This window comes from Mycobacterium sp. Marseille-P9652 (genome assembly GCF_902652685.1).
In the GTDB taxonomy this organism is placed as follows: Bacteria; Actinomycetota; Actinomycetes; order Mycobacteriales; family Mycobacteriaceae; genus Mycobacterium.
Genome location: NZ_CACRUY010000013.1, coordinates 1 through 56,805, shown reverse-complemented (window position 1 = coordinate 56,805; position 56,805 = coordinate 1). Strand labels below are relative to the sequence as shown.

Genomic DNA, 56,805 nt, shown 5'->3' with positions numbered 1-56,805 from the left:
TGCTTCCTTGTGAGTTGACTGTGACCGGCGCCTTACCGGTCGGCTATCTCTACAAACCTGAGTCGACCACGCTAAAGTTCCACCCGGGCGTTCGCCGTCGGCGAACAACTTCACAGGCGCCCGTGTGAGGTGTGAGCCGGCCGTCATGCGAGCGTCACATTGCGCGAGTCGCCGGTAATTTCCGGCACCTACCCTCAATTGCATGGCTACAGACGGGATTTCGCGCTCCGACTGTGTGGGCCGTCACATCGTCGTGGTCGGCCATGGCATGGTCGGCCACCGGTTCGTCGAGGCGCTGCGCGCCCGCGACGCCGAGGGATCATGGCGCGTCACGGTTTTCGCCGAGGAGGCGGACGCGGCCTACGACCGCGTCGGCCTGACCTCCTACACCGAGAGCTGGGACCGCGCCCTGCTGGCGCTGCCCGGCAACGACTACGACGGCGACGAACGCGTCAGGCTGGTTCTCAACACGCGGGTCGTGGACATCGACCGGCAAGCGAAGTCGGTGGTGACCGCCGACGGCGAGCGGCACGGCTACGACACCGTGGTCCTGGCCACCGGGTCCTACGCCTTCGTCCCGCCCGTGCCCGGGCACGACCTGCCGGCGTGCCACGTCTACCGCACGCTCGACGACCTCGACGCCATCCGCGCCGACGCCCGGCGGGCGCTCGAGGCGGGCCGCGCCCCGGCCGGGGTGGTCATCGGCGGCGGGCTGCTGGGGCTGGAGGCGGCAAACGCGCTGCGGCAGTTCGGCTTGCGGACGCACGTGGTCGAGATGATGCCGCGGCTCATGGCCCAGCAGATCGACGAGGGCGGCGGCGCGCTGTTGGCCAGGATGGTCGGCGACCTCGGCATCTCGGTGCACGTCGGCACTGGAACCGAGTCGATCGAACCGGCCGGCGACGGGTCGGCATCGGTGCGCGTGCGCCTCACCGACGGCGAGGTGGTCGACGCCGGCGTCGTGATCTTCGCCGCGGGCATCCGGCCGCGCGACGAGCTGGCGCGGTCCGCGGGGCTCGAGCTCGCCGAGAGGGGTGGCGTGCTCACCGACTTGTCCTGTCGCACCAGCGATCCCGATGTGTACGCGGTGGGCGAGGTGGCCGCGATCGCGGGGCGGTGCTACGGCCTGGTCGGACCGGGCTACACGTCGGCCGAGGTGGTGGCCGACCGACTGCTGGGCGGCGCAGCGGAATTCGGCGAGGCCGACCTGTCGACGAAGCTCAAGCTGCTGGGCGTCGACGTGGCCAGCTTCGGCGACGCGATGGGGGCGACGGAGAACTGCCTCGAGGTCGCGATCAACGACGCGGTCAAGCGGACCTACGCCAAGCTGGTGCTCTCCGACGACGCCAAGACCCTGCTGGGCGGCGTGCTCGTCGGCGACGCGTCGTCGTACGGGGTGCTGCGCCCAATGGTGGGCAGCCAGCTTCCCGGCGATCCCCTCACGCTGATCGCGCCGGCGCAGTCGGGTGGCGCCGCGGCGCTGGGCGTTGGGGCACTGCCGGATTCAGCGCAGATCTGCTCCTGCAACAACGTCACCAAGGGCGACCTGAAGGGGGCGATCGAGGGCGGGTGCGCCGACGTGCCCGCGCTGAAGTCGTGCACGGCGGCCGGCACCTCCTGCGGGTCGTGCGTGCCGTTGCTCAAGCAGCTGCTGGAGGCCGAGGGCGTCGAGCAGTCGAAGGCGTTGTGCGAGCACTTCAGCCAGTCGCGGGCGGAGCTCTTCGAGATCATCTCCGCCACCGAGATCCGCACCTTCTCCGGGCTGCTGGAGCGCTACGGCCGCGGAAGGGGTTGCGACATCTGCAAACCCGTCGTCGCGTCGATTCTCGCCTCCACCGGCTCCGACCACATTCTCGACGGCGAGCAGGCCTCGCTGCAGGACTCCAACGACCACTTCCTGGCCAACATCCAGCGCAACGGCAGCTACTCGGTGGTGCCGCGGGTCCCGGGCGGCGACATCAAGCCCGAGCACCTGATCCTCATCGGCCAGATCGCGCAGGACTTCGGGCTCTACACCAAGATCACCGGCGGTCAGCGGATCGACCTGTTCGGCGCCCGCGTCGACCAGTTGCCGCAGATCTGGAAGCGCCTCGTCGACGGCGGCATGGAGTCCGGGCATGCCTACGGCAAGGCGCTGCGCACCGTGAAGAGCTGCGTGGGCAGCGACTGGTGCCGCTACGGACAGCAGGACTCGGTGCAGCTGGCCGTCGACCTGGAGCTGCGCTACCGCGGGCTGCGGGCGCCGCACAAGATCAAGCTCGGAGTGTCGGGCTGCGCGCGCGAATGCGCCGAGGCCCGCAGCAAGGACGTCGGCGTCATCGCCACCGAAAAGGGTTGGAACCTCTACGTCGGCGGCAACGGCGGCATGACGCCCAAGCACGCCCAGCTACTGGCCAGCGACCTGGACACCGAGACGCTGGTCCGCTACGTCGACCGGTTCCTGATGTATTACATCCGCACGGCCGACCGGTTGCAGCGCACCGCGCCGTGGGTCGACTCGCTGGAGGGCGGCCTGGACCACGTGCGCGAGGTCGTGTGCGACGACTCGCTCGGGCTGGCCGCGGAATTCGAGGCCGCGATCCAGCGGCACGTGCAGAACTACAAGTGCGAATGGAAGGGCGTGCTGGAGGACCCGGACAAGCTGTCGCGGTTCGTCTCCTTCGTCAACGCCCCCGACGCCGTCGACGAGACGGTCACGTTCACCGAACGCGCGGGACGCAAAGTGCCTGTGCCCATTGGCATGCCGAGCATCCGCTCATGACCGGGAGGGAATCATGACACTTCTGAACGACATTCGGGTGTGGACCACCGCGTGCTCCTACGACCGCCTCATCCCCGGCCGCGGGGTGGGCGTCCTGCTCGACGACGGCACGCAGGCCGCGCTGTTCCCGCTGGACGACGGGTCGGTGCACGCGATCGGCAACATCGACCCGTTCTCCGGGGCGGCGGTGCTGTCGCGGGGAATCGTCGGCGACCGCGGGGGCCGGGTCACCGTGCAGTCGCCGCTGCTGAAGCAGGCGTTCTCGCTCGAAGACGGCTCCTGCCTGGACGATCCGCGCGTCAGCGTGCCGGTGTACCAGGTCCGCGTGACGGGCGACCGCACGGTCGAGGTAGCGCGGGTCGCCGCGTAGCAGGCGTCAGCCGATGTCACCGACGAGGTAGCGCTGCATCGTCGGACCGATCGCGTCGACCAGCGCGTCCACCGACATCGAGTGCAGCGGCTCCGAGCGCACGCCGTAGCGCATGATGCCCAGGCCCACCAGTTGGGAGGCGCACAGCGACGCCCGCACGGCGACCTTGTCGGCCCCCAGCACCTTGAGCAGCGGGCCGAACACCGGCCCCACCAGCATGCTCTGCACCACCTCCGCGGTTTTGGCCATGCCGGTGGACGCGACGGCGCTGGCCGCGAAGGGGCCGCCGCCCGCGGCGTCCCACGTGGTGATCAGCATGCGCAACGTCTGGCGGCCGGCCTGGTTGACCCCTCCGGTGACGATCCGGTCGATGAACTCCGGTGTGCCGAAGGGTAATCGGAGCATTTTCGCGACCGAGTCGAGCAGGCCGGGCGGTGGCTCTTCGCGACGCGGCATAGTGCCAGGATCGTCCGGACGGGAGCAAAGATCAAGTGCCGCGGGTATCGGCGCGGCGCCCTGGTCTCAGGCCGCGCGGGGCCGGCGTTGCGCGGCGGGCGCGAGTCCACGCCCGGCCCTGCGGAATCGGTTGGCGATCAACCGCGGCACGCCAGGATGCGTGCTCAGCGGTCCGCTGACCAGGTCGGCACCGCTGCTGCGCAACCGTTCCTGGAACAGGCCGTCGGCCAGCAGGTAGGACGCGACGACGACCCGGCGCGCGCCGTCGCCGCCGTCGCCGCCGACCGCCTCGTCGATGTGCGGCTCGCCGGTGGCCGCGAATCCCAGCCGCACCCGCGACCCCAGGAGCGCCGACAGCGTCGTCGCGGTCACGTGCAGATCGGCGCGGGCGCGGGCGTCCGAGGTGCCCGCGGCTCCGAGTATCACGGAATCGCCCGGACGCCAGCCGCTTTGCACCAGCTGGTCGCCGACGATCCGAGCGATGTCGCCGCCGGGCCCCAGCGCGGGGGTCACGGCGACATCCGGGTGCCGGCTGGCCGCGACGTGGGCGGGCAGGTCGGTCCGCACGTGGTACCCGCGGGAGAGGAAGGCCGGCACCACGACGGCGGGCCTGCGGGTGTCGCAGGCGGCCAGCACCTCGGCGGGTGTGGGGCCGACGACGTCGACGAAGGCCACGTGCACCGTGCGGTCGAGCAGTTCGCCGACGCGCGCGGCGAGGTCTTCGACCATCGCGACGCCCCCCGGTCTCCGGGTGCCGTGTGCGGCCAGGATCAGTGCCACGGGGAACCGTCCGCGTCGTCGATCGCGAGGCGGTATCCACGCTTGACCACCGTCGCGATGATGTTCTTGTCTCCCAACGCCGTTCGTAGCCTGAGCACTGCGGTGTCGACGGCGTGGGGATCGTTGCTGCTGCCGGGCAGCGCCTGCAGCAGGTCGTCGCGGGCGACGACGGCGCCGGGCCGCTGAGCCAGCGACCGCAGGATCGACATCCCGGACGGCGACAGCGACTTGATCGCGCCGTCGACCAGGACGCAGGTGCCGCGCACGTCGACCGTGTGGCCGGCCGCCCGCACCGTGCACGACCCCAGCAGGGGCAGCTCCTCGGCGATGTGCCGGGCCAGCGCCCCGAGGCGCATCCGTTCGGGCGCCGACGTCGGGATGCCCTTGCGGATCAGCGGTTTCGAGGTCACCGGGCCGACGCACATCGCGTGCACATCGGTGCGCAGCGCCTCGAGCACCTGGTCCTCGATGTCCAGCTGGCGGCTGCGCTCGAGCACCGCGGCCGCCGCCGGCGCCGACGTGAACGTGACGGCGTCGAACTGGCGCCGCGCGACGCCGGTGACCAGCTGGTCGAAGTCACCGCCCAAAGCCGTTGGCTTCCAACGGTAGACACGAATCGGCACGACGCGGGCCCCGGCGGCGCGCAGGCCGCCGAGGAATTCCGGGAACGGGTCCCACGCGTCGGCGGCGCCGTGCAACTGAATGGCGATCCGCAGCCCCGCCACGCCCGAGTCGAGCAGGTACTCGAGCACCTCGTGCGAGGATTCGGAATCCGGTGACCACTCCTCGTGCAAACCGGCGGCCCGCAGCGCGCCGGTGGCCTTCGGCCCGCGCGACACGATCCGGGCCGAGGACAGCGCGGCGATGAGCCGGGTGGCCAGGCCCCACCCTTCCGCGGCGGCCAGCCAGCCGCGAAACCCGATGCCGGTGTGGGCTACCAGGATGTCGGGTGGCTCCGCGATCAACGCCTCGGTGTTGCTGTGCAATTCGTCGTCGTCGGGCAGCGCGATCATGGTGATCGCGGGGGCGCTGCAGACCTCCGCGCCGTGGCGGCTCAGCAGGGCGCACAGCTCCTCGGCGCGCCGGGCCGACGTCACCGCGATGCGGTAGCCCGCCAGTGGCGCGGGTTTCGGCTGTGCCCCCATATGACCTGTGTATGCCTGGCACGTTTCGCCGGCGTTACCCGGCAATTGCCTCCGCATTGCCCCTGTTTCGGACAAGCTCACACGCGTGCCGGTTCGATGTTGAGCGCCGACGCCGGCAGTTCCACCGCGCTGGGCCGGCGCACGTAGCGCAACCACGTGACGGCGGCGGCGACGACGTAGGTGGCCAGGAACGTCCAGTAGGCCGTCGTCTCCGTGCCGGTGCGCAGGTACGACTGGCGCAGCGCCAGGTTGATTCCCACGCCGCCGAACGCGCCGACCGCGGAGCAGATCCCGATCAGCGACCCCGACCTCGCGCGCGCCCACCGGCGGCGTTCGTCGTCACCGGCGTCCAGCGCGCGGCTGCGCGCCTCGTAGACCGACGGAATCAGCTTGAACACCGAGCCGTTCCCCATCCCGGACAGGACGAACAGCACCATGAATCCCACGACATAGCCGCACAGGGTGACCGCGCCGGCACCGACGTGGTGATCGTCGAGGAAGCCGATGGCGACGAGCAGCGCCGCGCCCAGGGTCATCCCGGCCAGGACGCCCAGGGTCACGCGGCCCCCGCCCCTGCGGTCGGCCAGCCGGCCGCCGTAGATGCGGGCCAGCGAGCCCAGCAGAGGCCCGACGAAGGCGACCTGAGCGGCGTGCAGCGCCGCGTGGCGGGCGCTTTCGCCGTTGGCCAGGAAGTTGACCTGCATCACCTGGCCGAAGGCGAACGAGAACCCGATCCACGAGCCGAAGGTGCAGACGTAGAGCAGCGAGACGACCCAGGTGTCGCGCTCGAACAGGATCGAGCGCATGGTCGCCAGCTCGGTGCCATGCGGCAGGTTGTCCATGAACAGCGCCGCCGCCACTCCGACGATCGCCAGCAGCACGAGGTACACCGCGCACACCCAGTAGGGAGCCTCGTGGCCTGCGGTCGCGAGCACCAGCAGGCCGACGAGCTGGATGACGGCGACGCCGATGTTGCCGACGCCGGCGTTGATCGCCAGCGCCGAGCCCTTGAGCCGCTGGGGGTAGAACGCGTTGACGTTGGCCAGCGAGGCGGCATAGTTGCCGCCGCCCAGCCCGGTCAGCGCCGCGCAGGCGACGTAAAGCCCGAGCGGGAGGCCGGGATTCGCCAGCAGGAGCACCGTGCCCACGGTCGGGACCAGGAGGACGAACGCCGAGAACGTGGTCCAGTTCCGGCCGCCGAAGGCGGCGATGCCCAGTGTGTAGGGGATGCGGGCGCAGCCACCGACCAGGGTGGCGACGGCACCGAGAAGCAGCTTGTCGCTCGCCGAGAAGCCGTAGACGGACGCGGGCATGAACAGGGCCATGACCGGCCACAGCGTCCAGATCGAGAAGGCGACGTGGTCGGCCGCCACCGTGCACAGCACGTTGCGACGGGCCACCCGGTTGCCGCCCGCTTCCCAGGCCACCGCGTCGTCCGGATTCCAATCGGTGATGCGATGGTTGCGCCGCATGCAATCCCACCTTTCACGATCGTCCCGGGAGGCGGGAGGGGCGCTCATCACACTCGCCCGGCGGCGAAAGCCGTTGAGAGCGGCAAGTTCAGGTGCTGCGCCGCAGTGCGCCACCGAAGCACTTGCCCCACCGCGCATTTCGATGGTCACATCGAGAAGGGAGCTCGGTCAACTCAATTCGGCCGATATGGGCTGTCAGTTGAATCGGAGTTCTCTGGCAGAACGCTGGAGAAGTGGCATGGGTCGCGATGCGCGATCGGTGTGACCTGGAATACATTGCCGGGCAGACGTTTCCATTCTGCTACCACACGTCACCGGCGCGCCAGTCGCACATCAGCCCGGCGGAGGCGTCCAGGCTGACGCCGACCGGCAGGACGAAGACCGAGCCGTCGTCCTCGGGTGTGCGAACGGGGCCGGTGGGCGCCAGCACCGACGTCGGGCCCGTCCAGGTCACCCAGCCCCGCGCGGTGTACACGCGGCGGGCGGGCGCCGACGAGCTGGCGGCCCCGAGTTCGTACGCGCCGCGGATGATCTGCTCGATGCCGTCCATCAGCGCATGGACCAGCCCGCGGCCGCGCCAGTCCTCGCGCACCGCGACCGCTTCCACGTAACCGCAGCGCAGGGCCCGCGTGTCGTCGTAGATCAACCGTCGCTGCACCACCGCGGCATGGGCGATGATCGCGCCGTGCTGCCAGATCAGGGCGTGCATGCCGCCGAGCGCGTGCTCCCAGTCCTCGGCGGTGAAGTCACCGGCGAAGGCCCCGGCCACCATGTGACGGACGCGCTGCCGCGTCTCGGCGTCGAGATCGGCGGTGTGGACCAGGCGGGCGGTGTGCACCTGCACGATTCTCGCGTCCCGACCCGGGTCGGCGCGTCAGGACGACGGCCAGCCCGCCGGATCCCGGACGGCGCCCGAACTCGAACCGGCGGCCGCCGGGTGCCGGGGCCGCGCCCAGTGCAGGCGCACGTACTGGCCGGGCCGCACCTGGGCGATCTTGTCGACGTCCTCGTCGACCAGCACGCCGACCACCGGGTAGCCGCCGGTGACCGGGTGATCGGGTCCCAGGATCACCGGTAAACCGTTGGGCGGCACCTGGATTGCGCCGCGGGCGGTGCCCTCGCTGGGCAGCTGCCGGTCCGGGTAGCGGAGCTGCAGCGGGCGGCCCTCCAGCCGCATCCCCACGCGGTCGCTGCGGTCGGAGGCCATCCAGATGGTGTGCACCAGAGCGTCCGGATTGACCAGCCAGTCGTCGCGCGGGCCGGGCACGACGAACAGCTCCACCAGATGCTCGGGGATGGCGGCCACCGGGGCCTGGTCGAGTTCCGGGTACGCGTCGGTGTGCTCGCCCACCGGGAGCCGGTCCCCGGGTGACAGCGGCGCCGGGCCGATTGCGGACATCACGTCGTAGCTGCGCGAGCCGAGCACCGGCCCCACGCACACGCCGCCGCGCACGGCGAGGTAGGTGCGCAGCCCCGCGCGCGGGGTGCCCAGTGAGATCACCTGACCATCGCGCACATGGTGAATGCTGTTGGTGCCGAACTTGATTCCGTTGACGCTCGGGTCGGTGTCGGCGCCGGTGACGGCGATGTCGACGTCGCCGCCACGCACCCGCGCCGCGAAACCCCCGAACGTCACCTCGATGGTGGCGCGGTCGTCGGGGTTGGCGACGAGCCGGTTGGCCAGCGTGTGGGCGCGGCGGTCGGCGGCCCCGGACCGGCTCACGCCGAGGTGGGCGAGGCCGGGTCGGCCGAGGTCCTGGACCACCGCCAGCGGTCCGGTCCGCAGGATCTCCAGGCTGATTTCGGAAGCTGCCATGGCGGTCTCCTCGCTCAGACGGCCCGGAACCGAACCCACATGCCCTGCGTCAGCAGGGCCGGGTCGGGGCGTTCGGTGTCCCACAGCACCGCGTCGGTGCGGCCGATCAGTTGCCAGCCACCGGGCGACCGGCGGGGGTACACCGCGCTGAATTCGCCTGCGAGGCCGACGGATCCGGCCGGCACCGCGGTCCGCGGCTCGGCCCGGCGCGGCACGCGCAGTCGCGGGTCGCCGTCGACCAGGTAGGCGAAGCCCGGCGCGAAGCCGCTGAATCCGACCCGCCAGAGGGTGGCGGTGTGGGCGTCGACCACCTGCTCGGGGGTGAGCCCCGTGTGGCCGGCCACCTCGTCGAGGTCCGGACCGTCGTAGACGACGTCGATCACCACGTCGGCGCTGCGGTCCGCGGGCGGGGTGTCGTCGGGGCTGACCCGCATCTTCCGCAGGCGCTGGCGGATGACTCCCTGATAGCGGGGGCCGTCGAGCTTGACCAGCACGGTGCGCGCGGCGGGGACGATGTCGAGCACCCCGGGCAGAGCGGCGGCGCGCAGTGCGGCCGCCCACCCGAGGACCTCGGCGGTGCTCCCGCACTGCACCATCAGCGCGCGGTCGCCGTAGTCCAGGACAGTGTTGCCGACCAAGCCGGTCGGCAGGTCGACGGGAAGGTCAGTCACGCTCATTACCCGACGGTAACCTCGGCATCGTGGCAGGCGGGAGGTTTTTCCGGAGATTTTCGACCTCTGCCAGAGGCGTCTTAACGAACGCTCAAACAGGTGGCGGCTAGCCCAGGATTTTGGCGATGAGCGGCGGCAGTTGGTCGGCGACCACGGGGTAGCTCAGCGGTGACGCGAAGGCGATCGCGCCGGCCTGGTCCTTGGTGGTGAAGATGTGGCGGTTCTGGGCGGTGGCCAGCGTCCCGGCCACCTCCGGATCGGCCAGGATCGCCTTCTGGTCGTCCGGGCTCTCGGTCGTCCAGATCACCACGTCGGCGGCGTCCAGCACGGGCTTGATCTGGTCGCGCGGGATGACCGCGCGGTGGTCGCTGCCGAACGGCTTGATGCTGTCGGCGATCACCAGGCCCATCTGGTTGAGGAAGTCGGTGCGCCAGCCGGCGAGCGTCGCGACCACCGTGCCCTGGAACAGCGTGCCCTGCATCAGTAGCGCCTTCTTGCCCTTCCATTGCGGATTCTTCTGCGAGACGTCGGTGAACTGCTTGTCGACCGCCCCGATCAGCGACTTCATCTGGTCGGCCTGGAACACGGCCTGGCTCACGGCGGTCGCCTGCTCCTTCCACGGCTCGAAGAACGCGTCGCCGTCCGATTGCGCGATGGTCGGGGCGATGGCGGACAGCTTCTGGTAGGTGTCGGCGTCCAGGCCGGCGTTGACGGCAACGATCAGGTCGGGCTTGAGCCCGGCTATCTGATCGACCGGAATCCCGTTGTCCAGGTTCAGCACCACCGGCTGCGCCCCGTTGAGTTTCGGCTGCGCCCACGGCCACACGGCGAACGGCTGGTCGCCGAACCAGTTGGTCACCGCGATGGGCACCACGCCCACCGCGAGCAGGTCGTCCTGCTCGGTGTAGCCCGCGCTGACCACGCGTTTGGGTGGCTCTTTGATCACGGTCTGACCGAAGAGGTGGGTGACCGTCACCGATCCGCCGCCGCCGGCGGCGCCGCCCGCGGGTTTGCCCGACGAGCACGCCGCGCCGGCAACCGCGGCGACCCCGGTGGCCGCGGCGAGTTGCAAGAATCCGCGTCGATTCCATCGACTCATCGCGTGAGATTATCGCGTTCCGCGCGCTGACCTGCGCAAGCCGCGCGGGTCAGGCGTCATGGCCCAGCGGCATGCCGGCGTCGATGAAGTCCAGGGCACGGTAGACGGTTTCCGCCGTCTTGGGTGCGCTGTCGTAGGCCGCCATCATCGCCCCCACCATCGCGCCCACGAACACGCGGACCTCGAAATCGTCTGCGCTGCGGCCGATCCGGCGTCCGAGCGCCTCGGCCATGACGGTGACGGTCCGGTTGTACTCGTCGTAGAGGGCGGCCTTGAGCTCGGGAATCGCGAAGAGGAGCCGCTGGCGCGTGTTCTCGAAATCCAGCTGTTCGGGGGACAACGCCGACATCGTCGTCTGGTAGGCGCGCCGAATGGCCTGGGCCGGCGAGAGTTCGGGCGGCTGCGCCTCGAACGCCGCGAGGATCAGCGGGTCGAGGTCGTCGGCCAGCAGCAGCGCCTCCTTGGACCCGAAGTAGCGGAAGAACGTGCTGGGGGACACCTCGGCGGCGTCGGCGATCTGTTCGACGGTGGTGGCGGCGTAGCCGTGGGCGTCGAACAGGCGGAACGCCTCGCGCCGGATGGCCTGCCGGGTCTTGATCTTCTTGCGCTCCCGCAGGCCCAGGGGCGCCTCGGACGCCTGCATCCGCTGATTGTCGCGCACCGATCTTTCTGACAGTGGCCGACGGCCCATTGCGATCTCAATGTATTCCCGGCGTAACTGCGCACACCAGGGCCGGTAACAGGCCGTCCTTAGCTTCGGGTGGTCACCGCACACACCACAGGGGGCCGCCGCCATGACGACCACGACCAACCCGGTACTGCAGCCGGCGCCGCCGCGCGAGCTGCCCCGACGAGGGTCCAGGGGGAAGCACTGGATCGACGACTGGCGGCCGGAGGACCCCGAGTTCTGGGAGACGACGGGCAAGCCGATCGCGCGGCGCAACCTGCTCTTCTCGATCTTCGCCGAGCACGTCGGGTTCAGCGTGTGGATGCTGTGGAGCATCGTGGTGGTCCAGATGACCGCCGTCGGTACGCCCGGCCATCCCGCGCACCCGTCCGCGTCCGGCTGGGCGCTGACGGCCAGCCAGGCGTTGTGCCTGGTCGCGGTGCCCAGCGGGGTCGGCGCGTTCCTCCGGCTGCCGTACACCTTCGCGGTGCCGGTATTCGGCGGCCGCAACTGGACGACCATCTCGGCCGGGCTCCTGCTGATCCCCTGCCTGTTGCTGGCCTGGGCGGTGAGCCACCCGGATCTGCCGTACGGGGTGCTGCTGGCGGTCGCGGCGACGGCCGGGTTCGGCGGGGGCAACTTCGCGTCGTCCATGGCCAACATCTCGTTCTTCTACCCGGAGAAGGACAAGGGCTGGGCGCTGGGCCTCAACGCCGCGGGCGGCAACATCGGTGTCGCGGTCGTGCAGAAGATCATTCCGCCGATCGTGGTGGCCGGGGGCGGCCGGGCGCTGGCGCGGGCCGGCCTGTTCTACGTGCCGCTGGCCGTCGTCGCCGCCGTGTGCGCGTTCTTGTTCATGAACAACCTCAGCGAAGCCAAGGCCGACGTGAAACCGGTGTGGCAGTCGCTGCGACACGCCGACACCTGGGTCATGTCGCTGCTCTACATCGGCACCTTCGGGTCGTTCATCGGCTACTCGGCCGCCTTCCCGACGCTGCTCAAGACCGTCTTCGGTCGCGGCGACATCGCCCTGACGTGGGCGTTCCTGGGTGCGGGGATCGGCTCGGTGCTCCGCCCGCTGGGCGGCAAGCTGGCGGACCGGATCGGCGGCGGGCGCATCACGGCCGCCAGCTTCGTCATGCTGGCCGCGGGGGCGGCGGCGGCGCTGTGGTCGGTCAACGCCAGGAACCTGCCGGTGTTCTTCGCCAGCTTCATGTTCCTGTTCGTCGCCACCGGCATCGGGAACGGGTCGACGTACCGGATGATCTCGCGGATCTTCAAGGTCAAGGGCGAGCTCGCCGGCGGCGACCCCGACACCATGGTGCACATGCGCCGCCAGGCCGCCGGCGCGCTGGGCGTCATCTCCTCGGTTGGCGCATTCGGCGGGTTCGTCGTGCCGCTGGCGTACGCGTGGTCGAAGTCGCACTTCGGCAGCATCGAACCGGCGCTGCGTTTCTATATCGGGTTTTTCGTCGCGCTGCTGGTCGTCACGTGGTTTCGGTACCTGCGCAACAGCCCGGGCCGGGTGAGCGTCTAGCCCTGGTACCTGCCCCACGGGCTGTAGTCGGCGATCAGCTCCTCCTGCGGCGGGCGCTCGTCGGCCGGGACGTGCTGCAGGTTGATCCGGATGCGGTACCAGATCGAACTCGGACCTCGCATGCCGTCGACCAGCACGTCGGCCGGCTGCAGCAGCTCGGCGACTTTCGCGTGGCGCCCGCGCCAGGTGTCCAGCGCGGCCATCGCCTCGTCGCGCGTCTTGGTCCGCGCGATCTCGATCAGCGGCTTGGAGGACTGGCGCCTGCCGTCGGGGCTCTTGCCGGCGCCGCGCGGCGCCCGCTCGGGCGGCCCCTGCTCCTCGGCCAGCACCAGCAGCCGGTCCAGCTCGCCCGGCGCGTCGTCCATGCCCGCCCACGGGTCGCCGACCTCGGCGAACCGGGCGGGCACGGTGTCGATCGTGAACGCCGCGGGGTCGCAGCCGGCGACCTCCTCCCAGCGCAGCGGCGTCGACACCCGGGCGTCCGGCGTCGCACGCACCGAGTAGGCCGACGCGACCGTGCGGTCCTTGGCGTTCTGGTTGAAGTCGACGAAGACGCCCTCGCGCTCCTCCTTCCACCAGCGGCTGGTGGCCGCGTCGGGGATGCGGCGTTCGACCTCGCGGGCGACGGCTTGGGCGGCCAGCCGCACCTGTCGAAACTCCCAGCGCGGCGCGATGCGGGCGTAGATGTGGAAGCCCCGCGAGCCCGAGGTCTTCGGCCAGGGCACCAGCCCGTGGTCCTCCAGCACCTCGCGGGCCACGAGCGCGACGTCGACGATGTCGCGCCAGGAGACGCCGGGCATGGGGTCCAGGTCGACGCGCAGCTCGTCGGGGTGGTCGAGGTCGGTCGCCAGCACCGGATGAGGGTTGAGGTCCACGCAGCCCAGGTTGATCACCCAGGCCAGGCCCGGGGGGTCGTGGATGACGGCCTCGGCCGCCGAAGTGCCTCGCGCGTAATGCAACTCGGCAACGTCGACGTAGTCGGGCCGGTTGGCCGGCGCGCGCTTCTGGAACACGGCCTCTTCGGCGATGCCCTTGACGAACCGCTTGAGGATCATCGGCCGGCCGGCCACACCCCGCAGCGCCCCGTCGGCGACCGACAGGTAGTAGCGAACGAGGTCGAGCTTGGTGCGTGCCGCCGCGCCGCCGTGGGGAGCGAACACCACCTTGTCCGGATGGGTGACGGTGACTTGCTGCCCGGCTACCTCCAGCAACACCGGACCGGCCATGTTCATCATCGTAAGTCGATGGGTACATGACGGTTGTAATGCGACCGACGTCACATAGGGTGTCATTCATGCCAAACCTCATCGGCCTGCCTTTTCAGGCTGTCGCGAAAGCCCAGCAGTACCTGGAACGCGGCTCCGCGGAACTGCACTACGTGCGCAAGATCTTCGAAGCCGGCGCCTTCCGCCTGGAGCCCCCGCAGAACTACGCCGCGATGGCGAACGAGATCTACAAGTGGGGCGAGTTCGGCATGCTCCCGTCGCTCAACGCCCGGCGCCATCCCGACCGCGCGGCGTGCATCGACGAAGAGGGCGAATTCTCCTTCAGAGAGCTCGACGAGGCCGCGCACGCGGTGGCGAACGGCCTGCGCGAGATGGGCGTCAAGGGTGGCGACGGGGTCGCGCTGCTGGCGCGCAACACCCGCTGGTTCCTGATTGCCTACTTCGGCGCCGCCCGGGTGGGCGCCCGCATCATCCTGCTCAACAGCGAATTCTCCGGGCCCCAGATCTGCGAGGTGTCCGAGCGCGAGGGCGCCAAGGTGATCATCTACGACGACGAGTACACCAAGGCCGTCAGCAAAGCCAAGCCGGAGCTCGGGAAGCTGCGCGCGCTGGGCACCAACCCCGACGCGGACGAGCCGTCGGGCAGTGACGACGAGACGCTGGCCGAACTGATCGAGCGCAGCAGCAAGGACCCGGCGCCCAAGGCGGGCAAGCACGCGTCGATCATCATCCTCACCAGCGGCACCACCGGCACCCCCAAGGGCGCCAACCGCAGCACCCCGCCCACGCTGGCACCCGTCGGCGGCATCCTGTCGCACGTGCCGTTCAAGGCCAACGAGGTGACCTCGCTGCCGGCGCCGATGTTCCACGCGCTGGGGTTCCTGCACGGCACGCTGGCGATGTTCCTGGGCTCGACCCTGGTGCTGCGGCGCAAGTTCAAGCCGCCGCTCGTGCTCGAGGACATCGAGAAGCACAAGGTGACCGCCATGGTGGTGGTGCCCGTGATGCTGTCGCGGATCCTCGACGCGATCGAGAAGATGGACAAAAAGCCCGACCTGTCAACGCTGAAGATCGTGTTCGTCTCCGGTTCGGCGCTGGGCGCCGACCTGGCCGAACGCGCGCTCAAGGACCTCGGCCCGGTGATCTACAACATGTACGGCTCCACCGAGATCGCCTTCGCCACCATCGCCGAACCCCACCACCTGCAACACAATTCGTCGACCGTCGGTCCCGTCGTCAAGGGCGTCAAGGTCAAGATCTTCGACGACAACGGCAAGGAACTGCCGCAGGGCGAGATCGGGCGGATCTTCGTCGGCAACGCCTTCCCGTTCGAGGGCTACACCGGCGGCGGGAAGAAGCAGATCATCGACGGGCTGTTGTCCTCCGGCGACGTGGGCTACTTCGGCGACGACGGCCTGCTCTACATCAGCGGCCGCGACGACGAGATGATCGTCTCCGGCGGCGAGAACGTGTTCCCCGCCGAGGTCGAGGACCTCATCAACGGCCACCCCGAGGTTGTGGAAGCCACCGCCATCGGCGTCGAGGACAAGGAGTGGGGGCACCGGCTGCGCGCCTTCGTGGTGAAGAAGGACGGCGCGAAGGTCGACGAGGACACCATCAAGGGATACGTGCGCGACCACCTGGCCCGCTACAAGGTGCCGCGCGAGGTGATCTTCCTCGACGAGCTGCCCGGCAACCCCACCGGCAAGATCCTCAAGCGGGAGCTGCGCGAGATGGACGTCGACGACGGCGACGGCGACGGCGACGGCAAGGGCGGCAAAGCCGAGGGCAAGGCCGAGAAGAAGGACGACAAGAAAGACGCGGAGAAGGCCGAGAGCAAGGGCGGCAACTCCTAGGCAGGCGGCGCCGGGGTCCACGACACGTAAACCACGCACACGACGCGCCGCCGAAAAACTTCGCAGCGGTTTACGTTTCGCGGTGGTGTCCCCGCCGGAACATCCTACGGATCGCGCGGGAGGCCCAGCAGCCGCTCGGCGATGATGTTCAGCTGCACCTCCGAGGTGCCGCCGTAGATCGTCGTGGCCCGGCTGGCCAGCAGGTACTCGCCCCACTTGCCCGGTAGCTCGGCGGTGTCGCCGATCGCGGCGTCGGCGCCGAACGAGGACACCGCGAACTCCGCGTAGCCCTGGCCGGTGCGCATCGACAGCAGCTTGGAGATCGCCGCGGACGGCATCGCGTCGCCGCCGGCGAGGGTGAGCAGCGTCGAGCGCAGGTTCATCACCTTGGCGGCGTGTCCCTCGGCGATCAACTGCCCGGCGCGGTGCTGGGCCACCTGATCGAGCTGCCCGTCGCGGACGAACTCGACGAACTGCGCCAGCGTCGCCAGGAAGTTCGCCTCGCTGCTGCCGATCGAGACGCGCTCGGCGGTCAGGGTGTTGCGGCTGACCTCCCAGCCCCGGTTCACCTCGCCGAGCACGCAGTCGTCGGGGACGAACACGTCGTCGATGTAGACGGTGTTGAACATCGCGTTGCCGGTGAGCTCCCGCAACGGCTTCACCTGCACGCCTTCGCTTTTCATGTCCAGCAAAAAGTAGGTGATGCCGTTGTGCTTCGGGGCGCTCGGGTCGGTCCTGGCCAGCAGCGCGCCCCACTGCGCGAACTGCGCCGCCGTCGTCCAGATTTTTTGCCCCGTGATGCGCCAGCCGCCGTCGGCCCGGACGGCCTTGGTTGACAGGCCCGCCAGGTCCGAGCCCGCGCCCGGCTCCGAGAACAGCTGACACCAGATCATGTCGCCGCGGAAGGTCGGCGGCAGGAACCGTTGCTTCTGCTCGTCGGTGCCGAACGCCACGATCGACGGGATGATCCACGTCGCGATGCCCATCTGCGGCCGCTTGACGCGCCCGGTGCTGAACTCCTGCGCGATGATGATCTGCTCCACCGGGCTGGACTGCCGGCCCCACGGCCTGGGCAGGTGGGGCAGCACCCAACCGCCCTCGGCCAGCGCGACCCGGCGCTGATCGCGGTCCATCGCCTTGAGTGCGGCGACCTCCTCGCGGATCTCCGAACGCAGCTTCTCGGTGTCGGGGTCCAGGTCGATGTCGACCGCGCGCATGCCCGTCGTCCTGGCGGTGTCGACCACCTTCTGCGGGTACTGGGAGCCGCGCCCGAAGCCTGCCGCCAGCATCAGCGCCCGCCGGTAGTAGACGTTGGTGTCGTGCTCCCAGGTGAAGCCGATGCCGCCGTGCACCTGGATGCAATCCTGGGCGCACCGCTGCGCGGCCGCCGGGGCCAGCGTCGCGGCGACCGCGGCGGCGAATTCCACCTTGGAACCCGCAATGTCCCAGTTGTTTTGGCGGGCCTCGTCGATCGCGCGCGCGGCGTCCCACACGGCCGCGGTCGCGCGTTCGGTGTCGGCGATCATCTCGGCGCACTTGTGCTTGATCGCCTGGAACTGTCCGATCGGCCTGCCGAACTGCTCGCGGATCTTGGCGTAGTGCGACGCGGTGTCGGTCGCCCAGCGCGCCACGCCGATGGCCTCGGCGGACAGCAGCGTGGTCATCAGGGCGTGGGCGGTGGACATGGTGAGGTTGCTCAGCACGGCGTCGTCGCCGACCTCGACGGCGTTGGCCCGCACATGCGCGATCGGGCGCAGCGGGTCGATGCTCTTCACCGGCTCGATCTCGAGCTCGTCGGCGCGCAGCACCACCCATTCCTCGCCGCTGTCGATCGCCACGGGCAGCACCAGCAGCGACGCCTGCGCGGCGGCGGGGACGGCGCGAACCTCGCCGCGGATGACGAGGCGGTCGCCGTGCCGGGTGGCCGTCAGCGCGCAGCAGTCCATCGCGTAGGCCGCGATGACCGCGCCGGACGCCAGCTCGGCAAGGGTCTTCGATTCCGGGTCATGGGCGGCGATCAGCGCGCTGGCGATCGCCGACGGCACGAACGGCCCGGGCACCGCGCCGTAGCCGAATTCGGCCAGCACGACGGCCAATTCCAGGATGCCGAAGCCCTGCCCGCCCACCGACTCGGCGAGGTGGACGCCCTGCAGGCCCTGGTCGGCGGCCGCCTGCCAGTACGGCGGCGGATTGTCGACCGGGGTTTCCAAGGCCGCGTGCAGCACCTCCGACGGCGCGACGCGCGCCACGAAGGACCGCACCGAATCGGCGAGGTCTTGATGCTCGGGGGTGATAGCGATCGGCATTGGTCGCCTTTCCTTGCGGTGGGGTCAACTCTTAAAACTAACGACCAGACGGTTGGTTGACTACATTGGCCGGCGGCTCGCCGTCGCGCAGGCGCCGGCAGTTGGCCACCGCCTCGGTCAGGTAGCGCCGCATGGTGTCGGCGGTGTACCAGGTGACGTGCGGCGTCAGCACCACGTTGTCCAGGCGTAGCAGCGGGTTGCCGGGATCGACCGGCTCGACCTCGAAGACGTCCAGTCCGGCCGCGGCCAGCCGCCCGCCGCGCAGCGCGCCGACGAGCGCGGCCTCGTCGACGATCGCGCCGCGCGACGTATTGACCAGCACCGCACCCGGTTTCATCCGGTCCAGCGCCTCCGAGTCGAGGAGGTGGCGCGTCGTCGCGGTCAGCGGCAGGTGCAGGGAGACGATGTCGCTTTCGGCGAGCAGGTCCGGCAGGTTGCGCCACCCGGGACGCCCGTCGTCGCGGGTGCTGGTGTGCAGCACCGTGGCGCCCATCGCGCCGACGATCCGGCTCACGCGTTGAGCGATGTTGCCGAAACCCACCAGGCCGACGGTGCACCCGCCGATGTCGCGAACCGTCTCGCCCAGTTGCGGATCCGTCGGCCATCCGGCCCCCCGCCGGACGGCGCGGTCGAGCGGCGCGAGGCGGCGCAGTGCGGCGAGCATGAGCAGCACCGTGCCCTCGGCCACCGAGGGCGCGTTGGCGCCGGGCATGTTGGCCACCGCGATGCCGAGCTGGGTCGCCGCCGCCACGTCGATGGTGTTCACGCCCGCGCCCAGCTTGTGCACCAGCCGCAGCCGCGGGCCGGCCCGCAGGTCGGCCGCCGACAGGGGCCGCAGCACGTGCCAGAGCACGTCCGCGCCGGGCAGCTCGCGGTAGAAGGCGGTGTCGTCGTCCTCCGCGCACCACTGGATGTCGAGCCAATCGGCCTCCGGCGCAACGAAATCCAGCACCTTCTCGCCGGGAACGAAGTGGGCGAGAACCCTCAGCGCCACCGCTTGGCGATCCACCGCGCGATCATATCGGCCTGCTCGCTGCGCGCTCCCGGGGTGGTGAAGTAGTGGTCGGTGTCGATCGACGCCCGGGTCTTGTCGGTGCCGGCCAGCGCGTCGTAGATGCGCTGGGCGTCCGACGGGAAGACCCCGCTGTCGGCCTCGGCGTTGATCACCAGCGCCGGGCAGGTGATGCGGGCGAGGTGCGGTTCGGCCCGGGTCTGTGCGACCCGCAGGCTCCACATGCCCAGCCAGTTGCGCAGCGTGCAGGCCGCGGCGATGCCGTGCGCGGACCGGTTGGCCTTGGCCGGCACGCCCGCGTAACACATGTTGGGTGGGCGCCCGGTGGGTTCGATGGCGGGGTCGACCATCCGGGGGTCGGCCCAGGTGCGCATCACGGTGAACGGCCGGTCGGAAAACCCCGCCGCGCGAACGCGTTTGAGCTCCGTCTCCGCCCAGTCGGTGATGGCGTGGTTGCGGGCGGTCTGGGCGTCGCGGTAGCGGGCGAGGAACTCCGCCGAATACGGCGGCCCGTTGCGCTCGTCGAACAGATCGAGGTCGGGGTTGGTGGCGACGGGATCGTTCTCGTCGACGACGGCGGCGTCCATCCAGGCCGTCAGGACGTCGGGACGACCGGGGTGCGCGGCGGTGGCGACGTAGCCGTCGGCGGGTGGCAGTTCGGTCAGCCCGGCCGCCGGGCGCATGCCCTCCAGCGGCGTGACGTTGGGGTCGACCGCCTGCGACTGGTAGGCGGCCATCAGGGAGCCGCCGCCCGAGTTCCCGAGCAGCACAACGGTTTCCACGCCCTGCACCTCGCGCAGCCATTGGACCCCGACGCCGATGTCGACCAGCGCGTAGTCGAGCAGGAAGCTGCTCTCGAAGCCGCGAAACCGGGTGTTCCAGCCGAGGAACCCGATGCCGCGGGTGGCGATGTAGTCGGCGAGGTAGTGCTCGGAGAAGTCGATCTGGTAGTGCGTGGCGATCATGGCGACCTTGGGCTTGCGTCCCATGCCGCGGTGGTACAGGCCCTGGCATGGGTGTCCGCCGGCGCCGGCGCGACCGGCGGTGCGTGACTCGAGCCCGACGAACTCCCGGACGACCCCCGCGGCCCCCGAGTGACGTGTCACGGTATGCGATCCTCCTCGAAGTCCCTTGCGCGGCAACGATCACCGGCCGAGATGCCCGCATGAGCGGCGGCGGTGGGGGTCGCCGCATGCACCCGACCGTCGCGCCGGGTCGGGAACGGCGCGCGCCCGGCTGCCAAGGGTGTCGACACTCCAGAAATCCTCTCCTGGGCCAAAACTGAGGCTGATGTTAGATTCAGATGCTGGTCTTGGCCAGATCTGCGCTGCAGGGATTGATGGGAGCCGCGCCATGATCAAACCGCACAACACCAACACCGAGTTCGAGCTCGGCGGGATCAATCACGTCGCGCTGGTGTGCTCGGACATGGCGCGCACCGTGGACTTCTACGCAGGCGTCCTCGGCATGCCGCTCATCAAGTCGCTCGACCTGCCCGGCGGGCAGGGCCAGCACTTCTTCTTCGACGCCGGCAACGGCGACTGCGTCGCGTTCTTCTGGTTCGCCGACGCCCCCGACCGCGTGCCGGGAATCTCGTCTCCGGGCGCCATTCCCGGCATCGGGGACATCACCAGCGCGGTCAGCACCATGAACCACCTGGCGTTCCACGTGCCGGCCGAGAAGTTCGACGCCTACCGCCAACGCCTCAAGGAAAAGGGCGTGCGGGTGGGGCCGGTGCTCAACCACGACGAGAGCCCGATGCAGGTGTCGGCCACGGTGCATCCGGGGGTGTACGTGCGCTCGTTCTACTTCCAGGACCCCGACGGCATCACCCTCGAGTTCGCCTGCTGGGTCAAGGAATTCGACGGCAACGGGGCCGGCGCGGTGCCGAAGACGGCGGCCGACCGGCGTCCCGCCGTGCCGGCCGGCCGGCCGTGACCGACGGCATCCTCTCCGATGCCGAGATCGCGGCGCTGACGCCAGGGGAGCGACGCGACCTGATCAACCGGCTCGAACAACCCCTGAACGACCTCATCGACCCGGTGTTCCTGGCCCGCGTCCGGCGCACCCGGCTGAGGCTGATGGTCGGCGGCTCTGCGGTGATGATCCCCTGGCTGGGCTATCTCTCCACGACGTTGCCGGAGGACTACGTCGCGCACAACTGGCCACTGACCTGGTTGGGCTACGACGCTTTGCTGATGGTGTTCATGATGGTGACGGCGGCCCTGGGCTACCTGCGCCGCCAGCTGCTGATTCCGGCCGCGTTCACCACCGGGGTGCTCCTGATCTGCGACGCGTGGTTCGACCTCACCACCGCCGGGCCGCGGGACATCTGGCTGTCGGTGGTCAGCGCCGTGCTGATCGAGCTGCCCCTCGCGGCCTTCATGATCTTCAGCGCGCTGCGGCTCATGCGCCTGACCATGATGCGCTTCTGGCTGGTGCGTCCGGGCATGCGGCTGTGGGAACTGCCACTGCTGCCGTGAGCGGCCAAGCCGTTAGAAACCGGCCTCACCTGGGAAAACTATGGCATGACCCAGACCATCCTCACGGACCTGCAGATCGCGGGGCTCACCCCCGAACAGCGCAGGGACCTCATCACCCGCCTCGAGCTGCCCGTGAGCGAAGTGGAGGACCCCGAGGTGCTGGCCCGGATGCGCCGCGTCCGGCTGGGGCTGGTCGTCGGCGGTCTCGTCGTGATGATCCCGTGGATCGGCTATCTCGGCGTGACCCTGCCGCAGAAGTACGTCGCCCACAACTGGCCGGCGACCTGGATCGGCTTCGACATTCTGCTCATGTCGTTCATGGCGGCGACGGCCGTCTTCGGTTACCAGCGGCGCTTCCTGCTGCTGCTCACCGGGTTCACCACCGGCGTGCTGATGATCTGCGACGCGTGGTTCGACCTGATGACCGCCAAGCCGGAGGACGCCTGGCTGTCCGAGATCACCTCGCTGCTGATCGAGGTGCCGATGGCTTTCCTGCTGATGGGCGGGGCCCTGCGGGTGTTGCGGTTGACCCTGACGCGCGTGCTGATCAATCCCGACGTGCGGCTGTGGCATCTGCCGCTTTTTCCCTGATCCGGTACAGGCGTGGCTCGGCGAGCTCGTCCAGCGTCGCGCTCAGCTGATCGACCAGCTCGCCCGGTTCGAGCCGGACGTCGCCGGCCAGCCAGGCGCTGAGGGTCTGCCCGACGCCGCCGACCACGAAGTGCGCGACGGCCTTGATCCGGTCGTTTGCCGGTACCCGCAGGCTGTCGCCGACGTGTTGGCCGGACAGCATGGCGAACAGGGCGCTCGATTCCGCGCGCTTGCGCACGACCACCGGATCGGCCAGCTGGGTGCTGAACAACAGCCGCCCGACGCGGGCGTCGCTCACCACCGTGCGGACGATGTTGGCCATCGCCGCGCGATTCTGCTCGGCGGCCGGCACCGCGGCCACCGCGGCCTGCGTGGTGGCGGGCAGCTCGGCGACCACCCAGTCGAACACCGCGGAGATGAATTCGTCCTTGTCGGCGAAGCTTTCGTAGAAGTAGCGCGCGGCCAGGCCGGCCTGCCCGCACACGCTGCGCACGGTGACGGCCGAGAAATCATGCTGCTCCGCGCCGAGCAGGTCGAGGCCCGCGGCCAGCAGCCGGTTGCGGCGGGTGGCCAGCCGCTGGGCGGCGTCGACGCCGCGATAGGGCCGGTTATGCGGGGCGGCGCGCCTTTGCACCATCTTGACACCATAGGCCACCTGCGGAGACGATCTGGAAACAGATGTTGTCACAATTTGCCTTCGGGGGGTCGTCACGATGGTGCGGCAGGCGGTCGGCGGGCCGGTCCCGCACGTCGAGCGCGGGGCGTCCGACCCCCCGCGTCCGGGGCGGCGCCCGCGCGGGCGGGCCCCGCGTATCGACGAGGCCCTGATGGGCATCACGCTGCTGGCCGGCCCGGCGAACGTCATCATGCAGCTGGCGCGGCCCGGCGTCGGCTACGGCGTGATGGAGAGCCGGGTGGAAAGCGGCCGCGTCGACCTGCACCCGGTCAAGCGGGCGCGTACCACGTTCACCTACCTCGCCGTGGCCATGTGCGGCAGCGACGCCCAGAAGGCGGCCTTCCGCCGGGCGGTGAATCGGGCGCACGCGCAGGTGTATTCGCTGCCCGACAGCCCGGTGGCGTACAACGCCTTCGACGTCGACCTGCAGCTCTGGGTGGCGGCCTGCCTGTACAAGGGCGGGCTCGACGTCTACCGGACGTTCGTCGGGGAACTCGACGACGAGGACGCCGACCGCCATTACCGCGACGGCATGACGCTGGCCACCACGCTGCAGGTGCCGCCGGAGATGTGGCCGGCCGACCGGGCGGCGTTCGACCGGTACTGGCGGGAGTCGCTGGCCCGGGTGCACATCGACGACGCGGTGCGCGAGTACCTGTATCCGATCGCCGCGTCGCGGTTGCCGGGCGTCGCCTTGCCGGGCCCGCTGCAGCGCCTCGCCGATCGCGTTCCCCTGCTGATCACCACCGGTTTTCTGCCGCAGCGGTTCCGCGAGGAGATGCGGTTGCCCTGGGACGCCGCGCGGCAACGGCGCTTCGACCGCCTGATGGCCGTCATCGGCGCGGTCAACCGCGCGATGCCGCCGTCCGTGCGGCAGTTCCCGTTCAACCTGCTGCTCGCCGACGTCGACCGCCGGATCAGGACGGGCCGCCCGCTGGTATAGCCCCGCCGGCGAGCGAATCCCGCCCTTGGGCCGTACGCGCTCAACGGCGCCTCTCCCTGTGAGCTGCGCAAATACGCGGGCCGTCCGCCTAGTTGTTAACGATAATCATTTTCAGTAGGCTTAGCGGCCAGCCCAGGTTTCTTGTCAGGAGTGCCTTTCCATGACGTTGCGCTTGCCACCCCAAGGCCCGGCCGGCCCCCGGGGCGCGGCGGCGTCGCATGTCGGCGCGGGCGGATGGCGATGACCGCGCCGATCTGGATGGCGGCACCGCCGGAGGTGCACTCGGCGTTGCTCAGCAGCGGGCCGGGGCCGGGCGCCCTGGTGGCGGCCGCTGGGGCGTGGGACTCCCTCGGCGCCGAATACGCCTCGGCGGCCGACGAACTCGCCGCGTTGGTGGGGTCGGTTCAGGCCGGTGCGTGGGAGGGCCCGACCGCCGAGTCGTTCGCCGCCGCGCACGTGCCGTACCTGGCGTGGCTGAGCCAGGCCAGCGCCGACAGCACGGCGGCGGCCGCCCAGCTTCAGACCGTGGCCGCGGGCTACACCGCCGCGGTGGCGGCCATGCCCACGCTCGCCGAACTGGCCACCAACCACATCGTCCACGGCGCGTTGCTGGCGACGAATTTCTTTGGCATCAACACGATTCCGATCGCGGTCAACGAGGCCGACTACGCGCGCATGTGGGTTCAGGCCGCCGTCACGATGGCGACGTATCAAGCCCTGTCCGGCGCCGCGGTCGCGTCGACCCCGCAGACCGCGCCGGCGCCGCCGATCGTCAAATCGGACGCCAACCCGGCGTCGTCGGCGACCGATCTGGCGCAGGGCCTCGAACAGCAGATGCAGGGCGTCGTGCAGCAGATCCAGCAGTTCCTGCAGAACCCGCTGTCGCTCCAGCAGCAGATCGCCCAGGCCCTGCAGGCGAATTCGGAGTCCGACAACCCGCTGCAGCTGCCGCCGCAGTGGGTGGACTTTCTCCAGAACAGCCTGGGCATCGGCAACACCCAACTCGCCCACGACCCTCTGGTCGACAATCCCCTGAATCAGTTCATCGCCCAGATCCTCCAGAATTTCGGGGTCAATTGGGACCCGGCCGGCGGCACCGTCAACGGGCTCGAATACGACGCCTACGCGGATCCCGGCCAGCCGATCTTCTATGTTGTTCGGTCCCTGGAAGTGCTGGAGGACTTCGAGCAGTTCGGCGTCTACCTGACCCAGAATCCGGTGCAGGCTTTCCAGTACCTGGTCAGCTTGGAGTTGTTCGACTTTCCGCTGCACATCGAGGCGGTGCTTTCCTACGCGGTCAGCCAGCCGGCGGCAATCCTCGCCGCGCTGCCGGCGGCGGCCGCCCCGCTCGCCGCCGCGGGTGGCCTCGCCGGGCTGGCCGGCGTGGGTGCGATGCCGACGCCCCTCGCGCCGGCCTTGGCGGCCGTCCCCGCCTCGCCCGGTGTGCTGCCGGCTGTCGGATTGTCGTCGATCGCGGCACCGGCCACGGCACCCGCCTCGGCGCCGTCGCCGGCGCCCACGCCCAGCCCGCCGTCGGCCCCGGGCCCTCCGCCGGCACCGGCGCCCCCCGCACCGGCCGCCGGCGCGACGGGCTTCATCCCTCCGTATGCGGTGCCGCCCGTCATCGGGTCGGGGTCCCCGATGAGTTCCGGCGCCGCGGCCGGCGCGAGACGGAAGGCGCCGGAAGCCGGTAGCGCCGCGGCGGCCGCCGCGGCGAGCGCCTGCGAGGCGGCGCGGGCCCGCCGCCGGCAGCGGGCGCGTCAGCGTGGCCACAGCGACGAGTTCATGGATATGACCGTCGACCTCGACCCGGATTGGGACACCCCGCCGGCCGCGCCTTCGTCGGTATCTGGCCAAGGCGCCGGAACTCTTGGGTTTGCCGGGACGGCGCCGAAGGAGTCGGCTGCGGCGACCGGCCTGACCACGTTGGCCGGCGACGACTTCGGCGGTGGTCCCCGGATGCCCATGATGCCCGGCACCTGGGACTCTCTTTAGAAGAGCGTGCCGGGCCGTGTCTAAGCAGGGCTCGGTCACCGTGCCGCACAACGGGTTTCGGCCGTGACGGTCGGCTCGATCCGAGCAGCCACCGGCACGGTGACACCTCGTTCGGCTACTCTCGGCGTAATGCGTAGCGAAGGTGATACCTGGGACATCACAACGAGTGTCGGTTCGACCGCCCTGTTCGTGGCGACGGCGCGAGCCCTGGAGGCGCAGAAGCCCGACCCGCTGGCCGTCGATCCGTACGCGGAGCTGTTCTGCCGCGCCGTCGGCGGCCCCGCGGCGGCCGTCCTCGACGGGGAGGCGCCCGACCATCACCTGAAGACTCCCGACTGGGGCGAGCATTTCGTCGACTTTCAGGGTGCCCGCACCAAGTTTTTCGACGAGTATTTCCGTCGGGCCGCCGACGCGGGTGTGCGGCAGGTGGTCATCCTGGCGGCGGGGCTGGACTCCCGCGCTTACCGCCTGGACTGGCCGGCCGGGACCACGATCTTCGAACTGGATCAGCCGCAGGTGCTTGCCTTCAAACGGCAGGTACTCAGCGATCATGGCGCCCAACCGCGCGCCGAGCGCCGCGAGATCGAGGTCGACCTCCGCGACGACTGGCAGAAAGCGTTGCGCGACAACGGCTTTGATCCCACCAAGCCGTCAGCGTGGATTGCCGAGGGCCTGCTGATCTACCTGCCCGCCGCCGCGCAGGAGCAGCTGTTCACCGGCATCGACAGCCTCGCGGCCGCCGGCAGCCACGTCGCCGTCGAGGACGGAGCGCCATTGGATCCGAACGAGTTCGAGGCCAAACGCGAAGAGGAACGCGCCGCGATGGCCTCGGGCGAGGACGAGCGCCCGTTCTTCCAGTTGGTCTACAACGAGCGGTGCGCGCCGGCAACGGAATGGTTCGGCCAGCGGTGCTGGACCGCGGTCGGCACTCCGCTGGCCGACTACCTCCGCGACAACGGCCGGCCCCTCCCCGCCGCCGACACCGAGGCGGGGTCGATGATCGCCCGTAACACCTTGGTCAGCGCGATCAAGTCATAAGCGGGGCCCGGGCGTCCCCACCGCCCGCCGCCCTACTTGTGCACGGCCTCGCGCACGCTGGTTGCCACCCACTTCCCCGTCCGACTGCGGGTGACGTACTCGCGAACGCGCGGGCTGACCAGCCGTACGACGGCGTAGATCGCGAAGCTGATGGCGCTGATGAAGACGCTGGCCTTGACGTCGGGTCGGAGCAGGCTCAGCACGAGTCCGCCGTCGGCGGCGATCAACGCAAAACCGATCGACAACGCGATGAGCACCGGGGTGCGGGCGGTGAGGCGGGTGGCGGCGGCCGCGGGTGTGATCGCCAGGCTGAGGACCAGCAGCGTGCCGACGATCTGCGCGGCTTCCGTCACGGTCAGCGCGAGCAGGTACACGAACAGGAGCCCGACCAGCCGGGTCGGCACCCCGCGCGCGAGGGCGACGTCGGGATCGACGGAGGCGAACAGCAGGGGCCGGTACAGCAGCGCCATCGTGGCCAGCACGCCGACCGCGACGGCGATGAGCAGGGTGATCTGACCGGGGCCGACGCCGAAGAGTTGCCCGAACAGGATGTTCGTTGCCGCCGTCGCGAACCCCTTGTAGAGCGACAGCAGGTATACCCCGACACCGAGGCCGAAGGCGAGGATCACCCCGATCGCCGAGTTCCGGTCACGGGGACGATTGCCCAGGAGCCCCATCGCGGTCGCCACCACCAGCGACCCGAGCAGCGCGCCCAGGACGGGGTTGTCGGCGACGAGCAAGCCGGCCGCCGCGCCGGTGAACGCCAGCTCGGCGGCGCCGTGCACCGCGAACGCGAGGTCGCGGATGATCACGAACGGACCGATCAGTCCGGCCGTCACGGCCACCAGGGTCGCCGCGATCAACGCGTTCTGGACGAACGCGTCCTGCAGATAGTCCGACAGCGTCACAGGGCAAACACCGAGTCGTCGTGATGGCCGCCGACCTGCACCGCGTCCGACGCGGCGACGATGATGAGCCGCCCGTGGAAACGCAGCACCTCGACGCTGGTCTGGTAGAGCTCCGTCAAGGTGGCGCTGGTGAGCACCTCGTCGGGCGTTCCGATCGCCCAGCGGGTGCCGACGAGGTAGAGCACCCGGTCGACGACGTTCAGGATCGGGTTGATCTCGTGGGTCACGAACACCACAGCGACGTCGGAGTCGCGGCGTTGCCGGTCGAGGGTATTGACGACCTCGGCCTGGTACTTGATGTCCAGCGACAGCAGCGGCTCGTCGCACAGCAGCAGCTTCGGGCTCCCGACCAGCGCCTGGGCGATGCGCAGCCGCTGCTGCTCGCCGCCGGAAAGCCGCCCGATCGGTTCGTCGGCGAATCGCGACGCCCCGACCGCGTCGATCGCCGCCTCGACGCGGCGCCGGCGCGCCGCGCTTGGCAGCCCGACTCCCCAGCGGTGCCCGTCCACCCCGAACCGCACCAGGTCCGTGCCGCGGATCGGCAGGTCGCGGTCGAAGCCCCGGTGTTGCGGGACGTACCCGATGGCGTGGTTGCCGCGCCGCGGCGGTTCGCCGCATACCCGTGCCGACCCCGACGACAGGGCCGTCAGCCCGAGCAGCACCCTGATCAGCGATGTCTTGCCGCAGCCATTCGGCCCGAGCACGGCGACGAACTCCCCGGGCGCCACGGCCAGGTCGACGTTTTGCCAGAGCGGCCGCGAACCGAAGCTCAGGCCGGCGGCGGCCAGCTCGGCCACCGGCGCGGCAGGTCCGGGGCGGTCGGAGGTCGTCACGGGTTCACTGTCCCAGCGCGCCGGCGAGCTCGTTGACCTGCCTCAGCTGCCACGCCTGGAAGCTCGCGTCGGAGGACGGCATCGTTTCGGTCACCCCGACAACCGGTATTCCGGCCTGCCGCGCCAGGCCCTTGAGCGCGTCGGTGGCCGGGCTGGTGACCTGGGCGTCGTACAGCAGGACCTTGATCGCCTTGTCCTTCACGGCGGCGTTCATCGCCGAGTTGTCGGCGGGGCTCGGGTCGTTGCCGTTCTCGATGGCGCGCGCGAACGACTCCGGTGTCGCCACTTTCAGTCCGGCGGCCTCGATGAGGTATCCCGGCACCCGTTCGGTGTACCCGACCGGCGAACCGGCGTGTTTGGCCCTTATGTTCGCGATCGCGTCGGTGATGGGAGACAGGCTGTCGCCGAACGTCTTTGCGCCGGCCGTGAAGGCGGCCGCGTCCGACGGGTCGAGCGCGGCGAGTTGCGCCGCGATCGCCGAACTCACCTGAGGAACCTTCGCGATGTCGTACCAGATGTGGGGGTTGGCGCCGGATCCCGAGATGTGCATGAGGTCGGCCGCGGTGAGAACCGTGCGACTCGGGTTGGGCGATGCAGAAAGCAGCTTGCCCACGAAATCGTCGTAGCCCAAGCCGTTGACGATCACAATCTGCGCCTTGCTCAGCGCGGCGGCCGTCCTCGCGTCTGACTCGTACAGGTGGGGATCGGCGTTCGGGTCGGTGATCACCGAGGTGACGTTGACGTGGTCGCCGCCGATCTGTTTGGTGATGTCGCCCCAGAAGTTCTCCGCGGCCACCACGTCAACCGCACCCGCCCGGGGGCCCTGTGCGGGACGGGAGTTGGAGCCGCAACCGGCGAGCGTCAGGAGGAGGCACGCCGACACCAGCACGACCGCGGTTGCCATCGCGGGACGACGGGCGTGGTGGGTCACACCGAACTCCTGTCCGCGGGCCAAAATGATAATGATTGTCGTTAGCATATGCGGGCCGCACGCCGGTGGACAAAGATGCCAGCTCTGGCGCGACGTTTCTGGCCGGATCGGACATACCGCGCCGCATGCGCGGCGACTAATATTTGTCGTTGTCGGACGCATGATTGCGAGGCGAGATGACAACTACACATGCTGAGCACGTCGGCCATGACCATCGCCACGGCGAGGGGTGTGGGCATGTCGCGGTTCCCCACGGCGACCACGTCGATTACGTGCACGACGGCCACCTTCACCGACAGCACGACGGTCATTACGACGAATGCGAGACGTCCGGCGATCACGCGGTGCACGAGGGCCACGACCACACGCACGGCGAGGGCTGCGGCCATGTGGCCGTGCCGCACGGCGACCACGTGGACTACATCCATGATGGTTGCCGGCACGCGGCTCACTCCGGGCACTACGACGAGCACTGAGCGCCCGCCAAGGCGTTAGCGGCCGATCGATTCCACCGTTGCGCCGCCCCAAAAACTTGCGGCGGGCCGCTCTCGAGTAGAGCCGTGACGCCGCAACCGTAGGCGCGGTCCCCAGACTTTGCGCGCGCATGGAACTTTTGCGGGCTTCCGGCCGACTACTGAGCGACGCCGCCCCTCAGCCTTGGCGGTCGTCGAGCCCACAACAGGTCAAGGAGCCGCCGCATGACCGCGCCGGTGTGGATGGCTTCGCCGCCGGAGGTGCACTCCGCGCTGCTCAGCAGCGGCCCGGGGCCGGGCGGTTTGCTCGCGGCCGCCGCGACGTGGAGTTCGCTGAGCGCGACCTACGCGTCCACCGCGGAGGAACTCAGCGCGCTTCTGGCGGCGGTGCAAGGCGGAGCGTGGGAGGGGCCCACGGCCGAGCAATACGCGGCCGCCCACGCGCCCTATCTGGCCTGGCTGATGCAGGCGAGCGCCGACAGCGCCGCTGTGGCCGCCCAGCATGACACGGCGGCGACCGCGTACTCCGCGGCGCTGGCGGCGATGCCGACCTTGCCGGAATTGGCTGCCAATCACGCGATTCACGCGGTGCTTGTGGCAACAAACTTCTTCGGGATCAATACTATTCCACTCGCGCTCAACGAGGCCGACTATGTCCGGATGTGGATCCAGGCAGCCACCACAATGGCCACGTACCAGGCGGTTTCGGGGACCGCCGTCGCGTCGGCGCCGCGCACCGCGGCGGCACCGCAGATCCTGCACGCGGCCGACGACAACAGCGACGGCACCGACACCGCCGACAGTGGCGACATCATCGACAACGACGGCGGTGACCCCACGCAGCTGAGCTGGTGGGTCAACCGCGTCACCGAAATCACCCAGACGCTGGGCCGGGACCTCGAGGAGTTCCCGGAGAACCCGGCCGAGGCCATCTCGCAGGTCCAGAACGACATCCCGCTGCTGGTCGCCGACGAGTTCACCCACGTGGACGAGGTCTTGCAGACGTTCCCGCAGTTACAGCTGATCGCGCCGCTCGCGCTCGTCCTACCCGCGGCCGGCGCCGGGTTCGGCGGCCCGGCCGGGCTCAGCGGGTTGGCCGGTATCCAGCCCGACGCGACGCCCGCCGTGGCCGCCGCGCCGATACCCCAGGCTACGACCGTGCCCGTCGCCGCCACCTCCCCGGCGGTGACCGTCGCGTCGGCTCCCGGATCGGCCCCCCCTTCCGCGCCGGCCGCCGCCCCGTCGGCGGCGCCGGCCACGGTGCCCGCGGCGGGGGCACCACCACCGCCGCCGGCCGGGCTCGACGGCGCGGGTTACCCCTACCTCGTCGGTCCCGGCGCGGGGTTGGGCTCGTCGCTGAGCGACAGCGCCGGGTACGGCGCGACCAAGAAGGCGCCGGACCGCGCGTCCGCTACGGCGGCGGCGACCGCCGTCGACTCGCGGGCCGCCGCACGGCGGCGCCGCCGCGCGAAGCTGCGCGGCCACGGTGACGAATTCATGGACCTGAACGTCCAGGTCGAACCCGACTGGGCCGGACCGCCGGGGGAGCCGCCGACCGTCGCGTCCGGGCAGGGAGCGGGGACGCTGGGCTTCACCGGCACTGCGACCAAGGAGGCCACCAAGGCGGCGGGAATGGCCACGCTCGCGGGCGACGAGTTCGGCGGCGGACCCACGCTCCCGATGATGCCGCAGACCTGGGACGGGGATCGCGCGTCCAGCTAGGACGGGTTTTGCTAATGGGAATGATTTTCAGTAAGCTCCGCTGCGTAGTGGGCGCCGGAGAAAAAACGCCGTTGACCACGCACGATGCGTTGCCGTCGCGACCGAAGACGGTCCGCGCACACGACCCCGCGCCCCGACACTTAGGTAATGCAATGCTAACTTCAGGCGAGCTTAGGTTAGGGGACACTATGTTCAGGAGCAGCGGCCGTGGAGCGCGGTGAAACCGGCGTGCTGACGTCGCGGCCCCAGAACCTCCGGGTGGACGGCGACGTCGTCAGCCGGTTCGCCACGTGTTGCCGCGCGCTCGGCATCGCCGTCTACGACCGGCAGCGACCGGCCGACCTGGCCGCGGCGCGCTCGGGATTCACCGCGCTGACCCGCATCGCCCATGACCAGTGCGACGCCTGGACCGGCCTCGCCGCGGCCGGCGACCTCTCGGGCCGAGTGCTCGAGGCCGTCTCGCGCACCGCGAAGACGGCGGGCGTGTTGCAGCGCCAGGTGGAACTCGCCCCCGGCGCCCTCGGCTTCCGCTACGACACCGGCCTGTACCTGCAGTTCCGCGCGACCGACCCCGACGACTTCCACCTCGCGTACGCGGCGGCGCTCGCCGGCGCGGGAGAGTTCGCCCGGGCTCACGAGATCGTCGCCGGGCTCACCGACCGCCGACCGGGTTGGCCCGCGGCGCGGTGGGTTGCCGTCGTCATCAACTACCGCGCCGAGCGCTGGTCGGACGTCGTCAAACTGCTGACCCCCATCGTCAACGACCCCGATCTCGACGAGGCCTTCGCGCACGCGGCCAAGGTGACGATGGGCATCGCCTTGGCGCGCCTGGGGATGTTCGCCCCCGCGCTGTCGTACCTCGAGGAGCCCGACGGCCCGGTCGCGGTGGCGGCGGTCGACGGCACGCTGGCCAAAGGGCTCGTGCTGCGCGCGCACGTCGACGAGGAGTCGGCAAGCGAAGTGCTGCAGGACCTGTACGCGGCCCACCCCGAGAACGGGCAGGTCGAACACGCCCTGACCGACACCAGTTTCGGCATCGTCACCACGAGCGCCGACCGCATCGCGGCGCGCACCGACCCGTGGGATCCCGAAACCGAGCCCAGCCCAGGCGATTTCGTCGACCCCGGCGCGCAGGAGCGCAAGCATGTGCTGCTGGCGGAGGCCGAGCGCGAGCTCGACGAATTCATCGGCCTGGATCAGGTCAAAGACCAGGTGGCGCGGCTCAAGAGTGCGGTGGCCATGGAACTGGTGCGCAAGGCGCGCGGGCTGGAAGTGGCGCAGCGGACCCACCACCTGGTGTTCACCGGCCCGCCCGGGACGGGTAAGACCACCATCGCCCGCGTCATCGCCAAAATCTATTGCGGTCTCGGCCTTTTGAAGAAGGAGAACATCCGGGAGGTGCACCGGGCCGACCTGATCGGTCAGCACATCGGCGAGACCGAGGCCAAGACCAACGCGGTCATCGACAGCGCACTGGACGGGGTGCTGTTCCTCGACGAGGCCTACGCGCTGGTGGCCACCGGCGCCAAGAACGACTTCGGGCTGGTGGCCATCGATACCCTGTTGGCCCGCATGGAGAACGACCGCGATCGGCTGGTCGTCATCATCGCCGGGTACCGCGCCGATCTGGACAAGTTCCTCGACACGAACCAAGGTCTGCGCTCGCGGTTCACCCGCAGCATCGACTTCCCGTCGTACAAGCCGGCCGAGCTGATCGAGATCGCGAACTTCATGGCCCACAAGCGCGACAGCGTTTTCGACCGGGCCGCTCTCGAGCACCTCGACGCGTTGTTCACGCACCTGTCCGAAACGTCCAAGCCCGACTTCAACGGCGTCGAACGCCGGGGCCTGGACATCGCCGGCAACGGCCGCTTCGTCCGCAACGTCGTCGAAAAGTCCGAAGAGGAACGCGAATTCCGGCTGGATCACTCCCAGCACGCCGAAACCGGCGAGTTCACCGACGAGGAGCTCATGACGATCACGGACGCGGACGTCAGGAACTCGGTGGAGCCGCTGTTGAACGGCCTCGGCCTGTCGGTGCCGGCATGACCAATCCGGACGTGGACGAGGACCGGCGGTCGTTTTCGTCGCGAACCCCGGTCAACAACAACCCCGACCGGGTGGCCTACCGCCGCGGTTTCGTCACCCGGCATCAGGTCACCGGGTGGCGTTTCGTCATGCGCCGGATCGCCTCCGGCATCGCGCTGCACGACACCCGGATGCTCGTGGATCCGCTGCGCACCCAGTCGCGCGCGGTCGTGATGGGCGTGCTGATCGTGATCACCGGCGTGGCGGGCTGCTTCGTGTTCTCACTCATCCGGCCCAACGGGTCCGTCGGCAACAACCTGGTGCTCGCCGATCGATCCACCGACGCGCTCTACGTGCGGGTCGGCGAGAACCTCCACCCCGTGCTCAACCTGACGTCGGCCCGGCTGATCGTCGGCCGGCCGGCGAACCCCGCCCTGGTGAAAAGCGCTGAGCTGGACCGCTTTCCGCGCGGGAACCTGATCGGCATTCCGGGTGCGCCCGAGCGCATGGTGCAGAACACGGCGCGGGACGCGAATTGGACGGTGTGCGACGGCGTCAGCGGAAGCGGCCGCGGAGCCCACAGCACCGGTGTGACGGTGATCGCCGGTCCGCCCGACAGCCGCGGCAGCCGCGCGGCCGCGCTCGGATCCGGGCAGGCGGTTCTGGTGGACAGCGGCAGCGGCACCTGGCTGCTGTGGGACGGCAAGCGCAGCCAGATCGACCCGGCCGACCACGCGGTCACCACTGCGCTGGGATGGGGCACCGACGTGCCCACCCCGCGGCCCATCGCACCGGGGCTGTTCAACGCGATACCCGAGAGTCCGCCGCTGGCGGCGCCCGGCATCCCGAATGCCGGTGCCCCGGCCAACTATTCGGTGCCGGCACCGATCGGGGCGGTGGTCGCGTCCTACGGCCTGGACCAGAACCCGTCGGCCGCCGTGCGCTACTACGCCGTGTTGCCGGACGGCCTGCAACCGATCTCTCCCGTGCTCGCCGCGATCCTGCGCAACACCAACTCCTACGGCCTCGACCAACCGCCGCGGCTCAGCGCCGACGCGGTGGCCAAGCTGCCGGTGTCACGGATGCTGGACACCGCGCGGTTCCCCGACCGCCAGATCACGCTGGTCGACGCGGCCAAGAACCCGCTCACCTGCGCATCGTGGAGCAAGCCGGCCGGTGCCGCCACGAGTTCGCTGACCCTGCTGTCCGGGTCGGCCTTGCCGGTGCCCGACTCGATACACACGGTCGACCTGGTCGGCGGGGGCGCCCCGGGAACCGCGACCCGCGTGGCCCTGCCGCCGGGCACCGGTTACTTCGCCCAAACCGTCAGCGGCGGCCCGTCCTCGCCGGGCGTCGGCTCACTGTTCTGGGTGTCCGACACCGGCGTGCGCTACGGCATCGACACCGAGGGCGAGAGCGGCCGCGGCAAAACCGTTGAGGCGCTTGGCCTGAACGGCACGCCGGTCGGCATTCCGTGGTCGATGCTGTCACTGTTTGCGACCGGTCCGACGCTGTCGCGAGCCGACGCGCTGCTCGCACACGACGGACTTGCCCCGGACACCAGGCCCGGCCGGCCGGTGTCCGTCGATGGAGGGACCCGATGAGTCGCCTGATCTTCGAAGCGCGACGGCGCGTCGCGCCGCCCGGCACCCGCAAGGGCGCCATCACGATCGAGGCCCCGCCCGAGTTGCCGCGGGTGATCCCGCCGTCACTGCTGCGGCGCGCGCTTCCGGTCGTGATCGTCATGCTGATCGTCGGCATGGTCGTCGCCCTGTTCGCCACGGGGATGCGGGTCATCTCGCCGCAGACCCTGTTCTTCCCGTTCGTCCTGTTGCTGGCCGCCACCGCGCTCTACCGCGGCACCGGCAACAAGATGCGCACCGAGGAGGTCGACGCCGAGCGGGCCGACTACCTGCGCTACCTGTCAGTGATCCGGGACAACATCCGTACGCAGGCCGCCCAGCAGCGCGCCGCCGCGCAGTGGTCTCATCCCGACCCCAGGGAATTGGCCGCCGTGCCCGGGTCGCGCCGTCAGTGGGAGCGCGACCCGCACGACGCGGACTTCCTGGTGCTGCGGGCCGGCCGTGACGAGGCGGCCCTCGACACCGCGCTGCGGGTCAAGGACACCGCTGACGAGATCGACCTGGAGCCGGTGTGCCACAGCGCATTACGCAGCCTGCTCGACACCCATCGCACCGTGCGCGACGTGCCGGTCGGGATCGACCTGTCGAAGGTCGCGCGGATCACGGTCACCGGTGACGCCGACGAGGTGCGCGCGGCGTTGCGCGCCTGGATCGGCCAGGCCGTGACGTGGCACGATCCGACGGTGCTCGGCGTGGCCCTGGCCACGGGCGATCTGGAGCGCCCGGACTGGTCCTGGCTGAAGTGGTTGCCGCACGTCGACATTCCCGGCGAGCTCGACGGCGTGGGCCCGGCCCGCCTGCTGTCCAACGACCCGGACGAATTGGCGACCCTGCTGGGGCCGGCGCTGGTCGACCGTCCCGCATTCACCGGCGAGAAGGCCGACACCCTGCGGCATCTGCTGATCGTGGTGGACGACCCGGACTACGACCTCGACGCCTCGGCACTGGCGGTGGGACGGGCGGGTGTCACCGTGGTGTACCGGTCGGCCACGGAACCGCACCGCGAGCAGTACTCGGATCCGGAACGGCCGATCCTTCGAGTCGCGCGGGGCGCGATCGAGCGCTGGCAGACCGGTGGTTGGCAACCCTACGTCGCCCACGCCGACTTACTCGGCGTCGACGACGCGGGGCACCTGGCCCGGCAACTGTCGCGGTGGGACTCCAACCCCACGCACACCGGGCTGCGCTCGGCGGCCACGCGCGGCGCGAGTTTCACCACGCTGCTGGGCATTCCGGACGCGTCACAGCTGGACGTGCCGACCCTGTGGGCGCCGCGGCGCCGCGACGAGGAACTGCGCGTTCCCATCGGCGTGACCGCGACCGGGGAGCCGCTGTTCTTCGACCTCAAGGACGAGGCGGAGGGCGGAATGGGCCCGCACGGCCTGATGATCGGCATGACCGGCTCCGGGAAGTCGCAGACGCTGATGTCGATCCTGTTGTCGTTGTTGACGACTCACCCGGCCGACCGGCTGATCGTCATCTACGCCGACTTCAAGGGCGAGGCCGGCGCCGACAGCTTCCGGAACTTCCCGCAGGTCGTCGCGGTGATCTCGAACATGGCGGAGAAGAAGTCGCTGGCCGACCGGTTCGCCGACACCCTGCGCGGCGAGGTGGCCCGCCGGGAGGCGCTGCTGCGCGAGGCCGGCCGCCGCGTGCAGGGCAGCGCGTTCAACTCGGTCGTCGAGTACGAGAACGCCTGCCAATCCGGGGCCCCCGGCACCGCCGACCTGCCGCCGATCCCCACGCTGTTCGTTGTCGCCGACGAGTTCACCCTGATGCTCGCCGACTATCCCGAGTACGCGGAGCTTTTCGACTACGTGGCACGCAAGGGCCGGTCGTTCCGCATCCACATCCTGTTCGCGTCCCAGACGCTGGACGTGGGCAAGATCAAGGACATCGACAAGAACACCTCGTACCGCATCGGGCTGAAAGTGGCCAGCCCCAGCGTGTCCCGCCAGATCATCGGCGTGGAGGATGCCTACCACATCGAGTCCGGCAAGGAGCACAAGGGCGAAGGATTTCTGGTGCCCGCCCCCGGCGCCGCGCCGGTCAAATTCCGCAGCACCTACGTCGACGGAATCTACGAGCCGCCGACGAAGGCCAAGTCGGTTGTGCTGCAGTCGGTTCCGGAGCCGAAGTTGTTCACGGCGGGCCGGGTGGAGCCGGATCAGGCGACGGTGATAGTCAGCGGCGAGGAGGAAGACACGGCCGGGCCGCCGCGCAAGCTGATCGCGACCATCGGCGAGCAGCTGGCCCGCTTCGGGCCGCGGGCGCCGCAGCTGTGGCTGCCGCCGCTCGACGAGCCGATCCCGCTGACCGCGGCCCTGGCCCGGTCGGGTGTGCCACAACGCCAATGGCGCTGGCCGCTCGGCGAGATCGACAAGCCGTTCGAGATGCGCCGCGACCCGCTGGTGTTCGACGCCACGTCGTCGGCCGGGAACATGGTCATCCACGGCGGGCCGAAGTCCGGGAAATCGACTGCGCTGCAAACGTTCATCCTGTCGGCGGCGAGCCTGCACTCGCCGCGCGAGGTCACGTTCTACTGCCTGGACTACGGCGGCGGAAAGCTGCGCGCGCTCTCCGACCTGGCGCACGTGGGCAGCGTCGCATCGGCGCTGGAACCCGAACGGATCCGCCGCACGTTCGGCGAGATCGAACAGCTGCTGCTGTCCCGGCAGAAGCGGGGGATGTTCCGGGACAAGCACGGCGCGGCGCCCGACGATGGCTTGGGTGAGGTGTTCCTGGTCATCGACAACCTCTATGCGTTCGGGCGGGACAACTCCGACCAGTTCAACACCCGTAATCCGTTGCTGGGCCGGGTGAGTGAGCTCGTCAACATCGGCCTGGCGTACGGCATTCATGTCGTCATCACCACCCCGAGCTGGCTGGAGGTGCCGCTGGCGATGCGCGACGGGCTGGGGCTGCGGCTCGAGCTGAGGCTGCACGACGCGCGCGACAGCAACGTGCGAGTGGTCGGCGCCTTGCGCCGGCCCGCGGAAGCGGTACCGGCCGACCAGCCGGGCCGGGGGCTCACGATGGCGGCGGAGCACTTCCTGTTCGCGGCCCCCGACCTCGAACAGATCGGCGCGATCAACGCCCGCCATCCCGGGGTGGCGGCGCCGCGGGTGCGGCTGCTTCCCACCAACCTGGCCCCCGCGGCGGTCCAGCCGCTCTACCGGGGTCCCGAGCGCGTGGTCGTCGGCCAGCGGGAAGAGGATCTCGCGCCGGTTGTCCTCGACTTCGCGGACAACCCGCTGTTGATGGTGTTCGGCGACAGCAAGTCCGGCAAGACGACGCTGCTGCGCCACCTCATCCGGGCCGTCCGCGAGAACTCGACGCCGGACCAGGTGGCCTTCACGGTGCTGGATCGGCGGCTGCACCTCGTCGACGAACCGCTATTCGCCGACAACGAGTACACCGCCAACATCGACCGGATCATCCCGGCGATGCTGGGGCTGGCCAACCTCATCGAGTCCCGGCGACCGCCGGCCGGCTTGTCGGCGGCCGACCTGTCGCGCTGGACGTACGAGGGCCACACCCACTACCTGATCATCGACGATGTGGACCAGATACCGGATTCCGCGGCGATGAGCGGTCCATACGCCGGGCAGCGGCCGTGGACCCCGCTGCTCGGGCTGCTCTCCCAGGCGGCCGATCTGGGCCTGCGGGTGATCGTCACGGCGCGGGCCACCGGGTCCGGGCACGCGCTGATGACCAGCCCCCTGCTGCGCCGCTTCAACGACCTGCAGGCGACCACGTTGATGCTCGCGGGCAATCCCCAAGACAGCGGCAAGATCCGGGGCCAGCGCTTCGCCCGCCTGCCCGCGGGCCGCGGAATCCTGTTGGGCGACAGCGAGACCCCGACGTACGTGCAGTTGGTCAACCCGCTGGTCGGCGCGCCCGTCGCCGGTGGCCCGAACGGCGAACTCGCGCATTGATGGTCGACGAGAAACGGAAGAGAGGGGAGTTGTCATGACGTTGCGGGTGGTTCCCGAGGGTCTGGCCGCGGCCAGCGCGGCGGTCGAGGCGCTGACGGCGCGGTTGGCGGCGGCGCATGCCGCCGCGGCACCCGCGATCACCGCGGTGGTGCCGCCGGCGGCCGACCCCGTGTCGCTGCAGACGGCGGCCGGATTCAGCGCCCAGGGCCAGGAGCACGCCGCCGTGGCGGCGCAAGGAGTCGAGGAGCTGGGCCGCGCCGGCGTGGGCGTCGCCGATGCGGGCGCAAGTTACCTCGCGGGGGACGCCGCGGCGGCCGCGACGTGGGGCGCGGACGTCTGACCCATGAGTGCGCCCATCTGGATGGCTTCGCCGCCCGAAGTGCATTCGGCGTTGCTGAGCACCGGTCCGGGACCGGGGTCGCTGCTGGCGGCCGCCGGGTCCTGGACCTCGCTCAGCGCTGAATACACCTCGGCGGCAGCCGAACTGGGTGGGATGCTCGCCTCGGTACAGGCAGGCGCGTGGGAGGGGCCGACCGCGGAGCGGTACGTCGCGGCGCACGCGCCGTACCTGGCGTGGCTGCAGCAGGCCGGTGCCGACAGCGCCGGCGTCGCCGCGCAGCACGAGGTCGCGGCGACGGCGTACACCGCCGCGCTGGCGGTGATGCCCACCGTCGCGGAACTCGTCGCGAACCACGTCATCCACGGGGTCCTGCTGGCGACGAACTTCTTCGGGATCAACACGATTCCTATCGCGCTCAACGAGGCCGACTACGCGCGGATGTGGGTCCAGGCCGCGACCGCGATGAGTGCCTACCAGGCCGCGTCGGGTGCGGCCCTGGCGTCGGCCCCGCGAACCGGTCCCGCGCCGAGCGTGGTGAAGCCCGGTCAGGCCGCCTCGTCCGGCCCCTCGCTAGACCCTGCGGGTCTGTTGTCCGGGTATCAGAACTTGATGAGCCAGTTCACGCAACTGCTGCAGAATCCGGTGGGAACGCTGCAGCAGATCATCGCCGCCTTCTCCGCCAATCCCGTTGCGGCGCTGATCGCCTACGGTCCGCTGCTTTTGTTCACCGCCTACGAGGTCATCTCGCCCATCGCCACCTACGGGCCCATGCTCGCCGCGTTGCCGCTGAGCCTGAGCCTGGCTCTGGGCGCGCTGACGCTGCTGGCCGCCGGACCGATCGCGCCGGTCGCGGTGGGGGCCGCCGCGGCAACGCCGGTGTCGCTCGCGTCCACCGGTTCACCGGCGTGGCCGGTGGCCGGCCTGGCGCCGTCGATCCCGAGCCCCGCAGCGGCCCCGGTGACCGCGAACGCGCCCGCCGCCGGCCCGCCCGCCGCGTCCGCCCCGGCGGTCACCACCGCGGGCTTCGCCTACGCCGTGGCCGCCGGTGCGGGTCCGGAATCCGATCCGGGGCCGACGCTGATCGGACGAGGGGGGGCCAAGGCGCCGGCGGCGACCATTCCCGCCGCGGCCGCAGCGGTTCGACGTCCGGCCGAAGCGAGGGCGCGCCGGCGACGGCGGGCCGCCATGCGCGAGTACGGCGACGAATTCGTCGACATGGACTCCGACATCGGTGTCACACCGGAGTACGGCCGGCGCGAGGGGCTCGTCGGCGCGGTTGCCTCCGGCAACGGGGCCGGGGCGCTCGGGTTCGCCGGGACCGCCCGAAAGACGACCGGCTTCCAGGTCACCGGGTTGACCACGGTGGGCGCCGACGAACTCGCCGGCGGCGCACGGCTGCCCATGATGCCGGGCACCTGGGAACACCCGGGTGCGGGGGAAGGGCGGCAGGAAGGGGGAGACAGCGAGCACGATGCGAGCCGGTAACCGAAACATCAAGGGATCGACCAGAAGGGAACCGTTATGAGTTTGTTGGACGCGCACATTCCGCAATTGGTGGCGTCGCAGTCGGCGTTCGGCGCCAAGGCTGGGGTGATGCGCAGCACGATCAGCCAGGCCGAGCAGGAGGCGCTCTCGGCGCAGTCGTTCCACCAGGGTGAGGCCTCGGCGGCGTTCCAGGCCGCGCATGCCCGGTTCGTGGAGGCGGCGGCGCGGATCAACACGCTGCTCGACATCGCCCAGGCCAACCTCGGGGATGCCGCGGGCACGTATGTGGCCGCCGACGCGGCGGCGGCATCGGGCTACACCGGTTTCTGAGCTGGCCACCAGGAGAGAAAGGGCTTTGTGATGTCACAGATCATGTACAACTACCCGGCGATGCTCGGGCACGCCGGGGACATGTCGGGATATGCCGGCACATTGCAGGGGCTCGGCGCCGACATCGCCACCGAGCAGCAGGCGTTGTCCAACGCGTGGCAGGGCGACACGGGGATCACGTACCAGGCGTGGCAGGCGCAGTGGAACGAGGCGATGGATTCCTTGGTGCGGTCCTATCAGGCGATGGCCGCCACCCACGAGTCCAACACCTTGGCCATGTACGCCCGCGACACCGCCGAAGCCGCCAAGTGGGGCGGCTGACCACCTCGTCATGACCAGGGAGCCGAACGCCGTCGAGCTGACGGTCGATCAAGCGTGGTACATCGCGGAAACCATTGGGGCGGGCAACTTTCCCTGGGTTCTCGCGATCACCACGCCGTACCGTGACGCCGCGCACCGCGCCGCGTTCCTCGAGCGTCAGCGCACCGAGCTCGTCGGCATGGGCCTGGTGTCCGAGGGTGGCGTCGTACACCCGGCAGTCGCGGGCTGGATCAAGGCGGTGTGCTTCCCGGATCGCTGGCTGGACCTGCGTTACGTGGGAAGCGTCGCGGCCACCGGCACCGGGGAGCTGCTGCGGGGGGTGGTCGCGCAGCGTCCCGGGGTCACGGGCAAGACGATCGTCGCGCTGCGCAGCGCGCAACTGATCACCTTCACCGCCATGGACATCGACGACCCGCGAGCGTTGGCTCCGGTTCTCGGCGTCGGGCTGGCGCAGCGGTCGCCGGCGTGTTTCGACGAGTTCAGCCTGCCGATGCGTGTCGGGGCGCGCGCCGACGAGCGCCTGCGGGCCGGCGCCCCGCTGACCGAAGTCCTTGACTACCTTGGCGTTCCGAGGTCGGCGCGCCCCGTCGTCGAATCGGTCTTCACCGGGCCGCGGAGCTATGTCGAGGTCGTCGCCGGCTGTCGCCGCGACGGCCGGCACGCCACCACGGAGGTCGGCATGAGCATCGTCGACACGACCGCCGGGCGCGTGCTGGTCAGTCCGTCTCGCGCGTTCGACGGCGAGTGGGTGTCGACCTTCAGCCCGGGGACGCCCTTCGCCGTCGCCGCGGCGATCGAACAACTGACCGCGTTTTTGCCCGACGAGCGATGGTTCCCCGGCCAACGGCTCTCCCGCGATTTCTCACCTCAACACGCCTGAACGCACCAAGACAGAAAGAGATCACGATGTTTCACCCATGGCCTCAGCTTGTTTCGAGGGTCCGATGACGGCCGGCACCGTCATGCCGATCGTCCGCGTCGCCATCCTCGCGGACAGCAGGCTGACTGAGATCGCGTTGCCCACGGAACTGCCGCTGCGCGAAATCCTGCCGTCGGTGAAGCACCTGGTGGCCCCTCCCGGCTCGAACGGCGATTCGGCGCCCGACGCCGGGGCCACCCAGCTGAGCCTCGCCCCCATCGGCGGGGCGCCGTTCAGCCTCGACGCGAGCCTCGACACCGTGGGAGTGGTCGACGGTGACCTGCTGGCGCTGCAACCGGTGCCGGTCGGCCCGGCCGCGCCCGGCATCGTCGAGGACATCGCCGACGCCGCCATGATCTTCTCCACCTCGCGCCTGCGGCCCTGGGACACAAGGCATATCCAGCGGGGAGCGCTGGCGGCGGCCATCGCCGTGGCCCTTCTGACGACGGGCGCCGGGGCCGCCTACCGGGCCGCCACCGGCGCGCCCGCCGGACTGGTCGCGGTCGCCGTGGTCGCGGCGCTCACCGCGGCGGCCGGCGCGCTGTTGACCGCGCGCTCTCCCCGCGCGGGGGCCGCGTTGTCCGTCGCGGCGCTGGTCCCGATCGCCGCCGCACTCCTGCTGGCCGTCCCCGGGAAGTTCGGCGCGGCGCAGGTGATGCTCGCCGCGGCGGGCGTCACCGCGTGGTCGCTGATCGCGCTCATGATTCCCGGCCGGGAGGGGGAGCGCGTCGTCGGCGTCTTCACCACGACCGCGGTGGTCGGGGCAGCGGTAGCGCTGGCCGCCGGCGCCGAAATGCTTTGGCGCCTTTCGTTGTTGAGCATCGGCTGCGGGTTGATCGTCGCGGCGCTGCTGGTCACCGTCGAGGCGGCCCACCTTTCCGCGCTGTGGGCACGCTTCCCGTTGCCGGTCATCCCGGCGCCCGGTGACCCCACCCCAAGCGCACCGTCCTTGCGCGTGCTCGAGGACCTGCCGCGGCGCGTGCGCGTCGGTGACGCACACCAGAACGGGTTCGTCGCCGCCGCGGTCTTGCTCAGTGCGCTGGGATCGGTGGCGATCGCGTTGCGTCCCGACACGGTGAGCATTGCGGGCTGGTACGTGGTGGCGGCGACGGCGGCCGCCTCCGTGCTGCGGGCCCGGGTGTGGGATTCGGCCGCATGCAAGGCCTGGCTCCTGGCCCAGCCGTTCCTCGTCGCGGGCGCCCTGTCCGTCGTCTACCTGGCCTCCCGGCACTACGGCGCCGCCCTGGGCACCGTGCTGGTGCTCGTGGCACTCGCGCTGGTGTGGGTAGTGGTCGCCCTGAACCCCGGCATCGCGTCGCCCGACAGCTACTCGCTGCCGCTGCGCCGGCTGGTGGGCTTCCTGGCGGCCGGACTCGATGCGTCGCTCATCCCCGTCATGGCGTATCTCGTCGGTCTCTTCACCTGGATACTGAATCGATGATTCGATCGGGATTAGCCTGCGCCGCAACGGCATTCGTCGCGGTGGCGTGGGCCTGTCCGGCGGCGGCGATGGGTCCACCGACGGTCGATCCCGGCGTGCCGCCGCCGAGCGGCGCGCCCGGACCGGGCCAGCCGATGGAGCAACGCGGCCCGTGCAGCGTGTCCGGTGTCGTCCCGGGGAGCGACCCGACCGTGGTCACACCGAGTCAGGCGGCGCTGAATCTTCCGGAAGCGTGGCGATCCACGCGTGGCGAAGGCCAACTGGTGGCGGTCATCGACACCGGCGTGCGCCCGGGCCCGCGCCTGCCCAACGTCGAACCCGGCGGCGACTTCGTGGAGACGAGCGACGGCCTGACCGACTGCGACGGGCACGGCACACTCGTGGCGGGCATCATCGCCGGCCAGCCGGCCCCGGCGGGCGAAGACGGCTTCTCGGGCGTGGCGCCCGCCGCGCGGGTGCTCTCGATCCGGGCGACGTCGGCGAAATTCTCGCCGCGCACGCCGGGAGACGACCCGCTGCTCGCACGGGCGGCGTCGGACGTCGCGACGCTGGCCCGGGCGGTGGTGCGCGCGGCCGACCTCGGTGCCCGGGTGATCAACATCTCGGCCGTCACCTGCCTTCCCGCGGACCGCGGTGTCGACCAGGCCGCGCTGGGCGCGGCGATCCGGTATGCGGCCGTGGACAAGGACGCGGTGATCGTGGCGGCCGCGGGCAACACCGGGTCGACGGGATCGCTCGGCGGCGGCACGTCGTGTGAGTCCAATCCGCTGACCGACCTGGGCCGCCAGGACGATCCGCGGAACTGGGCGGGCGTCACGTCGGTTTCGATCCCCTCGTGCTGGCAGCCGTACGTGCTCTCGGCCGCGTCGCTGACCCCCGACGGTCAGCCGTCGAAGTTCACCATGGCGGGCCCGTGGGTCGGCATCTCCGCGCCGGGCGAGAACATCGTCTCGGTGAGCAACGGAGACGGCGGCGGTCTGGCTGACGGCCTGCCCGACGACCACCAGCGACAGGTCCCGCTCAGCGGCACCAGCTACGCGGCCGGTTACGTGTCGGGTGTCGCGGCGCTGGTCCGTAGCAAGTATCCGAATCTGCCCGCCGCTCAGGTGATCCGACGCATCACCGCCACGGCCCACAAGGGCGCTCGGGCGCCGTCCAACGTCGTCGGCTCCGGCAGCGTGGACCCGGTGGCGGCGCTCACCTGGCAGCTGCCCGCCGGCAACGCGCCGGATGCGCCGGCCGCCAGGCCGGTAGCCGCGCCGAAGGCGCCGGCTCCCCAGGACACCAGACCCAGAACGTTCGCGCTGGTGGGGACAGCCGCGCTGGCCGTGGTCGTGGCCGCCTGCGCCGCAACCGCCGCGATCGCCCGTAGGAAGGAAACCACGCCGTGAGCCGGTCCCGTTCGATACCGACGCCCGGGACCGCCCGGATCACCCTGGCCCTCCTCGCCGTCGTGCCCGCGGTCCTGGCCTACCCCTGGCGAACGACGCGCGAACAGTGGCTGCTCGGCATCGCCGTCGCCGTGGCGGTGCTGCTGTTCGGTTGGTGGCGTGGCCTGCACTTCACCACGATCCTGGGCCGCCGCCTGGCGATCACAAGGCGCAAGTCCGGATTGGTCCCGGAAGCTGTGCCCGCCACGATGACCACGGCGCTGCTACGCCTGGGACCGTCCGCCGACGACGCCGCCGTGCTGCCCCTGCCGCTCATCGCCGGGTACCTCGACCGGTACGGCATCCGCGCCGACAAGATCCGGATCACCAACCGCGACAACGCCTCCGACGCCGCGGGCCGCGAAACGTGGATCGCGCTGACCGTGTCGGCAGTCGACAACCTCGCGGCGCTGCGTGCGCGTTCGCCACGGATTCCCCTGCAGGAGACGGCCCAGGTGGTCGCCCGCCGACTGGCCGACCAGTTGCGCGAGGCCGGCTGGGAGGCCACCGCGGTCGGGGCCGACGACATCCCGCGCCTGCTGCCGCCGAGCGCGCGCGAGACCTGGCGCGGGGTGCAGCGCGGCGCGGCGGATTACATTGCGGCGTACCAGGTTTCGGTCAGCGAGGGCCTGGCCGGCGCGCTGGATGCGATCCGTGCTCACCCGGCACGTGAGACCGTGACGGCGCTCGAGATCGCCGGCGACCCTTCCCGCCCCACCGTCGCGGCGGCGTGCGCCTTCGGCACCGAGACGCGACCGGCGGCCTCGGCCCCGCTGCCCGGCCTCATCCCGCAACGCGGCAATCATCGCCCGGCCCTGGCGGCGTTGGACCTGGCCTCCACCCGGCGACTCGACGGGCACACCGACGTGCCCGCCGGCATGCTGGCGGGCCTGGACTGGCCGATGCCAGCCGGCGGCGCGCACCGGGCCGCCGTCTAGAACATGACCGACCGCAGGAACGCCGTCATCCGGCGCAGGTAGTCGAGCTGGCTCACGTGCATCACGTGGCTGCCCGGAAACCAGTGCAGCGCACAGTGATCCCAGTGCTCCCAGAGGCTGACGGCGTGCTTGGGCGGCGCCATCCGGTCGCCCAGTCCCGTGATGATCATGCGCCGGTCCTTGGGTATGAGCGGTTGATAGTTCAGCGGGCAGTGGTAGGACAGCCCGGCCCGCACCTCGTCGCGGCCAATGTCCGCCAGCCGCAGCCCCAGGGCGACCAGCCTGTTGGCCGGGAACCACTCGTCGAACATCTCGGCCGGCGTGACCACCGGGCAGTTGGGGATGACGGCCTCGAGCCGATCGTCGACCGAGGCCACCAGCGCCGCGGTGTAACCGCCGAGCGAGATGCCGGTGAGCGCGACGCGCTCGACGCCGGTGCGGCGCAAATGGTCGACGATGGACCGGAAGTCGTGCACCGCCTGCGCCACCGCCTCGGCGAAGCCGCTCAGCCCGCCGGCGAAGTAGCCGAAACCGCTGAAGGGCGAGAGCCTTTCGGCCCGCTTGCCGTGAAAGGGCAACGTGTACATCAGCACGTCGTAGCCGGACCGGTAGTACCAGGGCAGCGAAAAGAACCGCCCGTTGGCCAGATACGACGAGCCCATGAAGCCGTGGATGACGCACAGCGTCGGCCGCGGGCCGTCGTCGTGGCGCCAGTGCTGGGCGCGCACGATCTTGTTGTTGCGCAAGGCTTCCCAACGGTCACGCATGGCCGGGTTGACGGGACGGTAGCTGCTGGCGAACGAGATGTCGTCGACGGTGCCGCGGGCCAGCCATCGCGCCCTCCGGCCGGCCGGCCGCGACGAGACCCTGGGCGGCTCGGTGGGCGCGGGGAACGACGTCGCCGGATCCCGCTGCGCCGCCAGCTCCGCGTAGAAGCTCAGGTTCGCTCGCTCGGCGCCCGCATCGCGCAGGTTGGCGGCGACCACCGCCGGTGTCACCGTGGTGGCGAGCACCGATGCCACCCAGGTGCGCAGGGCCAGGTCGCCGACGGCTGACGCCTCGAGCACCGCCCGCTGCCGCGGAGACAACACCGAGAGCGGGGGCAGTCCCGCGGCGCCGGCCGGTACGTCGTCCCCGGCGACATCAGGCAGGGGCAGGGGCGGATCGATCGGGTCGGTCTGGTGCGCCACGACCGCCGATGGTATCCCGTTCGGGCCGTACCGCCGGCGCTTTTGGACCCGGAACGGCAGCGCCGGGGCGCCATGCGGTAATACGGTTTGTCTATCGCCGCGCGATCAGGAGGACCGACATGTGGGACCCCGATGTCTACCTGGCCTTCGCGGACCATCGCGGGCGCCCGTTCTACGACCTGTTGTCGCGGGTCGGGGCCGAACGCGCACGCCGGGTCGTCGACCTCGGCTGCGGGCCGGGCCACCTGACGAGGTACCTGGCGCGGCGCTGGCCGGACGCGGCGATCGAGGCGGTGGACAGTTCGCCCGAGATGGTGGCCGCCGCCAAGGAGCGCGGCATCGACGCGGTCCAGGGCGACCTGCGGGACTGGAAGCCCCGGCCCGACACCGACGTGGTGGTCAGCAACGCCGCCCTGCACTGGGTGCCCGAACACTCCGACCTGCTGGTGCGGTGGGCGGGCGAGCTGGCGCCCGGATCCTGGGTGGGCGTCCAGATGCCGGGCAACTTCGAGTCGCCGTCCTACGCCGCGGTGCGGGCGCTGGCCAGGCGCGAGCCCTACGCGAAACTGTTGCGGGACGTGCCATTTCGCGTGGGCGCGGTGGTCCAGCCGCCGCAGCACTACGCCAACCTGCTGCTCGACGCCGGCTGCAAGGTCGACGTGTGGGAGACCACCTACCTGCACCAGCTGACCGGACAGCACCCGGTGCTGGACTGGATCACCGGCACCGCGCTGGTCCCGGTGCGCGACCGGCTCGACGAACAGGGTTGGGAACAGTTCCGCCAGGAGCTCATCCCGCTGCTCGACGACGCCTACCCGGCGCGCGCCGACGGGACCACGATCTTCCCGTTCCGCCGGGTCTTCATCGTCGCCGTCGTGGGCGCCGGGCGCGGCTGACGCGGTTGATGCGGCGACCCGCAGCGCCCGGCTACGCCGCGCTTGCGATCGCCGCTACTCCTCGATGCCCCGCTCCGCGGCGATCGCCGACCGGGAGCTCACGGTCCCGGAGTGGATCCGCAGGTACGTCTCGGTGTAGCGGACCGAGATGCGCGTTCCGGCGAACTCCGACGGGATGACGTCGCCGGTGCGCTCGCGCCAATCATGCAGGCGCACCGCAAGATCCGCGGCGATCGCGTCGGCGGCCGGGTCGTCGCCGGCCAGCAGGTTGGAGCTTTCGGCGGGGTCGCTGCGCAAGTCGTAGAGCTCTCGTTCGGGGCGCGGGCCGGTGACGAACGGCGCGATCGCCCGGCCCGACGGGCTCTCCTCGATGTCCAGCGGCAGGTCGAGCAGTGGCCGTCGCGCGTAGTTCTCGATGTAGCTGTAGTCCTTCGTGCGGATCGCGCGGATCGGGTCGAACGAGTCGTGATACGTCTTCTCCGCGTACACGTGGTCCCTGACGGGATCGGCGTCCGGCGCCAGCAGCGCCGCGGCGTGCGACACCCCGTCGAGGTCGGGCGGCACGACCCGGCCGAGCAGTTCGAGCAGCGTCGGCACGAGGTCGACGCCGCTGAACAACTCGTCGTACACGCGGGGCGGCACCCCGCGGCGAGCGGGCGGGCGGATGATCATGCTGATTCCGGTGCCGGCCTCGTACAGCGTGGATTTCGCGCGGGGGAACGCGGCGCCGTGGTCGGTGAAGAACACCACCCAGGTGCTCTCGTCGAGCCCCGTCTGTGCCAGCGTGTCGAGCAGGCGGCCGGTCGCGGCGTCGGCCGCGGCGATGGCCCCGTAGAAGTCGGCCACGTCGCCGCGCACCTCGGAGCTGTCGGGCAGCGGATCGGGAACCTCGACGCGCGCGGCGTCGGCCGGCTCGTAGCGGTCGTGGGGGTAGGGCCGGTGCGTCTCGAAGAAGCCGGCGGTCAGCAGGAAGGGTTGCCCCGCAAGGTCTTCGGCGCTGTCCGTCAACCACTCCTGCGCCCGCTCCACCACGTGGTCGCAGTACGAGTTGGACACGTCGAACTCGTCGAAGCCCAGCCGCTTGGGGTAGGACGTCTCGTGTTGCATCCCGAAAAGCGCGGAGTACCAACCCCCGTCGGACAGCAGCTGGGGCAGGGTGCGCACCCCGCTGCGGTATTCCCAGCCGTGGTGGGCCAGGCCGAGCAGCCCGTTGGTGTGCGGGTAGCGGCCGGTGAACAGCGATCCGCGCGACGGCGAGCACAGCGGCGCGGTCGCGTGCGCGCGGGTGAACAGGATGCCCTCGGACGCCAGGCGGTCCAGTCGCGGGCTGGACACGTCGGCGTGGCCGTAGGCGCCGAGGTATCGCCCGAGATCGTGCCAGTGCACGATCAGCACGTTGTCTTTCGCGCCGCCGTCGTTCGTCATGCCCTCACCTCGACCGGCGACGATACCGCAGGCCCCCGGTTTCACCGTGCGGTCGGCGGCGCCCACCGGTCGACGCAGACGAACTCCGACAGCGGTCGCGCGGAGGCCCAGCCGTCGAGCTCGAGCGCCGGTCGGTCGGGGAACTCCGGCACCGGTCCCAGGCAGAGGATGGCCACCGGCTCGGCGCCGGTTGGCATCGCCAGCAGCTCGGCCAGCCGTAGCGGGTCGAACAGGGACACCCAGCCCATGCCCAGCCCCTCGGCACGCGCCGCGAGCCACAGGTTCTGGATCGCGCACGACACCGACGCCAGGTCCATCTGCGGCAGCGTGCGCCGGCCGAACACGTGGCGCTCGCGGTCGTCGCGCAGCGCCACCACCAGCAGCTCGGCGCAGTCGAGGATGCCCTCGACCTTCAGCGCCAGGAACTCCTCGCCCCGCTCACCCAGCGCGGCGGCGGTGAGCGGCCGCTCGGAGTCGACCAGCGCGTGGATGCGTCGCCGCAGCGCGTCGTCGGTGATCCGGATGAAGCGCCACGGCTGCATCAGCCCGACGCTGGGCGCCGCGTGCGCGGCCTGCAGCAGGCGGGCCAGCACGTCCTCGCCGACCCGGCCGTTCGGGTCGAACCGGCGCATGTCGCGCCGCTCGGCGATCGCCCGGTACACGGCCCGCCGCTCCTGCGGGCTGAACGCCTCGCCGGTCACGGGCTATAGGTCACGCCGACCGCGCGGAAGACGTATTCCGGCGGCATGTCGAAGGTCAGCGAACGCCGGGGCAGGGCCTCGAGGATGTCGTCGGGGATGGCGGCCTTGTAGTGCAGCGACAGCTCACCGGTGAATTTCGGGTCGACCTGGGAGACGTCGACGTCCACTTGCAATCCGGTTGAGGAAATTTCCACCCGCGCCGCACCGGTCTGCCCGTCCCAGCGCGCGTCGACCGTCGGGCCCGCGAGCTTGGGCAGCATGGACAGCGTCGCGAGCACCCGTTCCCTGGTGAACGCCAGCGAGCCGGTGTAGCTCGCCACGCTGTGCGGCAGGCGCACCCCGGGGATGGCGCCGCCGAAACGCCGCGTCACGGCGACGTAGTCGGCGAGGTAGAGGAGACCCTCGGCCTCGACCTCGGCGTGCAGGTCGGGGGGCAGCTTGCCGATGCCGAACAATCTCCGGACGAAGACGGCCATGACGCCAGTATGACGGGCCGCGCATCCGGCGCCGTCCCGGTGCTGGTATCGGTTGGTGATGACCCGCTCCCGGCTCGCCCTGGCCCTCATCGCCGCGCTGGCGTATGCGGCGATGTGGGTGGGCTATAGCCACGGGTGGGCCTGGCTGCACCGCGCCGACTGGTCCATGCTGAACGCCGCGCATCGGCTCGCGGTGGCGCACCCGCTGTGGGTGCCCTTCTGGGACGGCCTGTCGATCGCGCTGGGCCCGGTGCCCCTGCGGGTGCTCGGCGGCGTGGCGACCGCGTTCGCGTTCGCGCGCCGCGAGGCGCGCGCCGCGCTCGTGTTGCTGTGCTGCGCGCCGCTGAGCGGGCTGGTGACGACGGCGGCCAAGGCTCTGGCGAACCGGCCCCGGCCGCCCACGATGCTGGTGCCCGCGGAGTCGACGTCGTTCCCGTCCGGACACGCGCTCGAGGCGATGTCCGCGCTGCTGGCGATGGTTTTCTTCCTCTCGCCGATGCTGAGCCGGTACGCGCGCCGCGCCCTGACCGCGGTGGCCGCGCTGGGCGTGGTGGCGGTCGGTATCGCGCGCGTGGCGCTCAACGTGCACTACCCGTCGGACGTGCTGGCGGGCTGGTCGCTCGGCTACCTGTATTTCCTGTTGTGCCTGTTCGTCTTTCGGCCGCCGACCCGCGCGCCGGCCGCAATGTCACGGCGCGGTGACCCAACCGGGGCTGAAGCTTTACTTGACCCCTAGCGCGTAGGGGCTTGACCATGGAAGCCATGCGCCGACTTCCCGCTTCGCTGTGCGCTGCCGTGTGCCTGCTGTGCGCCTCGCTGGTGCTCGCACCGGTCGGCGGCGCGGCCGGCGCGCCATGGTTCGCCAACGCGGTCGGCAATGCGACGCAGGTGGTTTCGGTCGTCAGCACCGGCGGATCCAACGCGACCATTGACATCTACCAGCGGACCGCCGCCGGCTGGCAGGCGTTGCGAACGGCGGTTCCCACCCACGTCGGGTCGGCGGGGATGGCGCCGCAGGCCCGCAGCGGAGTGCCGGCCACGCCGATGGGGGTCTACACGCTGGACTCGGCGTTCGGCACCGCGCCGAATCCCGGTACGGCACTGCCCTATACGCAGGTCACCGGAACCAACTACTGGTGGAGCGGCGACGACCACAGCCCGACGTTCAACAGCATGCAGGTCTGCCCGAAGGCCCAGTGCCCGTTCAACACCGCCGACAGCGAGAATCTGAACATCCCGCAGTACAAGCACGCCGTCGTGATGGGCGTCAACAAGAACAAGACACCCGGCGGCGGCTCGGCGTTCTTCTTCCACACCACCGACGGCAAACCCACCGAGGGGTGTGTGGCGGTCGAGGACAATCAGTTGGTGTCGATCATGAAATGGCTGCAACCGGGCGCGGTCATCGCGATCACCAACAAGTAGGGAAGCCCGTCGCGATCGAGTGCGCGCGTAGGGCGTTGAGTGTGTAGCTATGGCGGGAAAACCTCCGAATTCCCACCCTCAGTACACACTCAACGCCGTACACGCACACTCAGTCGCGGCCCGGGCCGCGACGAGCCCGCGAGGTCAGTCGAGCGCCCGGCCCGGCGTCAGCTTGAAGTCCAGGCCGGCCAGCGACATCGTCGCCTCGTAGGTCCGGTCGTAACCCGTCACGCTGATCCGCCAGCCCTCGTCGGTGCGCCGGTAGGAGTCGCGATAGAATGCCGCGCCGATCAGCATGAAGTTGACATCGGGGACGATGACGCGGTCCTGCAGATACCAGGTGGCCGACGCCTCGTCGCCGTTGACCGTGATCTCCGGGTGGGTCACGCGGTGCTCGGTAATGACGGCCGGGCCAAGCGATTTGCGCATGAAGTTCACCAGGTCGACGCGATTGGTGAAGTGCAGCACCTCGCCGAGGGAGGGCCCGTAGTCGCCGGCGACGTCGTCGGTCAGGGTCTCGGCGAACTCGTCCCAGCGCTTGGTGTCCAGCGCGCGCAGGTACCGGTACTTGACTTGCTTGACGGCCTCGATGTCGGCCGTCACGGAGGGGGAGTCTTGACTCATCCCGTCATTGCAGCACACCGGGTGCGTCCCGGTGCAGATAGTGGGTGACCATGTCGATGAGCGCGCGGCGTTCGGACTGCCAGTCGATCGGGGCGCCGATGATCATCTGGGCCAGCACCACACCCCGCAGCGCCGCCCAGATCACCTCGGCGACACCGGCATTCGCCGGATCGTCGGTGACCAGTCGGCCGAGCTGGCTGATCGCCGCGTTCATCTCGAGCAGGTGCCGGCGCGACGAGTCGCCCGGCCCGCCACGCGTGGCGCGCAGGATTTCGAAGGCCGCCATCGAGGTGGGGCTGCTGTAGCACGCCCACGCCGTGTCGACGACGACCTCGATGCGCTCGCGCGGACCGAGTTCGCCGACGTCGGCCGACGACAGGCTCTCGACCAGCCGGGCCACCCCGTCGTCGACGACCGCCATCAGCAGGCCGTTGCGGTCGCCGAAGTGGTACTGGATCACCCCCCACGTCACGCCGGCCCGCTCGGCCACGTGCTTGGCGGTCGCCGCGGCGAAGCCCTCGTCGATGATGCAGCGCACCGTCTCGTCGACGATCCGCGCGCGGGTGTCGTCGCCGCGCTTGCGGGGCGCGGTGGTCCGGCGGGTGGGGCCAGCTATCGACATTGTTGACTTTATAACATAGTCGAGTCTATTTTTGGCCGGTGAGCGTGTCCCGATTCGCGCGGCTGTCCCGCGACGAGCTTGCCGTCCTGGTGCCCGAGCTGCTGCTGATCGGTCAGATGATCGACCGCTCCGCAATGGCCTGGTGCATCAGCTCTTTCGGCCGCGAGGAGATGGTGCAGATCGCCATCGAGGAGTGGGCGGGCGCCAGCCCGATCTACACCCGGCGCATGCAGCGGGCGCTGAATTACGAAGGCAATGACGTCGTCACGATCTTCAAGGGCCTGCAGCTCGACATCGGCGCACCGCCGCAATTCATGGACTTCCGTTACACCGTCCACGACCGCTGGCACGGCGAGTTCCACCTCGACCACTGTGGCGCCCTGCTCGACGTCGAGCCGATGGGCGACAAGTACGTGTTCGGCATGTGCCACACCATCGAGGACCCCACCTTCGACGCCACCGCCGTCGCGACGAACCCCCGCGCCCAGGTCCGGCCCATCCACCGGCCGCCGCGACGGCCCGCCGACCGGCACCCACACTGCGCCTGGACCGTGATCATCGACGAGTCCTATCCGGAGGCGCAGAGCATCCCGGCGCTCGACATCGTCCGCCAAACCCGGGCGGCGGGCTGGGAACTCGGCCCGATCGACCCGTCGCAGGAGGGGCTGGCGGACTACTCGGGGCCGCTGCTCTCCGACGTCGAGTTCGGCGCCTTCTCGCACTCGGCGCTGGTGCGGATCGCCGACGAGGTGTGCCTGCAGATGCACCTGCTGTACCTGTCGTTCGCGATCGCCGTGCGAGCCCGCGCCGTCGACGAGGCTCAGGCGACCGACGTGTGCACCCGCGGCCTCACCGGCGTCGCGGGACTCGCCGCCGAGCGGATCCACCGCGCGCTGGGGCTGCCCGGCGGCGCGGCCGGAGTGTGGCGGGTGCTCGAATTGCACCCGCTGCTCAACCCCGCCGGTTACGTCGTCGCGGAGACGGACGGTGGCCGGCTGGCCGTGCGTCGCTCACCGGCCCACGACGACGGCGCCTGGATCTCGCTGTGCTCGCCCGAATCCGTGCAGCCACTGCAGGCGATCGCCACCGCCGTCGATCCGCGCCTCGAATTCCGGGTCAGCGGAACGGGTGCCGAATGGACCGCAGAGTTGGCCGAGACGGACACTCCCGCGGCCGAGCTGCCCGAGGTGGCGGTGGCCAAGGTCAGTGGCGGAGCGACTTTCCAGTTCGAGCCCCGGCGTTCGCTGCCGCTCACCGTCGTCTGAACCGATCCCCGCCATAGGGGATTTGTCAAGGGGTCCACGGTACCGCTTCGGTGTCACAACCGCATCGAGCGGATACCAATGACATTGCAAGCCATCGGCTTTCGGCGTGTCCGCGGCTAAGGTTAACGCTGGCCACCGACCTCTATAAGCGAAGGCTTTCGCTCTATGTACGACCCACTGGGGTTGTCGATCGGGACCACGAACCTGGTCGCTGCGCGTAACGGAAGTGCACCGGTAACCCGGCGTGCCGTGCTGACGCTGTATCCGCACTGCGCGCCGAAAGTCGGTGTGCACGAGGGTTATCCGCCCCTCAGCGAACCCGGCATGCTGATCAGCGGCTTCGTCGAGCGGATCGGTGACTCGGTGGCATTGGTGTCGCCCGACGGGTCCGCGCACGATCCGGACCTGCTGATGGTCGAGGCCCTCGACGCGATGGTGAACGCCGTCGGTGCGGACGCGGCGGCGTCGGAGATCACGATCGCCGTTCCGGCGTACTGGAAGCCGGGCACCGTGCAGGCGCTGCGCAACGCGCTGCGAACACACCTGGGCTTCGTGCGCAGCGGCATGGCGCCGGGTCTGGTGTCCGACGCGATCGCCGCGCTCACCGGGGCCAACGCGGAATTGTGCCTTGCGGCAACCGGAGTGGTGGGGCTGCTCGATTTCGGCGGCACCGGCACGTCGGCCACGCTGGTCAACCTCGCCGGCGATTTCGAACTGCTCACCCCCACAATGCGTTACGGTGCCTTCTCCGGTGAGGAGATCGACCAGGCGTTGCTGTTGCGCGTGTTCGAGGAACTGGGTCCCGGGAGCACGATCGACCCCGCCAGCACCGCCGGCGTCGGGCAGCTCGGGCACCTCCGCGAGCAGTGCCGCGCGGCCAAGGAGCGGTTGTCCACCGAGATGGCGGTCGAATTGGCCGCGGAACTCGGCGGCCGCAGCTGCAGCATGCGGCTGACCCGCGACGAGCTCGGCGATCTGATACAGGACCGGCTGACCGGCTTCATCTACGCGTTCGACGACATGCTCGCCCGCCAGCGCAAGAGCTGGAGCGACCTGTCGGCGGTGGTGTTGGTGGGGGGCGGCGCCAGCATTCCCCTTGTCAAGGAACGGCTTTCGGTGCACGGTCACAGGCCGGTCGTGTCGCCCGCGCAGCCCGCGCTGGCCGCGGCCAACGGCGCCCTGCTGCTGGCCGCCCGGGGCGAGCAGCTGGACATGCGGACGCGCACGTCGATCGGGCTGCTCACCACGGCCGCCGAGGCCGGTGACGTCGTCGACCTGGGTGCGGGCGACGTGCTGGTGATCGACGACGAAGCGATGACCGACCGCGAACTGGCCTGGTCGCAAACGGAATTCCCCGGCGACATCCGGACCCGCTACACGCCGGAGATCTTCGGCGAGGACGGCCCGTCGGGCTGGTCGATGCGGCTGAACGTGATCGACCCGCCGAAGGAGCCGCCGTGGCGGCGGCTTCGCCTGTCGCAGCTGATCATCGGCATGTGCGCCGTGGTCGCGATGACCTCGATCGGCGGTGTGGCCTACACCCTGTCGGGCATCGAGCACCGCCCGGCCCCGCCGGCCCCCACCGTCGCGCCCATCCGGGT

The 56,805-nt window shown here is 70.4% G+C and carries 51 protein-coding genes; 28 read left to right on the top strand and 23 right to left on the bottom strand.

The annotated features are described in order from the left end of the window. Positions 1-202: 202 nt before the first annotated feature. Together nirB and nirD are read left to right on the top strand one after the other, a co-directional pair. Positions 203-2,761, top strand: a complete 2,559-nt coding sequence (gene nirB / locus GPY60_RS10100) for a nitrite reductase large subunit NirB (RefSeq protein WP_156687526.1) — start codon at positions 203-205, stop codon at positions 2,759-2,761. Positions 2,762-2,774: 13 nt separating this feature from the next. Next, complete coding sequence (gene nirD / locus GPY60_RS10095; protein ID WP_156687525.1) at positions 2,775-3,131, top strand: nitrite reductase small subunit NirD; 357 nt, start codon at positions 2,775-2,777, stop codon at positions 3,129-3,131. Positions 3,132-3,137: 6 nt separating this feature from the next. Here nirD and GPY60_RS10090 read toward each other — a convergent pair whose 3' ends face one another. From GPY60_RS10090 to GPY60_RS10050, 9 genes are all read right to left on the bottom strand, one after another. Then, entirely contained in the window at positions 3,138-3,587 is a 450-nt protein-coding gene (locus GPY60_RS10090; RefSeq protein WP_156687524.1) for a TetR/AcrR family transcriptional regulator, read from the bottom strand. Positions 3,588-3,653: 66 nt separating this feature from the next. Further along, the gene (locus tag GPY60_RS10085; protein ID WP_156687523.1) at positions 3,654-4,367 is read right to left on the bottom strand and encodes a sirohydrochlorin chelatase; all 714 of its coding nucleotides are present in this window, start codon (positions 4,365-4,367) and stop codon (positions 3,654-3,656) included. Continuing rightward, positions 4,358-5,512, bottom strand: a complete 1,155-nt coding sequence (locus GPY60_RS10080; RefSeq protein WP_156687522.1) for a uroporphyrinogen-III synthase — start codon at positions 5,510-5,512, stop codon at positions 4,358-4,360. The genes GPY60_RS10085 and GPY60_RS10080 overlap by 10 nt, the downstream gene beginning before the upstream one ends. A gap of 77 nt (positions 5,513-5,589) precedes the next feature. Next, a complete protein-coding gene (locus GPY60_RS10075) occupies positions 5,590-6,984 on the bottom strand; it encodes a nitrate/nitrite transporter (protein ID WP_156687521.1) in 1,395 nt (464 codons plus the stop codon). Positions 6,985-7,285: 301 nt separating this feature from the next. Next, positions 7,286-7,831, bottom strand: coding sequence for a GNAT family N-acetyltransferase (locus tag GPY60_RS10070; protein ID WP_156687520.1), 546 nt, complete (start codon positions 7,829-7,831; stop codon positions 7,286-7,288). Between the two features lie 27 nt (positions 7,832-7,858). Then, positions 7,859-8,800, bottom strand: coding sequence for a 5-oxoprolinase/urea amidolyase family protein (locus GPY60_RS10065; protein WP_156687519.1), 942 nt, complete (start codon positions 8,798-8,800; stop codon positions 7,859-7,861). Positions 8,801-8,814: 14 nt separating this feature from the next. Beyond that, a complete protein-coding gene (locus GPY60_RS10060; protein ID WP_156687518.1) occupies positions 8,815-9,477 on the bottom strand; it encodes a 5-oxoprolinase subunit B family protein in 663 nt (220 codons plus the stop codon). Positions 9,478-9,577: 100 nt separating this feature from the next. Further along, positions 9,578-10,570 (bottom strand): ABC transporter substrate-binding protein, encoded by a 993-nt coding sequence (locus tag GPY60_RS10055; RefSeq protein ID WP_156687517.1) that lies wholly within the window; start codon positions 10,568-10,570, stop codon positions 9,578-9,580. Between the two features lie 49 nt (positions 10,571-10,619). Further along, entirely contained in the window at positions 10,620-11,213 is a 594-nt protein-coding gene (locus GPY60_RS10050; RefSeq protein ID WP_156687516.1) for an acyl-CoA-like ligand-binding transcription factor, read from the bottom strand. 151 nt (positions 11,214-11,364) lie between these two features. On the opposite strand from GPY60_RS10050, the gene GPY60_RS10045 reads away from it, so the two are divergent. Then, positions 11,365-12,774 (top strand): MFS transporter, encoded by a 1,410-nt coding sequence (locus GPY60_RS10045; protein WP_156687515.1) that lies wholly within the window; start codon positions 11,365-11,367, stop codon positions 12,772-12,774. Here the strand turns inward: GPY60_RS10045 and GPY60_RS10040 are convergent. Continuing rightward, the gene (locus GPY60_RS10040) at positions 12,771-14,009 is read right to left on the bottom strand and encodes a DNA polymerase domain-containing protein (RefSeq protein WP_156687514.1); all 1,239 of its coding nucleotides are present in this window, start codon (positions 14,007-14,009) and stop codon (positions 12,771-12,773) included. The two genes, GPY60_RS10045 and GPY60_RS10040, sit on opposite strands and share 4 nt — an antisense overlap. Positions 14,010-14,068: 59 nt before the next feature. Here GPY60_RS10040 and fadD2 point away from each other — a divergent pair, with 59 nt between their 5' ends. Continuing rightward, positions 14,069-15,856, top strand: coding sequence for a long-chain-fatty-acid--CoA ligase FadD2 (gene fadD2, locus GPY60_RS10035; protein WP_197283619.1), 1,788 nt, complete (start codon positions 14,069-14,071; stop codon positions 15,854-15,856). 104 nt (positions 15,857-15,960) lie between these two features. Here the strand turns inward: fadD2 and GPY60_RS10030 are convergent, their stop codons facing one another. The 3 genes from GPY60_RS10030 to GPY60_RS10020 are packed head-to-tail and all read right to left on the bottom strand — an operon-like array spanning position 15,961 to position 20,280. Continuing rightward, the gene (locus GPY60_RS10030; protein WP_156687513.1) at positions 15,961-18,162 is read right to left on the bottom strand and encodes an acyl-CoA dehydrogenase; all 2,202 of its coding nucleotides are present in this window, start codon (positions 18,160-18,162) and stop codon (positions 15,961-15,963) included. 37 nt (positions 18,163-18,199) lie between these two features. Then, on the bottom strand, positions 18,200-19,156 hold the full coding sequence (locus GPY60_RS10025) for a 2-hydroxyacid dehydrogenase (RefSeq protein ID WP_197283623.1): 957 nt from the start codon (positions 19,154-19,156) through the stop codon (positions 18,200-18,202). Beyond that, positions 19,147-20,280 (bottom strand): alpha/beta hydrolase, encoded by a 1,134-nt coding sequence (locus tag GPY60_RS10020; RefSeq protein WP_156687511.1) that lies wholly within the window; start codon positions 20,278-20,280, stop codon positions 19,147-19,149. Before GPY60_RS10020 ends, GPY60_RS10025 begins: the two co-directional genes overlap by 10 nt. 247 nt (positions 20,281-20,527) lie before the next feature. Here GPY60_RS10020 and GPY60_RS10015 point away from each other — a divergent pair, with 247 nt between their 5' ends. The 3 genes from GPY60_RS10015 to GPY60_RS10005 are packed head-to-tail and all read left to right on the top strand — an operon-like array spanning position 20,528 to position 22,248. Beyond that, on the top strand, positions 20,528-21,112 hold the full coding sequence (locus tag GPY60_RS10015) for a VOC family protein (RefSeq protein WP_156687510.1): 585 nt from the start codon (positions 20,528-20,530) through the stop codon (positions 21,110-21,112). Continuing rightward, positions 21,109-21,657, top strand: coding sequence for a hypothetical protein (locus tag GPY60_RS10010; protein ID WP_156687509.1), 549 nt, complete (start codon positions 21,109-21,111; stop codon positions 21,655-21,657). Before GPY60_RS10015 ends, GPY60_RS10010 begins: the two co-directional genes overlap by 4 nt. A gap of 45 nt (positions 21,658-21,702) precedes the next feature. Continuing rightward, a complete protein-coding gene (locus GPY60_RS10005; RefSeq protein WP_156687508.1) occupies positions 21,703-22,248 on the top strand; it encodes a hypothetical protein in 546 nt (181 codons plus the stop codon). On the opposite strand, the gene GPY60_RS10000 is transcribed toward GPY60_RS10005, so the two are convergent. Further along, positions 22,205-22,885 (bottom strand): TetR/AcrR family transcriptional regulator, encoded by a 681-nt coding sequence (locus GPY60_RS10000; RefSeq protein ID WP_156687507.1) that lies wholly within the window; start codon positions 22,883-22,885, stop codon positions 22,205-22,207. The genes GPY60_RS10005 and GPY60_RS10000 overlap by 44 nt on opposite strands. Before the next feature lie 76 nt (positions 22,886-22,961). Between GPY60_RS10000 and GPY60_RS09995 the strand changes: the two genes are divergently transcribed. The 3 genes from GPY60_RS09995 to GPY60_RS09985 all read left to right on the top strand — a co-directional run bounded on the left by GPY60_RS09995 (position 22,962) and on the right by GPY60_RS09985 (position 26,900). Next, positions 22,962-23,867, top strand: coding sequence for an oxygenase MpaB family protein (locus tag GPY60_RS09995; RefSeq protein WP_156687506.1), 906 nt, complete (start codon positions 22,962-22,964; stop codon positions 23,865-23,867). A gap of 240 nt (positions 23,868-24,107) precedes the next feature. Beyond that, entirely contained in the window at positions 24,108-25,862 is a 1,755-nt protein-coding gene (locus GPY60_RS09990; protein ID WP_156687505.1) for a PPE family protein, read from the top strand. 129 nt (positions 25,863-25,991) lie between these two features. Continuing rightward, positions 25,992-26,900: a class I SAM-dependent methyltransferase gene (locus tag GPY60_RS09985; RefSeq protein WP_156687504.1), complete on the top strand. Its 909-nt coding sequence runs from the start codon at positions 25,992-25,994 to the stop codon at positions 26,898-26,900. 32 nt (positions 26,901-26,932) lie between these two features. On the opposite strand, the gene GPY60_RS09980 is transcribed toward GPY60_RS09985, so the two are convergent. The 3 genes from GPY60_RS09980 to GPY60_RS09970 are packed head-to-tail and all read right to left on the bottom strand — an operon-like array spanning position 26,933 to position 29,572. After that, complete coding sequence (locus GPY60_RS09980) at positions 26,933-27,808, bottom strand: metal ABC transporter permease (RefSeq protein ID WP_156687503.1); 876 nt, start codon at positions 27,806-27,808, stop codon at positions 26,933-26,935. Next, a complete protein-coding gene (locus GPY60_RS09975; RefSeq protein ID WP_156687502.1) occupies positions 27,805-28,641 on the bottom strand; it encodes a metal ABC transporter ATP-binding protein in 837 nt (278 codons plus the stop codon). Before GPY60_RS09975 ends, GPY60_RS09980 begins: the two co-directional genes overlap by 4 nt. A gap of 4 nt (positions 28,642-28,645) precedes the next feature. Then, positions 28,646-29,572, bottom strand: coding sequence for a metal ABC transporter solute-binding protein, Zn/Mn family (locus GPY60_RS09970; protein ID WP_231639542.1), 927 nt, complete (start codon positions 29,570-29,572; stop codon positions 28,646-28,648). Positions 29,573-29,748: 176 nt separating this feature from the next. Here GPY60_RS09970 and GPY60_RS09965 point away from each other — a divergent pair, with 176 nt between their 5' ends. The 13 genes from GPY60_RS09965 to eccE all read left to right on the top strand — a co-directional run bounded on the left by GPY60_RS09965 (position 29,749) and on the right by eccE (position 46,580). Next, positions 29,749-30,048, top strand: coding sequence for a hypothetical protein (locus GPY60_RS09965; protein ID WP_156687501.1), 300 nt, complete (start codon positions 29,749-29,751; stop codon positions 30,046-30,048). A gap of 222 nt (positions 30,049-30,270) precedes the next feature. Beyond that, on the top strand, positions 30,271-31,767 hold the full coding sequence (locus GPY60_RS09960; protein WP_156687500.1) for a PPE family protein: 1,497 nt from the start codon (positions 30,271-30,273) through the stop codon (positions 31,765-31,767). Positions 31,768-31,974: 207 nt separating this feature from the next. After that, positions 31,975-33,816: a type VII secretion AAA-ATPase EccA gene (gene eccA, locus GPY60_RS09955; protein ID WP_156687499.1), complete on the top strand. Its 1,842-nt coding sequence runs from the start codon at positions 31,975-31,977 to the stop codon at positions 33,814-33,816. Further along, complete coding sequence (eccB, locus tag GPY60_RS09950; RefSeq protein ID WP_156687498.1) at positions 33,813-35,399, top strand: type VII secretion protein EccB; 1,587 nt, start codon at positions 33,813-33,815, stop codon at positions 35,397-35,399. The genes eccA and eccB overlap by 4 nt, the downstream gene beginning before the upstream one ends. Further along, positions 35,396-39,376: a type VII secretion protein EccCa gene (eccCa, locus tag GPY60_RS09945; protein WP_156687497.1), complete on the top strand. Its 3,981-nt coding sequence runs from the start codon at positions 35,396-35,398 to the stop codon at positions 39,374-39,376. The genes eccB and eccCa overlap by 4 nt, the downstream gene beginning before the upstream one ends. 34 nt (positions 39,377-39,410) lie before the next feature. Next, positions 39,411-39,716 carry a PE family protein gene (locus GPY60_RS09940; RefSeq protein WP_156687496.1) on the top strand — a complete coding sequence of 102 codons (306 nt, stop codon included), beginning with the start codon at positions 39,411-39,413 and terminating at the stop codon, positions 39,714-39,716. Positions 39,717-39,719: 3 nt separating this feature from the next. Then, positions 39,720-41,201: a PPE family protein gene (locus GPY60_RS09935; RefSeq protein WP_156687495.1), complete on the top strand. Its 1,482-nt coding sequence runs from the start codon at positions 39,720-39,722 to the stop codon at positions 41,199-41,201. Positions 41,202-41,237: 36 nt separating this feature from the next. Further along, the gene (esxG, locus tag GPY60_RS09930) at positions 41,238-41,531 is read left to right on the top strand and encodes a type VII secretion system protein EsxG (RefSeq protein WP_156687494.1); all 294 of its coding nucleotides are present in this window, start codon (positions 41,238-41,240) and stop codon (positions 41,529-41,531) included. A 30-nt stretch (positions 41,532-41,561) separates the two neighbouring features. Continuing rightward, positions 41,562-41,852, top strand: a complete 291-nt coding sequence (locus GPY60_RS09925; protein WP_156687493.1) for a WXG100 family type VII secretion target — start codon at positions 41,562-41,564, stop codon at positions 41,850-41,852. A 10-nt stretch (positions 41,853-41,862) separates the two neighbouring features. Next, positions 41,863-42,732 carry an ESX secretion-associated protein EspG gene (locus GPY60_RS09920; RefSeq protein WP_156687492.1) on the top strand — a complete coding sequence of 290 codons (870 nt, stop codon included), beginning with the start codon at positions 41,863-41,865 and terminating at the stop codon, positions 42,730-42,732. A 64-nt stretch (positions 42,733-42,796) separates the two neighbouring features. Continuing rightward, complete coding sequence (eccD, locus tag GPY60_RS09915; protein ID WP_156687562.1) at positions 42,797-44,212, top strand: type VII secretion integral membrane protein EccD; 1,416 nt, start codon at positions 42,797-42,799, stop codon at positions 44,210-44,212. Continuing rightward, a complete protein-coding gene (gene mycP, locus GPY60_RS09910; protein ID WP_156687491.1) occupies positions 44,209-45,603 on the top strand; it encodes a type VII secretion-associated serine protease mycosin in 1,395 nt (464 codons plus the stop codon). Before eccD ends, mycP begins: the two co-directional genes overlap by 4 nt. Next, complete coding sequence (gene eccE, locus GPY60_RS09905) at positions 45,600-46,580, top strand: type VII secretion protein EccE (protein WP_156687490.1); 981 nt, start codon at positions 45,600-45,602, stop codon at positions 46,578-46,580. The genes mycP and eccE overlap by 4 nt, the downstream gene beginning before the upstream one ends. Here eccE and GPY60_RS09900 read toward each other — a convergent pair. Continuing rightward, entirely contained in the window at positions 46,577-47,770 is a 1,194-nt protein-coding gene (locus GPY60_RS09900; RefSeq protein ID WP_156687489.1) for an alpha/beta hydrolase, read from the bottom strand. The two genes, eccE and GPY60_RS09900, sit on opposite strands and share 4 nt — an antisense overlap. A gap of 119 nt (positions 47,771-47,889) precedes the next feature. Between GPY60_RS09900 and GPY60_RS09895 the strand changes: the two genes are divergently transcribed. Continuing rightward, a complete protein-coding gene (locus GPY60_RS09895) occupies positions 47,890-48,666 on the top strand; it encodes a trans-aconitate 2-methyltransferase (protein WP_156687488.1) in 777 nt (258 codons plus the stop codon). A 54-nt stretch (positions 48,667-48,720) separates the two neighbouring features. Here GPY60_RS09895 and GPY60_RS09890 read toward each other — a convergent pair whose 3' ends face one another. Genes GPY60_RS09890 through GPY60_RS09880 form a run of 3 tightly spaced genes read right to left on the bottom strand, consistent with a single transcriptional unit; the run spans position 48,721 to position 51,268 of the window. After that, a complete protein-coding gene (locus tag GPY60_RS09890) occupies positions 48,721-50,091 on the bottom strand; it encodes a sulfatase family protein (RefSeq protein ID WP_156687487.1) in 1,371 nt (456 codons plus the stop codon). 41 nt (positions 50,092-50,132) lie between these two features. Beyond that, positions 50,133-50,792 carry a 5,6-dimethylbenzimidazole synthase gene (gene bluB / locus GPY60_RS09885; RefSeq protein ID WP_156687486.1) on the bottom strand — a complete coding sequence of 220 codons (660 nt, stop codon included), beginning with the start codon at positions 50,790-50,792 and terminating at the stop codon, positions 50,133-50,135. Next, positions 50,789-51,268 carry a hypothetical protein gene (locus GPY60_RS09880; RefSeq protein WP_156687485.1) on the bottom strand — a complete coding sequence of 160 codons (480 nt, stop codon included), beginning with the start codon at positions 51,266-51,268 and terminating at the stop codon, positions 50,789-50,791. Before GPY60_RS09880 ends, bluB begins: the two co-directional genes overlap by 4 nt. Before the next feature lie 58 nt (positions 51,269-51,326). On the opposite strand from GPY60_RS09880, the gene GPY60_RS09875 reads away from it, so the two are divergent. Continuing rightward, the gene (locus GPY60_RS09875; RefSeq protein WP_156687484.1) at positions 51,327-52,004 is read left to right on the top strand and encodes a phosphatase PAP2 family protein; all 678 of its coding nucleotides are present in this window, start codon (positions 51,327-51,329) and stop codon (positions 52,002-52,004) included. 26 nt (positions 52,005-52,030) lie between these two features. Then, complete coding sequence (locus tag GPY60_RS09870; protein ID WP_156687483.1) at positions 52,031-52,693, top strand: L,D-transpeptidase family protein; 663 nt, start codon at positions 52,031-52,033, stop codon at positions 52,691-52,693. Between the two features lie 144 nt (positions 52,694-52,837). On the opposite strand, the gene GPY60_RS09865 is transcribed toward GPY60_RS09870, so the two are convergent. Both GPY60_RS09865 and GPY60_RS09860 read right to left on the bottom strand, forming a co-directional pair. After that, a complete protein-coding gene (locus GPY60_RS09865; RefSeq protein WP_370462684.1) occupies positions 52,838-53,335 on the bottom strand; it encodes a nuclear transport factor 2 family protein in 498 nt (165 codons plus the stop codon). After that, entirely contained in the window at positions 53,322-53,939 is a 618-nt protein-coding gene (locus tag GPY60_RS09860; RefSeq protein WP_156687481.1) for a TetR/AcrR family transcriptional regulator, read from the bottom strand. The genes GPY60_RS09865 and GPY60_RS09860 overlap by 14 nt, the downstream gene beginning before the upstream one ends. A 38-nt stretch (positions 53,940-53,977) precedes the next feature. Between GPY60_RS09860 and GPY60_RS09855 the strand changes: the two genes are divergently transcribed. Both GPY60_RS09855 and GPY60_RS09850 read left to right on the top strand, forming a co-directional pair. Next, positions 53,978-55,204, top strand: coding sequence for a hypothetical protein (locus GPY60_RS09855; RefSeq protein ID WP_156687480.1), 1,227 nt, complete (start codon positions 53,978-53,980; stop codon positions 55,202-55,204). A 165-nt stretch (positions 55,205-55,369) separates the two neighbouring features. After that, the coding region (locus GPY60_RS09850) for an Hsp70 family protein (RefSeq protein WP_156687479.1) at positions 55,370-56,805 on the top strand (1,436 nt) is incomplete at its 3' end.

What these genes read in the sequence shown, in the direction of transcription:
- nirB (WP_156687526.1), top strand. Translation starts at nt 203, where the DNA reads ATGGCTACAGACGGGATTTCGCGCTCCGACTGTGTGGGCCGTCACATC.
- nirD (WP_156687525.1), top strand. Translation starts at nt 2,775, where the DNA reads ATGACACTTCTGAACGACATTCGGGTGTGGACCACCGCGTGCTCCTAC.
- GPY60_RS10090 (WP_156687524.1), bottom strand. Translation starts at nt 3,587, where the DNA reads ATGCCGCGTCGCGAAGAGCCACCGCCCGGCCTGCTCGACTCGGTCGCG.
- GPY60_RS10080 (WP_156687522.1), bottom strand. Translation starts at nt 5,512, where the DNA reads ATGGGGGCACAGCCGAAACCCGCGCCACTGGCGGGCTACCGCATCGCG.
- GPY60_RS10075 (WP_156687521.1), bottom strand. Translation starts at nt 6,984, where the DNA reads ATGCGGCGCAACCATCGCATCACCGATTGGAATCCGGACGACGCGGTG.
- GPY60_RS10065 (WP_156687519.1), bottom strand. Translation starts at nt 8,800, where the DNA reads ATGGCAGCTTCCGAAATCAGCCTGGAGATCCTGCGGACCGGACCGCTG.
- GPY60_RS10060 (WP_156687518.1), bottom strand. Translation starts at nt 9,477, where the DNA reads ATGAGCGTGACTGACCTTCCCGTCGACCTGCCGACCGGCTTGGTCGGC.
- GPY60_RS10055 (WP_156687517.1), bottom strand. Translation starts at nt 10,570, where the DNA reads ATGAGTCGATGGAATCGACGCGGATTCTTGCAACTCGCCGCGGCCACC.
- GPY60_RS10050 (WP_156687516.1), bottom strand. Translation starts at nt 11,213, where the DNA reads ATGCAGGCGTCCGAGGCGCCCCTGGGCCTGCGGGAGCGCAAGAAGATC.
- GPY60_RS10045 (WP_156687515.1), top strand. Translation starts at nt 11,365, where the DNA reads ATGACGACCACGACCAACCCGGTACTGCAGCCGGCGCCGCCGCGCGAG.
- GPY60_RS10040 (WP_156687514.1), bottom strand. Translation starts at nt 14,009, where the DNA reads ATGATGAACATGGCCGGTCCGGTGTTGCTGGAGGTAGCCGGGCAGCAA.
- fadD2 (WP_197283619.1), top strand. Translation starts at nt 14,069, where the DNA reads ATGCCAAACCTCATCGGCCTGCCTTTTCAGGCTGTCGCGAAAGCCCAG.
- GPY60_RS10030 (WP_156687513.1), bottom strand. Translation starts at nt 18,162, where the DNA reads ATGCCGATCGCTATCACCCCCGAGCATCAAGACCTCGCCGATTCGGTG.
- GPY60_RS10015 (WP_156687510.1), top strand. Translation starts at nt 20,528, where the DNA reads ATGATCAAACCGCACAACACCAACACCGAGTTCGAGCTCGGCGGGATC.
- GPY60_RS10005 (WP_156687508.1), top strand. Translation starts at nt 21,703, where the DNA reads ATGACCCAGACCATCCTCACGGACCTGCAGATCGCGGGGCTCACCCCC.
- GPY60_RS10000 (WP_156687507.1), bottom strand. Translation starts at nt 22,885, where the DNA reads ATGGTGCAAAGGCGCGCCGCCCCGCATAACCGGCCCTATCGCGGCGTC.
- GPY60_RS09995 (WP_156687506.1), top strand. Translation starts at nt 22,962, where the DNA reads ATGGTGCGGCAGGCGGTCGGCGGGCCGGTCCCGCACGTCGAGCGCGGG.
- GPY60_RS09990 (WP_156687505.1), top strand. Translation starts at nt 24,108, where the DNA reads ATGACCGCGCCGATCTGGATGGCGGCACCGCCGGAGGTGCACTCGGCG.
- GPY60_RS09985 (WP_156687504.1), top strand. Translation starts at nt 25,992, where the DNA reads ATGCGTAGCGAAGGTGATACCTGGGACATCACAACGAGTGTCGGTTCG.
- GPY60_RS09965 (WP_156687501.1), top strand. Translation starts at nt 29,749, where the DNA reads ATGACAACTACACATGCTGAGCACGTCGGCCATGACCATCGCCACGGC.
- GPY60_RS09960 (WP_156687500.1), top strand. Translation starts at nt 30,271, where the DNA reads ATGACCGCGCCGGTGTGGATGGCTTCGCCGCCGGAGGTGCACTCCGCG.
- eccB (WP_156687498.1), top strand. Translation starts at nt 33,813, where the DNA reads ATGACCAATCCGGACGTGGACGAGGACCGGCGGTCGTTTTCGTCGCGA.
- eccCa (WP_156687497.1), top strand. Translation starts at nt 35,396, where the DNA reads ATGAGTCGCCTGATCTTCGAAGCGCGACGGCGCGTCGCGCCGCCCGGC.
- GPY60_RS09940 (WP_156687496.1), top strand. Translation starts at nt 39,411, where the DNA reads ATGACGTTGCGGGTGGTTCCCGAGGGTCTGGCCGCGGCCAGCGCGGCG.
- GPY60_RS09935 (WP_156687495.1), top strand. Translation starts at nt 39,720, where the DNA reads ATGAGTGCGCCCATCTGGATGGCTTCGCCGCCCGAAGTGCATTCGGCG.
- esxG (WP_156687494.1), top strand. Translation starts at nt 41,238, where the DNA reads ATGAGTTTGTTGGACGCGCACATTCCGCAATTGGTGGCGTCGCAGTCG.
- GPY60_RS09925 (WP_156687493.1), top strand. Translation starts at nt 41,562, where the DNA reads ATGTCACAGATCATGTACAACTACCCGGCGATGCTCGGGCACGCCGGG.
- GPY60_RS09920 (WP_156687492.1), top strand. Translation starts at nt 41,863, where the DNA reads ATGACCAGGGAGCCGAACGCCGTCGAGCTGACGGTCGATCAAGCGTGG.
- eccD (WP_156687562.1), top strand. Translation starts at nt 42,797, where the DNA reads ATGACGGCCGGCACCGTCATGCCGATCGTCCGCGTCGCCATCCTCGCG.
- mycP (WP_156687491.1), top strand. Translation starts at nt 44,209, where the DNA reads ATGATTCGATCGGGATTAGCCTGCGCCGCAACGGCATTCGTCGCGGTG.
- GPY60_RS09895 (WP_156687488.1), top strand. Translation starts at nt 47,890, where the DNA reads ATGTGGGACCCCGATGTCTACCTGGCCTTCGCGGACCATCGCGGGCGC.
- GPY60_RS09890 (WP_156687487.1), bottom strand. Translation starts at nt 50,091, where the DNA reads ATGACGAACGACGGCGGCGCGAAAGACAACGTGCTGATCGTGCACTGG.
- GPY60_RS09880 (WP_156687485.1), bottom strand. Translation starts at nt 51,268, where the DNA reads ATGGCCGTCTTCGTCCGGAGATTGTTCGGCATCGGCAAGCTGCCCCCC.
- GPY60_RS09875 (WP_156687484.1), top strand. Translation starts at nt 51,327, where the DNA reads ATGACCCGCTCCCGGCTCGCCCTGGCCCTCATCGCCGCGCTGGCGTAT.
- GPY60_RS09870 (WP_156687483.1), top strand. Translation starts at nt 52,031, where the DNA reads ATGCGCCGACTTCCCGCTTCGCTGTGCGCTGCCGTGTGCCTGCTGTGC.
- GPY60_RS09860 (WP_156687481.1), bottom strand. Translation starts at nt 53,939, where the DNA reads ATGTCGATAGCTGGCCCCACCCGCCGGACCACCGCGCCCCGCAAGCGC.